Consider the following 56,653-nt stretch of genomic DNA (forward strand, 5'->3'; position numbering starts at 1 on the left):
CATCACCACGATCGTGTCGGAAAGGCCGATGAGCTCCTCGAGGTCGGCCGACACCAACACCGTGGCCAGCCCGGCGTGGCGAGCCCGACGAAGATCGTTCCAGACGTCTGCCTGGGCGCCGACGTCGATTCCCCGGGTGGGGTGGGCGGCGATGAGGATGTCGGGGTTGGAGGCCATCTCCCGGCCGACGATCAGCTTCTGTTGGTTGCCTCCTGACAGCGCGTGGGCCGCCACATAGATGTTCGGAGTCCGCACATCGAACGAATCGACGATCTCACGGGTGCGGATACGCGCACCCGCACGGTCGAACCAGATGCCTTTCACGAATGGTCGCGTCGTCTGATGGCCGAGGGCCGTGTTCTCCCACAACGGTGCCTGCAGCAGCAGCCCCTCACGCTGGCGATCTTGCGGCACATAGGCGAGACCGTTCTCGCGACGCCGCCGTACCGTCCACAGGGTGGCGTCTTCGCCCTTGTACTCGATGGAGCCCCGCGTCGGCACTCTCGTGCCCACCAACGCGTCGATCAACTCGGTCTGACCGTTGCCTTCTATGCCGGCGATCCCCAGGATCTCTCCGCGGTGGACGTTGAACGAGACATCGTCGACCACAACGCGTTCACCGTCGTCGAGCACCGTCAGTCCCTGCACCGAAATCGCCCTCACATCGGTGACGGTCGATTCCTCCGTGTCGGGCTTGGGGAGCTCCGAGCCGACCATCAACTCCGCCAGGTCGGCGGCCGTGACGTCTTCTGGCTTCACGGTCGCCACGGTGCGCCCTTGCCGCAGCACCGTGATCGTGTCGGCAACCGCCAGGATCTCTTCCAGCTTGTGGTTGATGAAGAGGATCGTCGACCCGGCTTCCTTCAACTCCCGAAGGTTGCGGAAGAGCTCTTCGACCTCCTGGGGCACGAGCACCGCGGTCGGCTCGTCGAGGATGAGGACTTTGGCGCCGCGATACAGCACCTTGATGATCTCGACGCGCTGCCGCTCGCCGACCGAGAGGCTCTCGACCAGTTCGTCCGCCTCGACCTCGAGGCCGTATGCCTCGCTCACCCGAGCTAGATCCTGGCGGGCCTTGTCGAAGTCGATTCGCCCCATCGCCTTCATGGGCTCGTCACCGAGAATCACGTTCTCCAGCACCGTGAGCTGGTCGGCGAGCATGAAGTGTTGGTGCAGCATCCCGATGCCGAGGTCGATGGCATCACTCGGGGACTTGAAGTGAACCTCTTTGCCCTCGACGAACATCTGGCCCTCGTCGGCCTGAAGCATGCCGTAGAGGATCTTCATCAGGGTCGACTTTCCGGCCCCGTTCTCGCCACAGATGCCGTGGATCTCCCCCTGTTCCACCACCAGGGAAACGCGGTCGTTGGCGACGACACCGGGGAACCGCTTGGAGATACCCCTCAACTCGATGACGACCGCCACTGACCCTCCCCAAGCCGGTGTCAGACGAACGAAGCGGGACCGAGCCTAGCCCGGTCCCGCTTCGTCACGCGTAGCTACGCGTGAACCGCCTCTCGGCGGCTTACGCGTCTTCCGGCAGCGTCGGAACGACGATCTCGCCGGAGATGATCATGGCCTTGAAGGCCTCGACCTGGTCGACGATGTCGTCGATGAAGCCACCGGTCGTGGAGTACCCCACACCGTCCACCGCGAGGTTGTACTCGGTCGGACCAGCGGTGAAGTTCCCCGTCAGGTGGTCGTAGATGGCGTAGAACACGGCCACATCGACCCGCTTGATCATCGAGGTCAGCACGTAGGGGCGCAGCGTCGCATCGACCGTGTTGTACTGGTCGGAGTCGACCCCGATGCCCCACACCTGCGAACCCGTAGCCTCGCTCTGCTCCTTGGCAGCGGCGAACATACCCGAGCCGGAGAGGCCGGCAGCGGCGTACACGATGTCGGCACCCTCGTCGTACATCGCCAGGGCGATCTCACGACCACGGTCCGGCGACTCGAACCCGGCAAAGTCCGGGAACTCGCTGATGTACTGAGAGAGGACCTGGATGTCGGGGTTCACGGCACGAGCACCGGCAAGGAAGCCAGCCTCGAACTTCTCGATGAGTCCGATACCACTGACGCCACCGATGAAACCGATGATGTCGGTCTCGGTCTTCAGTGCGGCAATGACACCGACGAGGAACGAGCCCTCGTGCTCCGCGAACACCATGCCGCGAGCGTTGTCGCAATATGGCGCCGGCGGATCGAGCGCAAAGTTCAACATGCCGGAGTCGGTGATCGCGAAGTCGACATCGGGGTTGTTCTCGCACACCGCCGGGAAAGCAGCCTCGAACGAGAAGCCGTTACCGATGACGATCGACGAGTTCTCGGCCTGCAGCTGCAGGTCGGTCGCGCGGGCAGCGGCGTCCGTCGGAGTGATCTCCGAGGCCGTCACGCTGAAGTAGAACCGCGCCCAGTCGACACCGCAGCCAGCGGCGTCGTTGAACGACTGGTCGCCTCGGCCGAGCAGGTCGAACGTCAAGCCAACATTCGTGCCTCTGCCCTCCGCCACCGCTTCGGCGGCGCCGAGAATCTCCGGACAGAAGTCGGGAACGATCACCTCCGGCCGAGGGGCCGAGGTGGTCGTGTCTTCACCGCCATCGGTCGTCGTGGTCCCGGCCGCGGTCGTCGTCGTCGCGGCGGCGCCAGTAGAGCTGGTGGTGGTCGCGTCGTCGTCACCGCAGGCGGCGACTACCAGGAGGAATGCCGCGAGGAGCGCGGCGATACCCCAGTGTCTCTTCAACATGAGTGTGATCTCCTATGCATAGTGATGGCCGGGCCTCTGGACAAGGCCGGCGCATGGGTCAGTGTAGGGGAAGGGACCTCGCTGCGCTCGGCCCCAGCCACCGCTACAGCCCCAGCCAGACCTGGCCAGACACGTCCGGGCTAGCCCGGTAACCGCATTCTGGCTGGAGCCGTGGCTCGAGGCCGTGGCTCCTTCTGGAGACTGGAGACTGGGGACTGGAGGCTCTTTACCCCTCGCTGTCGGCCATCTCCACGGGGGGTTGGTCGGGCGCCTCGATGCGGGTGAAGCTGATCTGCTCGGGGTCGTCGGGGTCGACGTCCACCAGAATCGTGGTGTTGGCGGTGAATTCGCCGAACAGCACCTTCTCGGAGAGCTGGTCCTCGAGCATCCGCTGCAGGGCGCGGCGCAACGGCCGGGCACCCAGCTGCGGGTCGTAGCCCTTGCTGCCCAGGAGCGCCTTCGCCTCATCGGTGAGCACGAGATCGAGCGCCTGCGACTTCAACTGCTCGCGAATCCGCACCAGCATCAGGTCGACGATCGACTTGACCTCGTCCATCGTCAGCTCGTGGAAGACGATGACCTCGTCGATCCTGTTGAGGAACTCAGGCCGGAACTGCTTCTTCAGTGCCTCAGTGACCTTCTCCTTGATACGGTCGTAGGACAGTTCCTCGGACTCACTGGCGAACCCGATCGCCTTCCGCTTGAGATCCTGGGTGCCGAGGTTCGAGGTCATGATGATCACGGTGTTCTTGAAGTCGACCGTGCGACCCTGGGCATCGGTGAGCCTGCCGTCCTCGAGGATCTGGAGAAGCGTGTTGAACACGTCCGGATGGGCCTTCTCGATCTCGTCGAACAGCACCACCGAGAACGGCTTGCGGCGAACGGCCTCGGTCAACTGCCCACCCTCGTCGTAGCCGACGTATCCCGGCGGCGATCCGATGAGGCGGCTGACGGTGTGCTTCTCCATGTATTCGGACATGTCGAGCTGGATCAGTGCGTTCTCGTTCCCGAACAGGAACTCGGCGAGGGCCTTGGCGGTCTCGGTCTTTCCGACGCCGGACGGACCGAGGAAGATGAACGAACCGGCAGGGCGCTTCGGGTCCTTGAGCCCGGCGCGGGTCCGGCGAATGGCCCGACTCACGGCCTGGATGGCCTCGTGCTGGCCGACGATGCGCTTATGGAGTTCGTCCTCCATCCGCAACAGCTTGGCGGTCTCGGCCTCGGTGAGGCTCTGCACCGGGATGCCGGTCCACTGGGCCAGCACTTCGGCGATCTGCTCTTCGCCGATGATCGAGCCGACGACATCGTTGGGGTCGGCACCGGCTGCCTCCATCTCGGACCGCTCCGTGACCAGGAGCCGCTCCTCGTCGCGCAGCTGGGCGGCGCGCTCGTACTGCTGGTCCTGTACTGCGGTGTCCTTGCGGGAACGGACATCGGTGAGTCGCTCCTCGAGCGACTCGAGCTCGGGGGTGCCGGGCTTCCGGTTGATCCGCATGCGGCTGCCGGCCTCATCGATGAGGTCGATCGCCTTGTCCGGCAGTTGACGGTCGGCGATGTAACGGTCGGCAAGGTTGGCGGCGGACACCAGCGCCTGGTCGGTGTATGACGCCCGGTGGTGTGCCTCATACTTCTCGCGCAGCCCGGTGAGGATCTGAATGGTCTCGGCAACCGTCGGTTCCTCGACCTGAATCGGCTGGAAGCGACGTTCCAGCGCCGAGTCCTTCTCGAGGTACTTGCGGTACTCCTCGAGGGTGGTCGCCCCGATCGTCTGCAGCTCGCCGCGGGCCAGCATCGGCTTGAGGATGCTGGCGGCGTCGATGGCACCCTCGGCGGCGCCGGCGCCGACCAGGGTGTGGATCTCGTCGATGAAGAGAATGATGTCGCCGCGGGTGCGGATCTCCTTCAGGACCTTCTTCAGCCGTTCCTCGAAGTCGCCGCGGTACCGGGATCCGGCCACCAGCGCCCCGAGGTCGAGGGTATAGAGGTGCTTGCCGGTGAGGGTGCCGGGAACGTCGCCGGCGACGATCCTCTGGGCAAGGCCCTCGACGATGGCCGTCTTCCCGACGCCGGGCTCGCCGATGAGCACCGGGTTGTTCTTGGTACGGCGCGACAGGATCTGCATCACCCGCTCGATCTCTCGCTGGCGGCCGATCACCGGGTCGAGCTTGCGCTCGCGGGCGTACTGGGTGAGATTGCGGCCGAACTGGTCGAGCACCGTCGAACCACCGGCCCCCTCCGAGCCCCCACCGCGGCTGCTGCGGCCGGACGGACCCGAGGATTCGGACGATGACGGCTCGTCGCTCTGCGAACCCGAGAGAAGCTGGATGACGGTTTGGCGCACCTTGTGGAGCTCGGCGCCGAGCTTCTGGAGTACCTGGGCGGCGACGCCCTCACCCTCGCGGATGAGGCCAAGGAGGATGTGCTCGGTACCGATGTAGTTGTGGCCGAGCTGGAGGGCCTCGCGGAGGGAGAGCTCCAAGACCTTCTTGGCGCGTGGCGTGAAAGGTATGTGGCCGGAGGGAGCCTGAGCGCCCTGGCCGATGATCTCGACGACCTGGCTGCGAACCGACTCGAGGGAGATGCCGAGACTCTCGAGCGCGCGGGCGGCTACACCCTCACCCTCGTGGATCAACCCGAGAAGGATGTGCTCGGTGCCGATGTAGTTGTGGTTGAGGAGCCGAGCTTCCTCTTGGGCGAGAACGACCACTCGTCTCGCTCTATCGGTGAACCGTTCGAACAAGGTCCCGTCTCCTTAGACGACGATGGCGCTCCAGGTGCAAACCCAAGGCGCCCCAGTGACTATACCGGCGAGCCTCATCAACAGGGATGAGCCATTGCGGATGCCAGGCATGTAACAAGGGTTTCGGTCATTTCGTTCCCGGGCTGTAGGCCGGCAGCCTTCGGCTGCCTCCGGCAATTCGCAATCCGCAATTCGACCGAACGCGTCGGAAGCCTCGAACGCGTCTCGCCACTCGCTGATCGCCAGTCACAGGAGGCCGACGCCTTGTCGATGGAGTTGATCCGGCGGCAGTCGCGCGATGACACGATCGTCATCGCCGTCCTCCATGACCTGAATCTTGCGGCCAAGTACTCGGACCGCACAGTCGTCCTCTCACAGGGGACGGTGGTGGCTGATGGTCCGCCGTCTGAGGTCCTCACCTCCGACCTGCTCACCGGGGTGTACCGCCATCCGATGACGGTGGTCCCCCACCCCCTCAGGCCGGGACCGCTGGTCCTCGTGGGCTGACCGTTCCAAACCCGAGTCCGCGTACTATGCCGCAATGGAACTCCCCGTCCTCCGGGACCTGGTACCCATCGATCGGGTGTGGGCGCGCCTCGAGGAGGTAGAGCGCCGCCTCTATGAGGTTTCGACCTCCGAGAACACTTTCGTAACCGAGATCGCCCAGCATCTCCTCGGTGGCGGCAAGCGCTATCGGCCGATGCTCGCCCAGGTCGCCGCCGAGATCGGTGGCGCCGACGGGACCGATCCCGTGGAGGCGGGGGTATCGGTCGAATTGATTCACCTCGGCAGCCTCTATCACGACGATGTGATCGACGAGGCCGGCAGCCGACGCGGGCAGACCTCGGTGAACACCAACTGGTCGAACACCATTGCCATCCTCGCCGGCGACTTCCTGCTGGCCCGGGCATCCGAAGTGGCGGCGCCGCTGGGGACCGAAGCGGTGGCTCTGCTCGCTCGCACCTACGCCAACCTCTGCGAGGGGCAGGTGCTGGAGCTACAGCTCGGCAACGACCTCGACCACGGCCCCGAGGACTACTACCGGGTGATCGAGAACAAGACGGCGAGCCTGATCCGCACCTCGGCGCGGTTGGGGGCGATGGCGGGAGGCGCCGATCGGGCGCAGATCGATGCGGCCACCCGGTGGGGCCACGAAGTGGGATTGGTGTTCCAGCTGACCGACGACGTGCTCGACCTGCTCGCCACCGAAGACTTCCTCGGCAAGCCCGCTGGCTCTGACATCCACGAAGGTACCTTCACCCTGCCGGTCATCTACGCGTTGCGGGGTGCGGACGGGGATCGGCTGCGGGGGCTATTGGGTGGAGGCAAGCCCTATGCCGAAGAAGCGGTCGAGGAGGTGATCCACCTCGTTCGCGATGGGGGGCACCTCGATCGAGTGCTCGACGAGACCATGGGCCACATCGCCGCCGCCGAGGAGGCGATCGCGACGCTGCCCGACAGCGATGTCACCAAGGTGTTGCGGACACTGGGCGAATACCTGGTACAGCGGGTGGAGGCGGCGCGGGGGTCCTAGCGACGATCCGCCGGCCGAGGGTCCGTTAGAACCGGACCGGCCAGACCTCGAAGACCACGGTGAACGAGGCGGTTCCGTCCGAGCGGATCTCGGGTACGTCGGTGCAGGTGACATGGCCGGCCCACTCCCAACCTCGTGGGGCATCAGGGTCCGCCTCGAATTGGGCAAGTTCCAAAACACATGCTCCGTCATTACCGAAAAACGTCTTCCCATCGATGGTGAGGGTCGCACTCACCCGCTCCGATGTCGGCACCCCGACGACGGCTCCTACCGCAGACAGTTGAAGGAGACCCTGGTCTCCGCTGAATGTGGCCGAGACATTGATCGAATCGCCATCCTCGGAAGGACTGGCCGAATACCCGCTGACATCGAGGACGAGACGATCCTCGACGACTCCAGATACCTGCGCCACCGCGGCACCCTGGGAGCCAGACGTGGTCGAGTAACCGCCCTCGACCAGGTCGAGGTGCAAGTCGAGCAGCAAACCCCCATCGTCCTGGTCGGCCGCGGCGAGTGCGGACACCAATTCGTCCGAGGGGATGAAGTGTCTGCCGATTGTGTATACGGCCGAGAAGACGACGAGGAACCCGATCACCGCTACCAGGAGGTCTTCCCTTACCTGCTTGGCCAGTCCCATCGCGGGATTGTCCCACCACGCGGGAGTTCTCACCGCGCGAGAAGACTCCCGAAGCCAAATCCGACAGCCGCGGCAAGCAGACCGACCGTGGTCGGGCCAAGTAGGGCGATGACTGCCCGGTGTCGGCCTCCGCGGCCCTCCTCCCACAGGTACACGGCCTCGATCATCCAGGTGCTGAATGTGGTGAACCCGGCGATCAACCCGGTGGTGACGTCGACCGCGGCACCATGGCTGCCGGTTCCGAGGATGACTCCGAGAGCGAGGCTGCCGAGGGTATTCACGATGGCGGTGGGCCACGGGAGCTCCGTTGCGAGACGCCGCTGGATCGTCGCACCCATGATGAAGCGGAGCCCTGCGCCAAGTCCTCCGGCAGCGATCACGGCGAGCACGGTCACGGGCGCCTCCCGAGGAGGTACCCGAGGACGGTTCCCGCGGCGCCTCCCACCACCGAGAGCACGGCGTACCCGGCGGCTGCCGACCAGCGCTCGGCCTCGACCAGGAGGACGGCGTCTCCTACGAATGTGGCGAAGGTGGTGTAAGCGGCGGCGACTCCGATGCCGACGAACGCCACCCGTCGCTGCCCCCGACTCCTGGCCTGCAGACCGGGAAGGGCCCAACCGACGAACAGCGAACCGGTGAGATTGACGGCGAGGGTGGCCCAGGGGAACGCGTTGGCGGGGATCAGTTCCACCACTCCGATCCGCAGCGCCGACCCCACCATGCCGCCGGCGATGACGAGGAGTGCGAGGTGGTGTCGGGGTGCAGTGGCGACGGGCTGCATGGGCTCCTCTCCTGTCAGTAGGAGCCATCAGCCCATTGGGGCGCTCAACGGCGAGCTCCATCGCCGGAGCCGCGATGGTAGGCCTTTGTGTCACACCTAGTTGGCATCATCTATGAATGGAATGGAACCAAGCCGATCGGCTGATAGATCGGGCCATCGAGTGCCTCGAGAAGGTGAACAACGAGCTGACGGCGACTCGTACGCACTTCACGCTGCTCGGTCGCTGCAGGCGAAGTATGCCCGGGTGGTGAAGCTGGGTGCCTTTGGCGAGGTCTCACTGGCCGATCGGGTCGGGGATGCCAACGAGCTGGCACGAGTCAGCGGAACCTCGGTAGGCAGGGCTCGGAAGGCGCTCGACACCTCGCGGCAGCTGGCGAAGACCCCGGTGCTCGATGAGGCGCTGCGCCGCGCCGAAGTGTCGTTCGAGCAGGCTCAGGAAATCGCCAAGACCGAAGCAGTCGCCCCCGGGTCCGCCGGGCTTCTGGTCGACATCGCTCGTCGCTCCAGGTTCCATGTTCTCAAGGAAGAGGCGCGCAAGATCCGACTCGAGGCGCTGAAAGGGCCTGGCCTCGAAGCGCGTCAGCGCGAGGCTCGGTATCTACATCATCGCGTCACCGACCTGGGGATGATCCACATCGAGGGCGAACTCGAACCGCACATCGGGACCCCGATCGTCAACCGACTCGAGGCCGAGGCCCGTCGCCTCGCCCGCGCCGGCAATCGCGGCGAGCCGTTCGACCGGTACCTCGCCGACGCGTTGCCCGAGTTGCTTTCCGACGGTGGCACCTCCTCCGGCCGCACCGAGATGGTGGTGCTCGTCTCCTACCCCGTCGCCGAACGCGGGTGGACCCATGTCGAGGACGACGAGATCTGCAAGATCCCCGGCAACGGGCCGCTCGACCCGGAGGTCGCCAGGCGGATCGGCGCCGACGCCTTCCTATCCGGGGTGTTCTTCGATGGAACCGACCTTCGCCAGATCAAGCGTTGGGGGCGCGCGGTCCCTGCTGCGATCCGCACCGCCCTCAATCTCGGTGACCCGCCCGCCTTCGACGGCGTCAAGTGCGTCGACTGCGGCAATCGATTCTGGATCGAGTTGGACCATCAAGTGCCCCATTCGGCCGGCGGACCGATCTCGATGAGGAACAGCAAGCACAGATGTTGGGGATGCCATCAGAAGAAGTCCCTCGCCGATCGGCGGGCGAGACGACTCCGTCGACCGATGACTCAGGTGGCCGAGATCCCCAGCGCACTCGCCAATGGACCTCCCTAGGACGCCCTATTCGGGGCGCATGTGGGGGAACAACACGACCTCGCGGATCGACGGCTTGTCCGAGAGAAGCATCACCAGTCGGTCGATGCCCATGCCCATGCCACCGGTCGGAGGCATCCCGTACTCGAGTGCGCGCAGGAAGTCCTCGTCCATCGGGTGGGCCTCGTGGTCTCCGGCGGCGCGGGCGGCGGCCTGAGTTTCGAACCGACGCCGTTGCTCCACCGGGTCGTTCAACTCTGAGAAGGCATTTGCCAATTCGTTGCCGGCAACGATGACCTCGAACCGTTCCGTCAGCCCGGGACGGGAACGATGTTTGCGGGCGAGAGGCGAAATCTCCTCCGGGAAGTCGAGCACGAAAGTCGGATCCCACAGCGAATCCTCCACCACCGACTCGAACACCTCGGCGATGATCCGGCCAGTTCCCCATGAGCCCTCGGACTGCACCCCGGCGGCGATCGCCTGCTTCCTGGCATCCGCCACAGGCATCACCGGATCCCAGTCCTTGCCTGTGGCATCGGACACCGACCCCACGTAGTCGATCCGCCTCCACGGGGCGGCAAGGGACATCGACCGACCGTCGAACGTGATCTCGGTGGTCCCCAGCACTTTCTCGGCGGCCTCGACCACGAGAGCCTCGGTAAGGGTCGCCATGTCGTTGTAGTCGGCGAGGGCCTCGTAGAGCTCGAGCATCGTGAACTCGGGGTTGTGGCGGGGGGAAACCCCTTCGTTGCGGAACACGCGACCGATCTCGAACACCCGATCGGCCCCACCGACGATCAATCGCTTGAGGTGTAGCTCGAGAGCGATCCGCAGGAACATGTCCAGCCCCAGGGCGTCGTGATGGGTGACGAACGGCGTGGCCAGCCCGCCCGACGGCACGTGGTGCAGCACGGGCGTCTCCACCTCGAGGTATCCCCGGGCAAGCAGAGACTCTCGAATCGACTGGATGGTTTCGACACGGCGACGCATCACCTCCCGGGCATCTGCGTTGACGATCAAGTCGACGTACCGATACCGGTGGCGCTTCTCGACGTCGGTGAGCCCGTGCCACTTCTCCGGCAGAGGGCGCAATCCCTTGGCGAGGAGAGTGAACGACTCCACCCGGACACTCAGCTCGCCTCTCTTCGTGGTGACCACTTCTCCCTCCGCGCCCACCCAGTCTCCGGAATCGAGATCGCCGAAAGCGACAAACCGGTCGCCGAGCCGATCGGCTTCGACGAACAGCTGGATCTGGCCGGTGTGGTCCTGGAGCACTCCGAACACCAATGCCCCGATATCGCGGGAGTTCATCAATCGGCCTGCGACGGAGACATGAAGCCCCGTATCAGTACCGGCCGGAAGACCGTCGTGGGCGGCATGCAATTCGGCGGCCGTGGCCGTGCGCTCGAACCTGAACGGATATGGCTCATCCCCCGCCGTGCGAATTGCTTCGACTTTGGCAAGCCGCGCCGCGGTCAGAACGTGCTCGTCGAGCCCTTCGTCGGTCAAGAGGGCCCCGATGCGCTCGACCGCATTTGGCCATTGGCTATCGGCAGGGGCAGCGGACATCGCTCCTGCTGGAGGCTGGAGGCTGGAGGCTGGAGGCTCATTCCTGATTCATCTCGTAGACCATGCGTAAACCGTCCAGTGTGAGGTTGGCGTCGACGATCGATACCGAACGGCAATGGGGCACGATGGTAGAGGCCAGGCCCCCGGTGGCAACGATGGCCGGAGAGCCGTCGATCTCGGCTGCAAGCCGGTCGACGATCCCGTCCACCAGGCCAGCATGGCCGTAGAGCAGACCGCTCTGGATGGCTTCCACGGTGTTACGGCCGATCGCCGCCCGCGGAGCGGTCAGATCCACTCGACGCAGCGCCGCAGTCGCGCTGATCAACGCGTCCAACGACACCTCCAGCCCGGGAGCGATCGCCCCGCCCACATATGCCCCCGAACTGTCGACAACGTCCATGTTGGTTGATGTCCCAAAGTCGACGGAGATCACCGGAGTGCCGTACTTGTGCTTGGCGGCGACCGAGTTGACCACCCGGTCGGCGCCGACTTCACGCGGGTTGTCGATGTTGATCGGCATGCCCGTCTTGATTCCCGGACCGATGACGACCAGCGGCCCGTCGATCATCTCAGCGGCTACCTGCATGAGAGCTGCCTTGGCGGTGGGGACCACACTCGATAGGGCGACGCCGTGGACGTCCTCAAGGCGATAACCGTCCTGGCGCAGAAGACCGGCGAAGTACAAGCGGTACTCGTCTGCTGTGCGTTCGCGCACGGTCGACAGCCTCCAGGAATCCACCAGATCCTCACCCTGGAAGAGGCCCATGACGGTCTGGGTGTTGCCGACATCGATGGCTATGAGCATGCGCCGCCTTTCAGGCCTGAGTCTCGTAGAGGATCGATGGCCGGTCCAGGCGGGTGCCGAGGTCGGCGCCGCCGTCTGGATCGAGGAACACGTTGTCGATGAGTCGCACGTCGCCGACGGTGGCGGCTACAGCCAAGAATGCCGGTCGGTCGAGGTGCTCGATCGGCGCGGCCGAGGCGCGGTCGGCGAGCGTGACGTACTGGATACCTGCTCCGGTGTCGGCGGCGACCCCGGCGACGATTCCTTCCAGCGCCGCCGCCGAACGCTCACCGGCCGCCACCGCCTCGGCAGCCGCGAAGAGTCCGATCGAGAGTCCGCGGGCTGCCTCGCGATCGGTGATCAGCACATTGCGGCTGGACAACGCCAAACCGTCGGTTTCGCGGACCGTGGGCACGCCGACTATCTCGACCGGGAACGACAGGTCTCGAGCCATGGTCCTCACCACGGCGAGTTGCTGGGCGTCCTTGTGGCCGAAGCAGGCTGCTCCCGGGGCGATGCCGGCGAACAGCTTTGCGACCACCGTGGCCACGCCCTCAAAATGGCCGGGGCGGTGTAGGCCCTCCATCCCCTCCGACACGCCGGCGACATGAACCCGGGTCACGGGATGGTGCGGGTATATCTCCGTGACGTCCGGTGCGAACAACACATCGACCCCCGCCAACTCGGCAAGAGCGGAATCGCGCTCGAGCGCACGCGGATACCGGTCGAGATCCGAGGCGCTGTTGAATTGCAGCGGGTTCACGAACAGGCTCATCACCACCAGGTCCGAGCTTCGCTGCGCCGCCTCCACACATGCAAAATGCCCCTCGTGGAGGTAGCCCATCGTCGGGACCAGGGCAGCGCCTCCCCCAATCGCCCGCACCTCGGCAAACGAGTCGACGATCCTCATTCCAGAGCCTGTCGGATTTGGGCTTCGGTGCCGGCGACCCGGGCCGTCGCTCTCACCATGGCGGCAAAGTCCTCAGCGAGTTCCGGGAAGAACGCCCGCACCGCGGCCAGCTGGGCGCGAACGGTGCCGACATCGCCGCGGGCAGCCGGTCCGGTGAGGGCCTGCTCGGGACCCATCGCGAGGGCGTTGTCGACGACGCCCCTCACCAGGGGTTCGGCTGCCGCAAAGTCGACTCCCGCCGCCTCGAACAACTGCCGCGACATGGCGAGCGCCGCCAGCGTGAAGTTCGCCGCCGCTGCGGCGGCGGCGTGGTACAGCGGCTTGGCTGCGTCGTCCAATTCGAATGGCTTCGCCCCGAGCGAGGCAGCGAAGGAGAACAGCCGGTCTGAGAGCAGATCGTCATTGCAGGTGACCGCGATCCATGCCCCCGCCAAGCGGGCTGCTCCGGCCTCGGGAGTGGGCAGTGTCTGCAGTGGGTGGAACGATCCGACCGGAGGGCCTGCGATCGCATCGAGGGCGCCCGCCGACTTGAGCCCGGACAAGTGCACCGCGCCTTCGACCGCGGCGGCGCGGTGGGCGAGGCGATCGGCCACCGCCTCGATCGCGTCGTCCCGAACGGCCACCACCAGTAGGTCGGCTCGCACCAGGTTGGCATCCCACGACAATGGCTCGGTGCCGAGCCGGTCGGCGGCGGCCCGAGCCTCGGCCGGCTCGCGAGCGAGAACACCCACGACGCGATGACCTGCCTCTAGTGCCGCCAGCGAAAGCGAGAGGCCGGCCCGGCCGGGGCCGACAAGGATGAGGTCCATGCGTTCCAGTCCTCTCCGGGTACCAGACGACGCGGCTCATTCTACGCGAGCCCGCCGCGCCCGCCCATTCGGTGCTCGCCGGAGTCACTACCGTCGTACGACATGAACCTCCTCGACCACCCGCGAATCGTCATCAATCAGAAGCCGAAGCTCATCGAACTCACCAACGAGTACCTCATCAGGGATCCCGAGGGCACCGAGATCGGGGTGATTCGCCAGGAGGGGCAGACCACCCTGAAGAAGCTGGCGCGCTTCGTGTCCTCTGTGGACCAATTCATGACCCACAAGTTGGCCGCCTATGACAGCGACGGGTCAAAGGTGCTCGAGATCGTGCGCCCCCGCAAGATCGTCAAGTCGACAGTGGAGGTGTACGACGGGGCGGGGCACCTCGCCGGAACGATCCGCCAACAGAACGTATTCGGCAAGATCCGATTCGGGCTCCACGGCAGCACCGATGAGAAACTCGGCGAGATCCGGGCCGAGAACTGGCGGGCGTGGAACTTTGCCATCGTCGACCAGTTCGAGGCAGAGGTGGGCCGCATCACGAAGACGTGGGAAGGCTTCGCGAAGACAATCTTCACCACCGCCGACAACTACTTGCTGGAGGTCTCACCGTCGCTCACCGGGCCGCTGCGCCTGCTCGCTTTTGCAGCGGCGGTCGGTGTCGACACCGCCCTCAAGCAGGACTCCCGAGGACTCAACTGAGGGTCTACTCCGCCGGGCCTTGAGAGGAGGGGAACCGTCCGACGGTCCGAGCCTCCTGACCGTCCACTGCGCCGAGCAGGTCGTCGGCGACACCGTGGCCGGGAACCTCAGCCAGCGGCCAGATCTCGACGAGCGGAGCGAGCACGAACCGCCGCTCGGTCATCCGGGGGTGAGGGATTCGCAACCCGGGCGCGTCGATGACGGCATCCGAATAGAGCAGTAGGTCGAGGTCGAGCAAGCGCGGACCCCACCGCTCGCGACGCTCCCGGCCGACGGCGCGTTCGATTTCCAGACAGGCTTCGAGCAGGGGCCGGGGACCGAGTACGGTGTGAATCACTGCCACCGCGTTCAGGTAGTCGTCCTGAGGCGGACCGCCGACCGGTGCCGTCTCCCAGACCGACGAGACGCCGAGCACTTCGCCGTGTTCACCCAGGGAATCGACGGCCGCAGCCAGATTGCCCGATCGGTCTCCGAGATTCGAGCCAAGCCCGATGGCGACGCGCGTCTCAGGATCCCGTGGAGAGGGGGATGATCGCGCGAGCCTCAGGGCCCAGGGGGCGCTTTAGGATCTCCTGTACCAGCGCCGTCGCCATGATCGGATCCTTCACGCGCCCCGAGTGGATCAGGAAACCTGCGAGCACCCCGGCGACGGTGTCATCGACCAGGTCGCGATGGACCAGTAGCACCGAGTTGCGCTTCGAGGTCAGTTCGGTCATGGCCCGGAACACCCTGCGGACCGCATCCGGTTCCAATTCGACGAGCGGCTCATTGACGCCGTCAATGCCGGCGGCGTGATAGGCGGCGAGGTTCTGATTGCCCTCGAGCAGGGAAAGAACCGCCTTGATGCCCGCGTGCTTGAGCCAGGCGATCTCCTCTTCGCGGCGGACGCGGCGATGCTGGAATCCGTATCCCCCGATACGCTCCGACACGGCCAGGCGCTTTGCGATCACCCACGTGAATCCGCGGGGTTCGAGTCCGGTCATGATCATGGGGTTTCACCCCGCACGATAGCGTCGGCTATTCGCGCTGAGCGCAGTCCCTCGACCACGTTGTGTACACGAATGGCGCTGGCTCCGGCCGCTATCGCCAGCACGTGGGCGGCCCCCGAGGCCCCATCGCGTTCGTCGACCGGGATGGGTCCCAGCACCCGTTCGATGAACGACTTGCGGGAGGCCCCGACCAGCACCGGGAACCCTGAACCGGCCAGGCTCGCTACCCCCGAGGCGATCAGATCGAGGTTGTGGGCGACCGTCTTACCGAACCCGATGCCCGGGTCGAGGCAGATTCGCTCTCGGTCGATCCCCTGCGAGATCGCCCACTGCGCCCGTTCCGCCAGGAAGTTGGACACCTCGGTCACGACATCGCCGAACTGCGGGTCCTGCTGCATCGTTCCGGGGTCCCCGAGCATGTGCATCAGCACGACGCCGGCACCCGACCTGGCGACCACGCCCGCCATTTCGGGATCGGACAGTGAGGTGACGTCGTTGACGACCACCGCCCCCGCCTCGATCGCCTGCGCGGCCACCGCGGCCTTCGAGGTATCCACCGAAACCAAGACTCCAGCCGAAGCCAACGCCCGCACCACCGGTACCACCCGCTCGACCTCTGCTTCGGAATCGACCGGCGTCGCGCCGGGGCGGGTGGACTCGCCCCCTACATCGACCAGGTCGGCTCCCTCCTCCGCCATCTTCAACCCGTGCGCCACGGCGGCGTCGAATGCCAGGAACCGGCCGCCATCTGAGAACGAGTCCGGGGTCACGTTGAGGATCCCCATGACAAGGGTGTGATCGGCATTGGTGAGGACGTTGCCGAGTCCGACCGGCCAAAGGGTGGGCTCGAACTGGCGCCGCAGGATCAGGAGGCTGCGCCTCCATCGGATGTGGTGGCTGCTGCCACGCCACCTCGCGCCAACTCGCCCTTCGGTGCCTGAATCCTCATCGACCCGTTCGCGGCGTGCTCCCACTTCGGAACGTCGCTGAGTATCTCGGCGATGTCGGCGGCGTAGAGAGTCTCTCGCTCGAGCAACGCTTCGGCGATCCTGTCGAGCCCGTCACGGTGGAACAGAAGGATCGCCCGGGCCTCGTCGTGGGCCTGGGTGATCAGCTTGCGGATCTCCGAGTCGATCATCTCCGCCACCTCGTCGGAGTAGTCGACCGACTGGTTGTAATCCCGCCCAAGGAACACTTGCGCCTTCGGAGTGCCGTACCGCATCGGTCCCACCTTGTCGCTCATCCCGTGCTCCATGACCATCGAACGCGCCATCTCCGTCGCCTGCTCGATGTCGTTGTAAGCGCCCGTCGATGGGTCGCCAAACACGATTTCTTCAGCAGTTCGACCCCCCAGCGCCTGGGCAAGCGAGTCGACCAGTTCGCTACGGCGCTGATAACTCTTGTCCTGCAGCGGGAGCGAACGGGTATAGCCCCCCGCTCGACCGCGGGGAATGATCGTCACCTTGTGCACGGGGTCGGCATGAGGCAGGGCGTGGCCCACCAGAGCGTGGCCACCCTCGTGATAGGCGGTGAGCTTCTTCTCGTCATCGGTCATGACCTTGCTCCGTCGCTCCGGACCGGCCATGACGCGATCGATCGCCTCCTCCAGCTCAGCCTGGCCGATGACATCGCGATCGCGGCGGGCGGAGAGGAGCGCCGCCTCGTTGATGGTGTTCGCCAGGTCGGCGCCGGTAAACCCGGGGGTGGAGCGGGCAATCACCTTCAGGTCGACCTCGGGAGCGAGGGGCTTGCCCTTTGCGTGGACCTCGAGAATCTTCTCGCGTCCCTTGATGTCGGGGCGGTCGACGACGATTTGGCGGTCGAAGCGCCCGGGACGCAGCAACGCAGGGTCGAGGATGTCGGGACGGTTGGTGGCCGCGATGAGGATCACTCCCGTCTTCACGTCGAAGCCGTCCATCTCCACCAGCAGCTGGTTGAGCGTCTGCTCCCGCTCGTCATGGCCGCCGCCAAGCCCCGCGCCGCGGTGCCGGCCGACGGCATCGATCTCATCGACAAAGATGATCGCTGGTGCCTGGGCCTTGGCCTGTTCGAAGAGGTCGCGCACCCGGCTGGCACCAACTCCTACGAACATCTCGACAAAATCGGAACCCGAGATCGAGAAGAAGGGAACCCCGGCTTCACCGGCCACAGCCCTGGCGAGCAGGGTCTTGCCGGTGCCCGGAGGGCCGTAAAGCAGGACCCCCTTGGGGATCTTGGCACCCATCGCCCGGAACTTCTGCGGCTTGGCAAGGAACTCCTTGATCTCGTAGAGCTCTTCCACCGCCTCCTCGGCCCCGGCAACGTCCTGGAAAGTGACCTTGGGCATGTCGCGGGTGACCTGCCGTGCCTTGGCCTTGCCGAAAGACATGACCCGATTGCCGCCGCCCTGCATCTGCATCAGGATGAAGATGAACACCCCGAAGATCAGGACATACGGCAGGAAGGCCAGGAACCACTGGAAGATCCCCGGATTCTCGGACTCGATGCTCAGGGTCACGTCGCTCGCCAGCACCAGGGAGGTCAGGTCGCCCTCATAGCCGTCGGGGAAGATCGACTCGAAGCGCCCGCCCCCGGCCTCTTCGGTGAAAGACCCGGTGATCACGTTCGACTTCTGCTTGATCGTCACCGATTCGACCTGACCGGCGGCGAGTTGCGCCTGGAACTGGTCGAGCGTGATCTCCTCGGGCGCAGTCGCCGAGGTCACGAATGTATTGACCAGCATGATCGCCACCGTGGCGACCACCAGGTAAACCAACACGGTGCGGACGGTTTTGCTCACGACCTCAAGTCCAGTCCCGGGACGAAGGAGATAGGGAAGCCATGCTATCGGGACCAGGACCTTAGAAGTTGATGCCCACCTCGAAGCGGCGAGCGTGCTGCACACCGCTCGCTGCTGCCGCCTGCCGCTACTCCTCCTCCATCACCGCCACATACGGAAGGTTCCTCATCTTGCCGACGAGGTCGAGCCCGTAACCGACGACGAAGTCGGGAGGTATCTCGAATCCGATGTACCTGACCTCGATAGGCACGCGCTGGAGTCCGGTCTTCATCAGCAACGCCACGATCTCCAGTGATGCCGGCTGCCGCACCTCGAGGTTGCGGCGGAGATAGTCGAGGGTGAGACCCGAATCGATGATGTCTTCGACGATGAGGACGTGGCGGCCGGCGATCTCCTGCTCCAGATCCTTGAGGATCCGCACGACGCCGGACGTTTCGGTGGCGGCCCCGTACGAGGACACGGCCATGAAGTCGATGTCGACCGGAAGTCGGATGTGGCGGGCGAGATCCGCCATCATCATGAATGCGCCCTTGAGCACTGCCACCAGCAGCAGATCCTTGCCTTCATAATCGACAGTGATCTGGCGGCCCATTTCGGCGAGCCGCAACGCAATCGCTTCCTCGTCGACCAATACGCGGCCGGGCCGCATCATTCCGACAACCTCGTCGCCGCCATGCCAACCTCCCCTTGCCGTTCGTCGGAAGCCCGGATCGACACGAGCCAGGCGATTCTTCCACCCGACTCGACAACCGGCCACCTGGCTCGAAGACGGAGCGGCACGCCGGCCTCCCCGAGGGCGTCGGACACCTTCTTGGTGCCGCCGCGGATGCTGATCCGGTCACCCGGCCGAACGGCGCGGACCACCAACGGACCGTCGGCGGCGATCATGGCTCCATGCCTGCCCAGCCCCACCCTCCCCGACTCGATCCTCCAGCCACCGAACAGCGTCGCGCCCGGAACACCCAGCTCGACTGGCTCGAGTGGCTCATGCTGGTCTCCCCGATGAAGCGCCACATATGCGCCCTCTCGCGTGGCAATGAGTCCGCCGGACACCGAAGCTGCAGGACCCGCCACCGCCCCGAGTACGGCGGCGACATCGGAGGAGGTTCCGGGGTACGGGTCGAGCATCATCCTCAGCGCGTGGCGCACCACCCGGGAAGCAATCGGCTCCGGGAGGGCAGTGAGGGCGGCAACCGGGATCAACACTGCCCCCTCATCCCACCTGAGGGGAACGACTTCGGCGCGTCGATCGAGGAGCGCATCGTCGGCTGCCGCTAGTCGGCCGGTGCGGGCCAACGCTGCAAGGAGCTCCGGGTTGAAGTCCCTGGCGAGGGCGGGGATCGTCTCGGCCCGCAGTCGGTTACGGCGAATCGCGGGGTCGTCGTTCTGCGGATCGTCCGCGAAGGCGAGCCCTGCGAGCGTGGCGACCTCGCGGGCAGCCTCTCGCGGGATGTCGAGCATGGGACGCACCCACGCGCCGCGACGCGACGGGATGCCTGCCAGCCCGGACAGCCCTGTTCCGCGCAGGAGGTTGCCGAGCACCGTCTCCGCCTGGTCGTCACGGGTATGGCCGGTGAGCACGGTCTCTCCGTCGCGCAAGATCGACTCGATCGCTGCCAGTCTGCGTTCGCGCAGCTCGGTCTCCGACTCGCCGCCCGCGACATCGATCACCTGATGAGCCAACCCCAGTCGTTCCGCGATTCGGGTTGCGGCCTGAACCATCGCCCCGGAACCCGGGAGGTGATGGTGGACGGTGACCGCGCGGGCCGGGCCGCCCCGCGACACGACCGCAAAGGCCAACGCGGCCGAGTCTGCCCCCCCACTGAGGGCGACCACCACCGGGGAATCGGGGAGGCGAGGCACCACCGTCGCGACGAACGCGTCGAGTTCAGGTGCGGTCAACTCACCCGTTCGAGCCATCGCCTCGGTGCCCTGATCTCAGCGAGGGTTGGGAGGTGGTCCGGGCTCTCCCACACGGCATCGAGCGCGGAGAAGCCAGCGGTGCGCTCGACATCGAGGATGAACCGCTCCCCCATCTCGTATTGCTTCATCTTCAACTCGAGGCCGGTGAGCCGGAAGAAGGCGGCGGTACGGGGATCCTTACGACGCTGCTTGAGCATTCGCGACATCCGGTCCTGGCTGACAAGCCTCCTGGCGCCGATGCGGTCCATCACCACGTGGCCGTGGCCTTCGAGGAGCGACATGAGGGCCTGGACGCGGTCGATCACTTGCCGTTGCTCCGGGGAAGCGATGATCCCCATGATCCCGGACTCGTCGACGATCGGCCGCCCCTCTCGAGCAGCAGACCTCATCTCGCCGGCGATCCGCTGGATGCGCCCCGGTTCTGGATTCGAAGACTCGACCAGCCCGCTGACCAACTCGAAGAAGTAGCCCTGAAGCCACGGGACGCCGGTGAACTGCAATCGGTGGGTGCATTCGTGCAGGGCCACCCAGAACCGGAACTCGTCGGGACGGAATTCGAACTGGCGCTCCATCCAAAGGACATTCGCCCCGACGAACATTACGGTGTCGCCGGCGTCATCGTCGCCCGAGGGCAGCACCAGCTCGTACTGACCGAGGACGCGGCGAGCGAGCACTCCCACGAGCGCGCCGACCTCGGCCCCGAGCAGACGCGACATCGTCCGGTGGCCGAGGCCTCCGCCGGGCGCCTGTTGGAGCTTCCTTTCGGCATGGGAAAGCAGCCGTCCGAAGGAGGCGATGTTGGCCGTCGCCCACTCGGATCGGGCGAGCACCGCCACGGTGGGGGTGCCCGACCAGACCAGTCCGGTTTCGTCGGCCACCAGCTGCGACGCCTCCTCGACCAGGCGAGGGGCCTGGCGGGCCAGCAGATCGAAGTGGTAGGACTCTTCGAGAGGATGCGATCCCGCCATCCGCCCGGCGACCCGGGCGGCGACGTTCCAGTTGATCACGTTTCCTGCGACACGCGATAGCGGCCCTTGACCCTCACCCCGTACCCCAGAATCACACCGGCGATGGCGACACCCGTAATCACCAGGAGGGTCGGCACGAGGAAGCGGAAGGTCCAGGCATCCTCGGCAGGTGGCGCGGGCTCCTCGCCCACCACGACCGCCGGTTCGTTGCTCGGGGCAGGGTCCTCTTGCGCCGAGGCGGGCAGCACCCCCAACGCGAACGAGAGGAGCAGGAGAAGAATCAGCGTGCGAGCGCGGGTCATGACCGCGAGATTACCCGCACCGGGGCCGCACGAAGCAGCCCGAGCCGAAGCCCTCTCAGCTCTCCGGGACGATCCGGCCGCGGAGGCGAGGGAACCTGGTCGGAGTGTGGGCGTAACAGTGCGCCCGCTTGTTGTACCGGGAGAGGAGGGTCACACAGGTGTCGTCCTCACAGACACGGGTGCCGTCGGTCGTCTTGGGAGCACGGAGCTTCCCTTGGACTCGATTGCCCTTCATGATCTCGGATGACATTTCTTACCTCCAAAGGAGGGGCGGAGCCCTGCAGGCTACCCCACACTCCCGTCGGAATCATGTTCATGGATGAACGTCATGAGCCGCATCGGTAGTTCCGGCGGCATCTCGTCCCTACAGCACTGCCGTATCCGGAGCTTCAGAGCCTCTTCGAACCGGAAGCCTTCACCGCATGGCGGACACCGTCGCAGGTGCAAACGAATGCGGATTCGGCCGACGAGGTGCGTCTCGCCGTCGATGAAAGTGTACAGCTGGCCGTGAGCCTCGTTGCAATTCATGGTTCGGCGATGCCTCGTTCTTCTGCAAAGTCCCACAACGCCTTTTGCAGCGCCTTTCTTCCCCGATGGAGCCGCGACATCACTGTGCCGATCGGCGTATCCATCATTTCGGCGATCTCCTTGTAGGAGAAACCTTCGACGTCGGCGAGGAGCACCGGGATCCTGAAGTTCTCCGGAAGGGACTCGAGGGCCGCCTTGATGTCCTCGTCCACGATCGACTCGAGGGCCTCGTCCTCGGCGCTGCGCTCTGCTCCGCCGGGTCCGGGCTCGCCCATCCGCTGGTACAGGTACAGATCCTCGAGATCGCCGAGTTCCACCTCGGTGGGGCGTCGGGTCGCCTGTCGATACCGGTTGATGAAGGTATTGGTGAGGATCCGATAGAGCCACGCTCGCAGATTCGTGCCGGACTGGAACGTGTGATACCCCCGGTAGGCCTTGAGCAGGGCCTCCTGGAGCACGTCCTCGGCATCGGACGGATTGCGCGTCATTCTCAGCGCAGCGGAATACAACTGCGGAAGGAATTCGGTCACATCGGATTCGAACGTGGCCTGGTCGGCCATAAGCAGGCCCCTTCCGGGCAGGCTCCCATCGGATCGGTGCTCCCCGAATTCGACGGTGGAGCCGGAGCGGGGATTTGAACCCCGGACCTGCTCATTACGAGTGAGCTGCTCTACCCCTGAGCTACTCCGGCGGCGGCGAGGAATGGTAAACGATCGGTCACCTGCTCCAGCCACGGCTCCGGCCAGAGGCTGCGAGGCCCCGACTCGCCTTGGAGACCATCTTGCTGTGGCTGGAGCCGTGGCTGAAGCTGCTTCAGGGATGACTGGGATCTCGCGTGATCCCCGCGGCCTGCTGTTCCGCCCGCACGAAGGCGACGATCTTGGCTACGTCCGCCCGGGTGAGATGCGGCAGCGGAGCCATCGCGCCGAAGGTCCAGTGGTGCGGCACAACACCCGCGGCGACCGCCTGCTGGAACGCCTCATCCGAATGGTGGTTGGGGGCGTAGATGACGTCCAGAAACGGTGGTCCTGTGGTGGTGCCCATCAGGTCGGACCCATGGCAGACCGCACAGTTGTCGAGGTAGAGCTGCTCTCCTGCGGCGACGGTGGCCGGATCGGTCGATGCGGTCGTCCCTGGCGGTGCAGACGTCACCGCGACGAAGACGATGAGGACGGCTCCAAGAATGCCGGCCACCCACCAGACAATCCGATTCGGCTTCGGCGATCCCGGTCGCTTCCTGGCAGGACTCATGATCGCCCTCTCGTCGCTGGAGAAGTCGCCAACCTACCCCACCCCTTGGTGGGTAGGTTCCGCTTCCATGCACGACGATCACGCTGCGACCACCGATGCCGAACGGCCTCCGAACCACGACCGGCATGAAGGTCACTCTCCTGAGATGTTCCGAAATCGCCTCGGAGTATCCGTCGCGCTCACGCTCCCCATCCTTTACCTGAGTGACCCCATCCAGGCATGGCTTGGGTACGAGGCTCTGAGCTTCCCGGGTTCGTCGGTTCTCGAGCCGATACTCGCCTCCATCCTCTTCGCATACGGCGGACTGGTCTTCCTCAAGGGTGCAGTGCGGGAGGTTCGTGTCGGGCGGCCCGCGATGATGACCTTGATCTCCCTGGCGATCAGCGTCGCCTACGGCTACAGCCTCGCGGTCACCTTCGGACTCGACGGCGACTCCTTCTACTGGGAACTCGCCACCCTCATCGTCGTCATGCTCCTCGGACACTGGATCGAGATGCGGTCGGTGGAGAGGGCCGGGAGCGCACTAGAAGATCTTGCTGAGCTGATCCCGGCCGTGGCCCACCGGATATCCGCCGGCGACGTCGTCGACGTCCCGCCGGCCGAACTCGCCACAGGCGACCTGATCCTCGTCCGGCCCGGCGAGCACGTACCCGTTGACGGCATCGTCACGGACGGCCGCTCCAGCGTTGACGAGTCGTTCCTGACAGGAGAGTCCCGACCCGTCCCCAAGAAGGACGGCGACGAGGTCGTCGGCGGGTCAGTCAACGGTGACGGAGCATTGACGATTCGCGTCGAACGGACGGGTGATGCGTCGACGCTCAGCCAGATGATGCGGCTGGTAGACGATGCCCAGGCATCGCGCACCCGATATCAGGGCCTCGCGGACCGCGCCGCATCCTGGCTGGTCGTGGTGGCAATCGCCGTCAGTACCCCCACCTTCGTCGTCTGGTGGCTGTGGGGTGCGGGCGGGCTCGCCACTGCGGTGTCGCGCGCGGTCACAGTGCTGGTCATCGCCTGCCCCCACGCTCTTGGCCTCGCCGTGCCTCTCGTGATGGCGAATGCGACCGCCATGTCTGCGGGACGAGGAATCCTGATCCGCGATCGGGACGCGTTCGAGCGAGCCCACCGGCTCCGGTTCGTGGCGCTCGACAAGACCGGCACCCTCACCGAGGGCCGCTTCGAAGTCGCCGCCGTCGCAGCAGCCGACGGGGTGGAAGTCGACGAGGTCCTGCGGATCGCAGCCAGCCTGGAGCGTGCTTCGGAACACCCCCTCGCCGCCGCAATCGTAGAAGCCGCCTTGGCGCGCGGCCTGACACTCGAACTCCACGGCGAGGTGAACGCGGTAGCCGGAATGGGTGTCGTCGGCCTGGCCGATGGCCGGCGCTGGCGCGTGGGCCGTCCCGAATGGGCAGACGATCTCGGTGTCGCCACGGACCCGGCGATGGTCCAAGCGCTCACCGAGGCGGGCGAGCAAGGACAGGGAGCCGTTGTGTTGATGGACGAGTCATCAGTGAGGGGGGTGGTCAGCCTCCGTGATCGGATCCGGCCGACGGCGCGGGCCGCCGTCGATGAACTACGTCGCCAGGGGATCACGCCCATCATGGTCACCGGCGATGCTGTTGCGGTGGCCGCCACGGTTGCCGCCGAGCTGGGAATCGAGCGCTACCACGCCCGGGTCCTTCCTGGCGCAAAGGCCGAGATTGTTCGCGAGCTGCAGACCGTGGGACGGACCGCATTCGTGGGCGATGGCATCAACGATGCCCCCGCCCTCGTCACGGCGGACCTGGGCATCGCCATCGGGGCAGGAGCAAATGTGGCGATCGAGTCCGCCGACGTGGTCCTGATCGAGAGCGACCCGGCTGCGATTCCTCGTGCGCTCCGGATTTCCGCCGTGACGAGGCGGAAGATGCTGCAGAACCTGTTCTGGGCGACCGGCTACAACGTCGTGGCCCTTCCTCTCGCTGCGGGTGTCGGAGCGCCAGTCGGCGTGGTCCTGGCACCCGCGGTAGGAGCGCTGCTCATGAGCCTCTCGACGGTGATCGTCGCGGTCAATGCGATGATGCTTCGCAGAACCAAGGTCTAGAACCGCCTACCCCGCCCGTTCGCTCCGATCGGGATAGACGATCCGGAGGCCCTGGTCGTAGCGGACAGGGGGCTGCACGAACCTGAGCTCCATGAAGGTCAGGCCCGGGTAGTCGAGGTCCTCGTAGAGCTCCGCGATCACGTCGTCGGGCAGCAACTCGGCGATCCGTAGCATTTCTCGCCGGTCGTCGGGTCGTGCGCCGACGAAACGCAGCTCTCCCTCCTCATCGAGTCGCTCAGCGAGGCGGTCAGCGACCTCTCGCCGCCACGCCCGTCGGGAGCGAACCTCGCGGAACAATGGCATCCGGGTACTCCACCCTGGAAATCACAACAGTGTGATTGTGGTGTCACCCGCGCGCGGAGCGTGGTATTTCCGCCGACCTCTTGCTGGAGACTGGAGACTGGAGACTGGAGACTCTCTACCGGGGTACTTGACTCCAGGGGAGGTCCTTGTCGACCCGGGGCTCCCCGGCGAGACCGAGGACACGCTCGCCGAGGATGTTCTTCATGATCTCGGAGGTGCCGCCTTCGATCGAGTTCGCCCGCGCCCGCAGGAACGCCTTGACCGGCGGGTGGCTGGTGAATTCGTCAGGCCGGGTCATCTGGTACGAGTCGTAGAGCATTCCCTCCGGTCCCATCAACTCGACGACGAATTCATAGATCTTCTTGTTCAGTTCGGCGTAGACCAGCTTGGCGGTGGATCCCTCGGGTCCCGGGGTGCCGATCATCCGCATCTGGCCGGCGCGCAGGTTGGTGAGCCGGGCAGCCTCGGCGCGGACCCAGAGCGTCATGAGCCTGTCACGAGCGGCATTGTCGTCGTGGCCGTACTCCTTCCACACCCGCACCGCCTCACTGATCGGGCCGGCGGCCCGGGGGGCGATCGTGCCACCGATGGCAACCCGCTCGTTCATCAGCGTCGTCAGCGCCACCCTCCACCCGTCGCCGACCTCGCCGATGCGGTTCTCGTCGGGAATTCGCGCGTCGTCGAAATAGACCTCGTTGAACTCGGCCTCGCCGGTGATCTGGCGAAGCGGCCTCACCTCGACTCCCGGAGATTCCATATCGACGATGAAATACGACATGCCCTGATGTTTGGGGACCTCGGGATCGGTCCGGACCACAAGCATCCCCCACTTTGCAACATGGGCGAGGGTGGTCCATACCTTCTGACCGTTCACCACCCACTCGTCGCCATCGCGCAGCGCCTTCATGGCCAGGGCGGCCACATCCGAACCCGCCCCCGGCTCGGAGAACATCTGACACCAGATCTCCTCGCCGGTGAACATCGGGCGTAGCCACTGGCGTTGCTGGGCCTCGGTGCCATGCTCCATCAGCACATGGGCGCCCATGCCCACCCCGAGCGCATTGAACCGGGCGGGATGGGGGGCGCCCGCATCCGCCAGCCGCTGCTCGACGAGGGTCTGCAGACCGCGCGGCGCCTCCACTCCTCCAAGGCCTTCGGGGAACCACACCCACGCGAGGCCCATGTCGTAGCGGGCACCGAGGAATTCGACCGGGTCGCCCTTCGGATCGTGTTCCGCCAGCAGACGGTCGATCGATCCCTCGACGGTCTTCGCAGTGATGGTCATGGCGCCATGTTGGCACACCACCAGCGGTGCCCGGCAAAGAAACCTTTGCTAGGGGGTGAGCGCTTCCCGCATCGCCTGCTCCAAGTCGGTGTCGCTGAATACGAAGCCGTCCGCCTGAAGGCGGGCGGGAACGGCGCGCTGCCCTTCGAGGACCAGAGCATCGGCGAGTTCGCTCCCGAGCACGATCTTCAGCACGAACCCGGGTATCGGCATCACCGTGGGGCGGCGAATGACCCGACCGAGGGTCTTGATGAACTCCCGATTGGTGACCGGGTGGGGAGACACCAGGTTCACCGGGCCGACAAGTTGGGAATCGACGAGCAAGTGGCGTATGCCGGCCACCTCGTCGCGAAGAGAGATCCACGACCAGTACATCTTCCCCCCGCCCACGGGACCCCCCAGGCCCCACCGATACGGACTCAACCACCGGGGCCCAAACGGGGCGAGCAGCCTCCCGAGGGCACCGCCGTCGGGGCTGAGCACGATCCCGGATCGCGGCGTGACCACCCTGATCCCCGCGGCAGACGCCGGTGCGGTGGCCGCCTCCCAGGCCGCGGTGAGGTCGGTGAGGAACCCTTCACCCTTGGGGGCGTCATCGGTGAGGATCCGGTCACCGCCGTCGCCGAAGAAACCAGTGGCCGAGCCGTTCACCAACACCGAGGGCCGTTGCGCGGCAGCCGCAAGTGCCTGTGCGAGCACCCGGGTGGGACCTACCCGGCTTTCCCACAAGAGATGCTTCTCCCGGTCGGACCAACGACGCTCTCCGATCGATCGTCCCCCGAAATTGGCCACGCCGTCGAACCCTTCGACCAGGCGGGGTTCGAGCGGGTGCGGAGGGTCCCAGGCGATTCCCTCGGCCTTCGTCTCGGGGCGGACGAGGCGCACCACTTCGTGGCCTTCGCCGGCGAGGCGATCGGCGAGAGCGGATCCGATCAGGCCCGATGAGCCAGCAATGAGAAATCGCATTGGTCGCGAGGGTAAGCGCCTCGCCGCCCAAGGGGCCGACGGTCAACGGCCTACAGCCAGAATGTGCGGCAAAGCCCCGCGCGTCTCTTGCCGTCGGCAGTGGGCCGTGGGCCTATCCCCCTGAGTTGCGCAGCTCGGCTGCAGACCGGAGGGCCCCGTCGATGCGTTTCTCCCACTCCCTGGTCATCGCTCCCGCCGGGTCACCCCCGGGCGGATAGTCCCCCGGTTGGATCGGCTCGCAAGCCACCACGGTCACCGGGTTGCGCGAGAGCCGCCGGACGCCACGTCCCAGCACCAGGTCGGTGCCGACAATCGCCATGGGGACCAGCGGCACCCCGGCGCGGCGCGCCAGCCAGGCAGCTCCCCGTTTGGGCTCGACCTCACCCCAAGCCCAGACGCGAAGGCCCTCGGGAAACAACCCGACGGTCCCCCCGGCAGCGAGCTCGGCGAGAGCCACTCGCAGGGCTCCAAGCGGCGCCTTCGTTCTCGACATCGGAATGGCCCCGAGCCAGAGTGTCAGTCGGTCGAAGATGGTCGACCTTCCGAACAACTCGTCGACTGCGAGGAATCTGACCGGTCGACCAGCGCCAAAGCTCACCACCACCGGATCCACGTGGGAATAGTGATTGGCCGCGAGCACGAGCGGCCCGGCAGGAAGCTCCGGGCCGATTCGCTCGAAGTCTGCCCACAGCCGCGAAAGGGCGATCCCCACCGGGCGGGCGACCCTCATCGAGGGTCGGGCACCGAACGGGAAGCCGGGCCTAAGTCGCGGTTCCAAGGTCGGCAAACAGCGCCCCGAAGGCGAGCTCGGGTCGTTGGTTGGCGTTCATGGAGTCGACTGCGTCGAGAACGCGATGGGCCTTCGTCACAGCGCCTCGAGCCGATACTTCAGCCAGATCAGCCCCACTGACATCTCGATTCCGTACCGGTCCACCGTACTGGGCGACCGCGGCGTCCCGATACCACGATGCAAGAATCTCGAGGCCGGCGGTGTGCAGGGCGGCACCCGCTCGCCGGCGCTCGCGCTCGTGACGCTCCTTGATCATCCGGAGGTCGTGGCCCTGGTCTTCGCCTTGGGAGAGTTCCAGGGCATGACGATCACCCAGGCCTGCGAGAAGCGGCTCGACGGCACCCACCAACTCCTCGGCCAGCCGGTACGCATCCCCCGGGCTCGGGGTGACCCGCATCGGAACAGAAAGCCAGGCGGTGCGAAACGCCGCGACCTCGGGACGCGTCGCCAGCATCAGAGCGATGCCCGGGCGGCCGCCCGACGATGTAGCAACCCGCTCAGCCTGATCCGCCGAGATCCCTTGCTCCACCAGCGCCCGCGCGATCTCGGCCTCGGGCACCCGACCGAAGAATACGGTCCGAGAGCGACTCGACACCGTCGCGGGGAGGTCGTCGAGCGACTCGACGACGAGCACGAACATCGTGGTGGCCGACGGCTCCTCGAGTGTCTTGAGCAGGGCGTTGGCCGCTTCGTCATTCATCGCGCCGGCCTCCTCGAACACGAACACTTTGCGGGTGGCCTCGACCGGGGTGAGCACCGATCGAGCCACCGTGTCGCGCGCACGATCGACGGTGAGCGCCGAACGTCCGTCGGGTTCGACGAGCACCAGGTCCGGGTGGTGGCCGGCCAACGCCCGACGGACGTCCCGCTCGTCGTCTCCGCAGAGAATGTGGGCGGCGAAGAGCCGGGCCACCGTCGCCTTACCGACGCTGCCCGGGCCAACGAACATATACGCGTGCGAAGGCTGCTTGAGGTCGCCCTCGAGCATCTCGAGGACGGCTCGGTGGCCGATGATCTCGCGGAACATCAATGCCACCGGCCGTCGAGGGCGGCCATCGCCGCGCCAACCACCTCGTCGATCGAGCCCGAGGCATCGATGACGACAAAGCGGTCGGGCTCGGATTCGGCCAGCCGGCCATACGCCTCCGCCACCCGCCGGTGCAGGTCGGCTCCGGCCAGCGAAATGCGGTCGGCTTCATCTTCACGGGCCAGCCCATGGTCCGGGTCGAGGCGCAGCAGCAGGACGGTGTCAGGCCACACGCCCCCGAGGCCGGTTTCGTTCACCCGGCGGACGGCCTCGAGGCTGAGCCCGCGGCCCGCACCCTGGTACGCCAGCGAGGAGTAGACGCTGCGGTCCGAGATCACCGTCTTGCCGGCGGCGAGGGCGGGACCAACGATCGAGGAGGCCAGCTGGGCGCGGGCAGCGGCGAACAGCAGCGCCTCGGTCCAATCGGCGAGGTCGGATGAGCTTTCGAGCAGGATCGACCTGATGGCCTCCCCCGCGGGGGTGCCCCCCGGCTCACGCACCCGTACCACCTCGATGCCCCGCACCTCGAGGGCCGTCGCCACCCCTGATGCGACCGTGGACTTCCCGGCACCGTCGACGCCCTCGATGGCTGCGTAGCGGCTCACTCGCCTCCGCCCTTGGGGTCTACCCGAACGACATCCAACTCGTTGGTCTCCTCGAGTCCCGCAATCCGCTTCCGGTGGTGCCGCATCGCCTCGAGAGCGGTGTCGACCTCAGGGCGCTCACCGATTTGGCCGAGGGCGATCAGGCTCCGACGAACGCTCCACATGGTCACCAGCCCGCTTCCGAGAATGGTGACACCGCCAACCAGCAGGACCATCCGCGATCCACTGGACATCAGTCCGGGCAGAACTCCGTTGAGAAGGTTGGAGAGCGGGATGGCGACCATCATCGCCGTCAGCAGGCCGATTCTCATCAAGGACAGAAGGGCGGCGAAGGTGCGGCCCCGCAAGTCATCCTCGGTCTGTTCGTGGAGGTGAGCGAATCCCAGTACATATGCCGCGCCAGCCCCAAGACCCATCGCCGAGATCCAGCCAACCCCGCCGAAGAGAGTCTTGACGAAGGCGGCAGAGGCGAGCGACACGCCCGTCACGAGAAGGGCGAAGGCGAATACCACGTCCTTGTTCTGGAACCGTGGCCCCCAGATCGTGACTCCCACGATCCCGGCTCCGGCGCCGAGTCCGAAAGCGGTCAGTAGCGCGGGAAAACCAACCGTGCCCGCACCGAGCACCGAGGTGGCGAACGGCTTGCCGAGCACGACAATGATCCCGCCGCCGGCAAGCGCGACTGTCATCGCCAGCACGACCGAGCGAATTCTCCGGTGGCTGGCCACGAACGTGATCCCCTCCCACAGGTCGCGCAGCGGCACCATCAGGCTGAAGCTCCGCTTCTGCCCGGGCCGCCGCTGCCGCCTCGCCTGGGCGGGGAGGGTGGTGAGGATCAGGGCAGACGCGATATAAGTCATCGCGTCCAACAAGAAGGCGAGCCCCACCACTGTCCCCGGTAGAAGACCACCAAGCGTGATGTCGTCGCTGATCGGTGCGATCGCGGTGAAGATCGCCGCGCCGAGCGGAAAGGTTCCGTAGGCCGCGCTCAGCGAGAGGCTGTTCGCCCTGACGATCTCGCTGCGTGCCACGAGTGTCGGCACCGTGGCCTCCTTCGCCGGCTGAAAGATGAGGGTGAGCGCTTCCATCGCCAGGCTTACGTAGATGAGAGCACCGATCGTCTCAACGAACGCCAGACTGAAGACAAGGCAAGCTCGCCCCACCTCGACTGCGATCATCACATACTTACGAGGCAGCCGGTCGGCGATGACGCCGCCGATGGCCGCGAAGAACAGCCCGGGGACGACTCGGGACATGAGGGCGAGCACGATGCCCCCGCCACCGGCGAGCTCATCCGCGAGGGTGAGGGTGGCGAGGATCGCCACCCAATCGCCGGTGCTGCTGATCAACCCTGCGCGCCACAGCCGCGAAAAGGGGCCCGACCGCATCAGCGCCCACGCCGATCGAGGTACGGCCCCGGTTACCTGAGTCACCCGATGAGGCTATCAGAGCCCTCCGTTGGACCCTCCGGACAAACCGAGAGCTACTCAGCGCCCGTCATTGCGTCCGGGGACTCCGGGACTCCCGCAGCCTCGGGGGCCTTCTTGCATGGCTTGATCTTCTTGCCTTCGGCTTCGAGCTTCGCCCGGCGTTCGGCAAGCAGCTCGGAGGCGCGTTCGATCGAGATCGATTCGACCGCGTCCTCGCGGCGCAGCGAAGCGTTGACCGAGCCATCGGTGACATACGGGCCGAACCGACCATCGCGCACCACGACTGCGCACCCGGTTTCCGGGTCGATGCCCACCTCCCTCAAGGGACCGGTGTTCCTGGCACCTCGCCGCTTCGGCTGGGAAAAAAGCTCGAGTGCCCCGGCAAGGTCGATCTCGAAGATCTGCTCCTCCGTCTCGAGGCTGCGGGTGTCGGTCCCCTTTTTGAGGTATGGGCCGAACTTGCCGCCCTGGGCCGTGATTTGCTCCCCGCTGTCCGGATCGTTGCCGACAGTTCGAGGAAGCGCCAGAAGCCGGAGGGCGTCATCCATGGTGACCGTGTCCAGGCTCATCGACTTGAACAGCGAAGCCGTCTTCGGCTTCTTCTTCGAGTCCTCGGGCTCCACCAGAAGGACGTAAGGCCCGAACCTACCCGTCGTGGCAACCACCTCGAGTCCGCTTTCTGGGTCGGTGCCGAGTTCGCGCTCACCTGATGGGGCGTCGAACAATTCCTCCACCTTCTCGGCGGTCAACTCGTCCGGTGCCAGGTCGTCCGGAACGCTCACACGACTCTCCCCGCGCTCGAGATAGGGCCCGTACCGGCCGCTCCGGAGCACTACATCGCCGCTTCCGCCCCCGAAGGGAATCGTGTTGATCTCCTTGGCATCGGCGTCATCGAACGTCTTGGCCACCAGATCGAGCAACCCGGGATGCCCATTCCCGAAGTAGAAAGTCGAGAGGTAGGGGATGTGCTCGCGGTCGCCACCTGCGATCTCATCGAGGTCCTCCTCCATGCGCGCGGTGAATCCGTAGTCGACCAGCGTCGCGAAGTGCCTCTCCAGCAGGCGGACGGTGGCAAAGGCGAGGAAGGTCGGTACGAGTGCGGAGCCCTTCTTCCACACATACCCGCGATCCTGGATGGTCGAGATGATCGAGGCGTAGGTCGATGGCCGACCGATCCCCAACTCCTCCAGCTTCTTCACGAGCGATGCCTCGGTGTACCGAGCGGGAGGTTTGGTCTCGTGCCCGACCGCCTCCAGGCTCTCGGCATCGACCGCTTGGCCCTCGGACAGGGGCGGCAACCGGACCTCCTGATCCTCGAGCTCGGCCTCCGGGTCGTCGGAGCCCTCGACATACGCCCGGAGGAACCCGGGGAACGAGATCACCTTGCCTGATGCGGCGAACTCGGCGTCGCGTCCGGACGCCCCCGCGGCGCCAAGCCGCACCTGGACGCTCTCGCCGATCGCATCGGCCATCTGGGAGGCCACGGTCCGTTTCCAGATGAGGTCGTAGAGCCGAGCCTCGTCCTTGTTCAGTTCCGCGGCGACCGCGTCCGGCGTGCGAAAGCGATCACCAGCCGGACGGATCGCCTCGTGGGCCTCCTGGGCGTTCTTGACCTTGCTGGCGTAGACCCGCGGCGAGTCGGGCAGATACTCGGCGCCGTACAACTCGGCGACCTGCGACCGGGCGGCGGCAATCGCCGTCTCTGACAGCGACGTGCTGTCGGTGCGCATGTAGGTGATGTACCCGTTCTCGTAGAGCTTCTGGGCAACCTGCATCGTGCGCTGTGATCCGAAACGGAGCTTGCGTCCGGCCTCCTGCTGCAATGTGGAGGTTCGAAATGGCGGATACGGGGACCGCTTGTAGGGCTTGCTCTCGACCCGACGGATGGCGAAATCGGCGGTCTCGAGATCGGCCACGACGTTCTCGGCGCGCTCCTGGTCGAGCACAGCCACATCGCTCTTGGAGACGGCACCCACGCTGTCGAAGTCCTTCCCGGTGGCGACCCTCACCCCGTCGAGCGCGGCGAGCACGGCGGAGAAGGACCCTTCGTCGGTCGCAAAGACCCCCGCCACATCCCAGTAGCCGGCAGCCCGGAATGCCATCCGCTCGCGCTCCCGCTCGACGATTATCCGAATCGCCGGGCTCTGCACCCGGCCGGCGGACAGCTTGGGGCGAATCAACTTCCATAGGACCGGCGAAACCTCATACCCGACGAGGCGATCAAGGATGCGACGTGTCTCCTGAGCGTCGACCAGACGCCGATCCAGGTCGCGCGGAGAGTCGATGGCGCGTCGGATCGCCTCCGGGGTGATCTCGTGGAACACCATTCGCTTGACCGGCACTCTCGGACTGAGAACCTCGATGAGGTGCCATGCGATCGACTCGCCTTCTCGGTCCTCGTCGGTGGCGAGATAGACCTCGTCTGCCGCCTTCACCAACTTCTTCAGCTTCGTGATCTGGGCGCTCTTCTCATTGGGCACGATGTACAGCGGCTTGAAGTCGTTGGCCGTGTCGACCCCGAGGCGCGCCCACGACTCGTCCTTGTGAGACTTGGGAATGTCGGCGGCGCTGCGCGGCAGGTCCCGCACATGCCCGATCGAGGACTCCACGACGAAGTCGCCGCCGAGGAATCCGGCGATGGTGCGCGCCTTTGCAGGCGACTCGACGATGACGAGTTTGGAGGGCATGGTCTCCGCAGGGGACGGGTAGGGGGTGTGCGGATCGGTCGCTGGCTGATCTCCGGGGCGAGCCTATCCGGTAAAGGGTTTACGACGACACGGGTGCCATGTCAAGGACAGTGCTCCCAATGGCACGCAGACCTATCCAGGGACGGCCTCTCGCAATCCGGCTTCGAAGCGGGCCGCGGCGGTGTCCCAGGTGAACCGTTCGGCGATCCATTTGCCGCCGGACTGCCCCATCGAAGTAGCCAAGTTCGGATCGTCGACAAGCCGGCGGAGCGCGTCGAAAAGGGCGTCGTCGCTATCGACCACGAATCCCGTGACTCCTGGATCGATCGTCTCAGGAGCACCGCCTGAACCGCCGGTTATGACGGGCAATCCGGTGGCAGCGGCCTCCAGGTAGACAACGCCGAGCCCTTCGACCTCGAGACCGAGCCAGCGTGATCGGCATGGCATGGCGAAAACCGACATCTCCCGATACAGAGAAGGGAGGCGCGAGTACGGGACGCCCACCTCGAACCGGGTCGGCACTCCGAGGCGGTCGGCGAGCCGGCGCAACCGGGCCTCGTCCCTCCCCGCCCCCACGAGTAGCGCCGAGACATCGCGACCCTCTCTTCTCAGGCGGGCAACTGCGGTGAGCACCCGCCCCTGGCCCTTCCGCGGGACGAACCTGCTCACGCAGCCCACCACCGCGGATGCAGGAACGGCTCCGGGGCCAAACGCCGGATCGACCCCGACCCCCACCACCCGGACGGGCCGCCCCGCGAGCCGTTCTACGCGACCCGCCGTGTAGGTGGAGACTGCGAGCACCGCGTCGGCGCGCCGCAACGGGTACTTCACCAACTGCCGCGTCACCGGGAAGGCCGCCGGCATCGTGACCTCGGCGCCGTGACAGAGCACCGCATACGGAACCCCTGTCTCCTCTCGAAGGCGGGGCCCCAAGTGGGCCAACGGGTGAGGTGCCCCGAACAGCACGACATCGGGTTGGAAGTCGGCCACCTGGCTCGCCACCCAACGCCGGGTTCGCCGACTCGGCCACATGAATCGACGGTGGCCGCGGACCACTCCATCGCGCGGCCCGGCGGAGTCATCCCTCGGGGCGAGCACCCGAATCTCTCCGGGGAACGCCGCCACCAAGCCATTGAGGTACTGCTGAATCCCCCCCGGCTTAGGGGGGAAGTCGTTCGTGACCAGAAGAACACGCATCTGCGGAGTCTCGCGGGCCGAGGGGCGAAGGGCGAAAGGCGAAAGGCGAAACCCCGCCGCTGGCAATCGCGACAGATCGGGTCGTCCGCGGTTTCGCGTCTGCCTCAGGGCGAGGCCCCGAAGTCAGACGTTGTAATCCACCAACACCTGTCTGCCGGAGTCGATGCGGACGTGACTGACGCTGGTGTTGGACGGCATCGCCAGGCTGCGCCAATTCGACCACGACAGGCCGAGCACCCGGGCGGTCAACGACCAGATGGCGCCGCCGTGGCTGAAGAGGGCAACCCGTTCCCTCGGATGGAGCTGCTCCATTCGGTCGATGACGCCGGCCAGACGCTCCCCCACCGCGGCGAAAGTGTCGCCGGTGCCCCCACGAGGGCGGTCCTCACCACCTTCGAAGACGGCGGCCCAGTCCTCGGGATGTCGCTCGGCGATCTCGTGGGGGGTGAGGTTCTCCCAGGAGCCGAAGTCGACTTCGATCAACTCGACGAGGGTTTCGACGGGCAAGCCGCGGATCGCGGCGAACGCCTCGGCAGTTGCACGAGCCCGCTCCAAAGGCGAGGCGTAGATACGGGTGACGCCGCGATGATGTTGGCCCAGATCGGCCGCCTGCCGGCGGCCGCGCTCGGTGAGTGGGCCATCGGTGATGCCGTGCCACCTCCCCGAGGCATTCGCCTCCGACTCCGCATGTCGGAACAACGCGATCCCGAGATCGAGGTCGTCGTCGAGGTGGCGGCCATCGTTGAACGACACCAGCCTGAAGCTGCCCTGGTCGACTGCCATCTCGGTGATGCCGGTGTTGCGAACCCGATCGATCGGCCACGGCGCGGAGCGATCTGCAAAGCGCAGTTGGCTCGCCAGGACCGCGTGGACCACCCCCCCGTGGGTGACAACGAGAATTCGCGACCCATCGGCCGCGTCACCAACCATCTCGGCGAATGCCACTTTGATTCTCCGCCCCAGGTCGGCCCAGGACTCGGCGCCCCCCATCTTCACGGGTTGACCGGCCCGGACTCCTGCGATCTCCTCGGGGAAGCGCTCATGAACCTCGCCCCGGGTCAAGCCCTGCCACACCCCGATATCGATCTCCCGCCACGACAGGTCGGGTTTGGCATCGAAGCCGGCGAGGGCAGCGGTCTCGACCGCGCGCGGCAAGTCGGACGCGATGACCAGATCGAAGGTTCGATCCTGCAGGCGACGGCCCACTGCTGCGGCTTGCGAACGCCCCAGGGCGCTCAGGGGATGATCGCCGTGACCCTGCCAGATACCGGCGGCGTTGGCCTCGGTCTCGGCGTGGCGAACCAATGTGATCTCGACGGGCATCGTGACAAGCCTGCGACGGGGCGCCAAAGGCTAGATCGAACGAATCGCCTGCCAAATCGAGGTGCATCCCGTACAATCCACGGCATGGGATTCGTCTGGGGACTCCTCGGCGCCGTCTTCATCGGCATCTACGTGCTGGTGCATCGGGCGCGGGTCAAGACCATGCGGGATTACATAGAACGCGGTCCCTGGGGCGACAACCCGCCAGGCATGGGCGACGACCGCCGCTGACGAAGCGAGAAGCCGCTCTCTCGCGCCCACCCGGCCCCACAGACGACTTTGTCGATTTGCGAGGTCGCCGGGCGGCCTTCGGCCGGCCAATTACGCCCTAGATGAACGCCTCAGCGAAGATGAGCGACACGATCGTCATCACCTTGATCACGATGTTCATCGCCGGACCTGCAGTGTCCTTGAATGGGTCCCCGATGGTGTCGCCCACAACGGCCGCCTTGTGAGCGTCTGAGCCCTTGCCCCCATAGGCACCTGCTTCGATGAACTTCTTGGCGTTGTCCCAGGCCCCTCCCGCGTTGGCCATGAAGATCGCCAATAGAAAGCCGGTGATCAGCGCGCCAGCCAGGAATCCCCCGAGCGCCTGAACGTCGACGAACCCGATCGCCAGTGGTAGGGCCACCGCCAGCGCCCCGGGAACGATCATCTCGCGCAGCGCCGATGCCGTTGAGATGTCGACGCAGCGGGCATAGTCCGCCCGGGCATCCTCCCGTCCTTCCCGAAGTCCGGGGATCTCGCGGAATTGGCGCCGCACTTCTTCGATCATCTGGTGGGCAGCGCGCCCCACCGCCTTGATGGCGAGCGATGCGAACAGGAACGGGAACATCGCCCCAAGGAAGAGACCCACGGTGGTCTCGACCTGGAGGATGTCGATGACCTCGAGCCCGACAGCCTCCTTGAATGCAAAGAACAGCGCCAAGGCAGTCACCCCCGCGGAGGCGATGGCGAATCCCTTGGCGACGGCGGCGGTGGTATTTCCGAGCGAGTCGAGCGCGTCGGTCGCCTGCCGGACCTCGGCTGGAAGGTGAGCCATCTCAGCGATGCCACCCGCGTTGTCGGCGATGGGCCCGTAGGCGTCGACCGACACCGTTATCCCGAGCGTGGCCAACACCCCGATGGCCGCGATGGCGATTCCATAGATGCCGCCGTCCGTGAATGCCATCTCTCCGGCCCAGTAGGCGCCCGCAATGCCCGCGGCAACGACGATCACCGAATATGCCGCCGACCGCATCCCGTCGGCGATACCCGCGAGGACAACCGTGGCAGGACCGGTCTCTGACTGGCGGGCGATCTCCTTGACCGGCCGCCAATGATCGGACGTGAACAGCTCGGACAGTTGGCCGACGGCCAGCCCGACTGCGAGCCCGATGACGACCGAGAGGAACAACCCCAGCGGATTGTCGACGCCGTCGATGTCGCCGAACATTCCGTAGACGAGGGCAAGTGTTCCCAGCACCGTGAGGATGGCAGCGGCATAGGTGCCGCGGTGAAGAGCCGCCGCGAGGTTGGTGCCCCGAGGCCGGACCAGGAACGAGCCGATGATGGAGGCGCCCATACCGATCGCCGCCACCGCCAACGGGAACACCAGGGCCTGCGCCAGAAAGTCGCGGCCGGCGAAGACGAACGCCGCGAAGGCGATCGGCGCCACCATCGACCCGACATAGGACTCGAACAGGTCGGCACCCATGCCGGCCACGTCACCGACGTTGTCGCCCACGTTGTCGGCGATCACCGCCGGGTTGCGAGGATCGTCCTCGGGGATTCCGGCTTCGACCTTGCCGACGAGGTCGGCACCGACATCGGCAGCCTTGGTGTAGATACCTCCGCCGACGCGGGCGAACAGCGCAATGGTCGATCCGCCGAGTCCGACCGCGGTCAGCACCTGAAAAGGTTGATCCACCTCGAGCCATTGGACGAAGACGAGGAAGGCGAACGCGAGACCCGCAAGTCCCAACCCGGCAACCGTGAACCCCATCACAGCCCCACCTCGGAACGCCAGAGGAAGCGCCTGCTTCACGCCGCCGACCCGCGCTGCCTCGGTGGTGCGGGAGTTGGCGGCGGTAGCGATGCGCATGCCGATGAAGCCGGCGAGACCCGAGAGCACGGCGCCGAACACATAGGCAATCGCGCCCCATGGCCGCCCGTAGTCGAGCAGGCCGAAGATCAACCCGGCCATCGCCACCACGAACACCGCCACCCAGGTGTACTCGCGGCGCATGAAGGCCCCAGACCCCTCGCGGATCGCGGCCGAAATCTCACGCATGCGCTCGTTGCCTTGGGGCGCGGCGAGCACTTGGCGGGCGAAGAAAATGGCAAGAACGAGCCCGAGCAGGCCCGCGCCGACACCGATGTACAACCAAACTTCCGGATCCACGAGCGCTCCTCAGGTGACTACGGACAGGGAGATTAGGCGTGCCCGATCAGCCGCCCGCCACCAACAGACGGGCAACGGGCATCGGATTGCTGCCTACCGCCTCCACAGCTCCCGGGTGAAGAGCAGGACCAGGGGGAAAACCTCGAGACGGCCGACGATCATCAAAAAGGAAAGCAACCACTTTCCCGCGGCTGGCACTGCGAGGTAGCTGGAGGTCGGGCCGACCGCCGAGAGACCGGGGCCGACGTTCCCGAGCGCCGAGGCGACGGCGGACACCGAGGTCGTGAGATCGAAATTCGTCCCCGAGATCGAGTCGAGTGTGGCAAAGGCGAGTGTTCCCGTCATGAAGAAGAACATGTAAAGCAAGAAGAACGACTGGACGCTCTCCGCCACGCGGTCGGGCACCGGCTGGTTACCCAATTTGGTGACGAATACTCCTCGCGGGTGGATGAGACGCCGCAGATCGGCCTTGGAGCCTTCGTAGAGCACTCCGAGCCGATAGACCTTGACCGAACCCGCGGTGGAACCAGCCATTCCTCCCACAAACATCAGCCCAACCGCCATCACCTGCAACCCGGCCGCCCATTGCCCGAAGTCGGCGGTGGCGAACCCTGTGGTGGTCACCAGAGACACCGCAGTAAAGACTCCGTCGCGGATCACGTCGGCGGCGTCGGTGCCCCAGGTACCGATCACGATGAACGCCGCCGCGCCAGTGAGGATCATCACGTAGAGCCTGAACTCCGGGTGACGCACGTGGACGAGCACGTCCCGGTTTCTGATGGCCCGGTAGTGCAGTGCAAAGGACGCCCCCGCAATGATCATGAAGACGATCACGATCCACTGCGAATAGGCGTTGAACGCTTCGAGCGAAGCCGCCTTCGTGCCGAACCCACCGGTAGACATCGTCGCGAACGAATGAGTGATCGCATCGAACAACGACATGTCACCGATCACCAAAAGTGCAGTCTCGAGCGCAGTGAACGCCACGTACACGAACCAGAGCCGCTTGGCCGTCTCCCGAAAGCGAGGGGTCAGCCGGTCAGGCGTGGGTCCGGGTGACTCGGCACGGGCCAATTGCACCCCTCCCGTTCCGAGGAGCGGGAGGATCGCGATCGACAACACGATGATTCCCATCCCGCCTATCCACTGGGTGAGAGCGCGCCACCACAAGACCGAGAAGGGCAGAGTGGCGGGGTCAGGAACAACCGACGCCCCGGTTGTGGTGAGCCCGGAGGCGGTCTCGAAGAAGGCGTTGGTAAGGCCGTCCAACGATCCGGTGATCAGGAATGGCAGAGTCCCAGCGAACGACATCGCGATCCACGAAAGACCGACCGCGGCGAACCCCTCGCGGGTGGTGAGGACTCCCTTGGTCCCGGCGACCCTGCGGCCGAACTCCCCAACTGCCATCACCACGACCGCCACAGCCGCGATCTGCCCGGCCTCGGTCCATTCCCGGTACAGCAGCCCGACCACGGATGCCGAGAGCATGGCCGCGCCGATCGCCTCCACCACGGCGAAGACGATGTGGACGAGTCTTCGATACGACATCGGTCAGCCGAAGAGTCGTTCGATCGCGTGGATCGCCTCGGGAAGTGCAATGGCGATCAGCCGGTCCTCGGCCTCGATCACAGTGTCGCCATGAGGAATGAACGCCTTCTTGCCGCGAACGATGCCGCCCACGATGCCCGATCGGGGCAAACCGATCTGGGTCAGGGTCTTCCCGATCGACTTGCTGTCCGATGACACCTGCAACTCGATCGCCTCGGCGTCGGTGTCCTCGAACGTCGCCACGGAATGGATCGTGCCCCTGCGCACCAACCGCAGGATCTCATTGGCGGCGGCGAGGCGGGTCGACACGCCGGCATCGATGCCGTGCCCCGCGAGCAGTGGGACGTATTCGAGGCGGGAGAAGCGGGCCACCGCGGTCGGCACCCCCAGGGCCTTGCCAACGAGGCACCCCAGGATGTTGACCTCATCCCACCCCGACAAGCCGAGCACCACGTCGGCGTTCCCCACGCCCTCGGCTTCCAGGACCTTCGGATCGGTCGGATCGCCCTTGATGACGACGAGTCGGTCGTACTTTGCAGCAAGGTCCGCGGCCCGGTCGGCCTCGACGTCGACGAGAACGGTGCTGATGCCGCTCCGCACGAAAAGTTCGGCGGTGAGGAGCGCCAAGCGGGTTGCCCCCAGCACGAACACCTTCTTGGCCCGATGCTCGGCGACCCCCATCAGCTTGAGCGCCTCATCCGCCGATGATCCGCTCGACACCACCAGTACATGATCACCCGCGTGCACCATCGAGTCGCCGCGGGCGATGATCGTCTCCTCGTCGCGGACGAGCGCCGCCACTATCCAATCCCACCCGCGGACTTGCTGGCGCAGCACCCTCAGGGTGATCCCGTCGAGCGGGGCCCCCGGCTGAACTCGCCCCCCAAAGAGACTGATGCGCCCGTCCGCGAACTCCACTACCTCCGATACACCTCCCCGGCGAATCAGCAGCAGCAATTCGCGGGTGAGCGCTTCGATCGGGTCGATCACCACGTCGACACCGTGCATATCGAGATCTTCCCGAAGCGTCGGATCCTGCACTCGGGCGACCCGGCGCGGCACCCCGAGACGGGCGGCAGCCTGACAGGCGAGGATGTTGACCGCATCGGACGAAGTCACAGCAATCAGCAGCGAAGCTTCTCCGACATTGGCGGCTTCGAGCGCGTGGATGCTCGCCCCGTTCTCGTTGATGACGAGGCAATCGACCGAGTTCTGCAGTTCGTCTGCCCGAACCGGATCGGATTCGATGACGACTACATCCTGACCCTCGAATGCGAGGCGTTCGGCGAGATGAGAGCCGACCGCCCCCGCTCCGATTATGACGATCCGCATGCGCCCCTCGGGAGATGGATGGTGCCGCGGGAAGACTAGGAGCCTCGGCTCGCGACGCACGAGTCTCTCGGAGGGGCCCTTGACGCACTGCGGCGCCTGCCGAGACGATCCCCGGACCTCACTACTCTCCCTCTCTCGTGGCCAGAACTCCGCCGCCAGCCGAGCACATCACGTGGCTCGAATCCGAACGGGTCGTCCCCAAGCGATTCGTGCGGCCCCTGCTTGCCTTCACCCACATCGAGTCGGCCGGTGGCGCCGTGCTGCTGCTCTCCGCCGTGGTTGCCCTTGTCTGGGCCAACTCCCCCTTCGGTGGCTCGTACCAAACCTTCTGGACCACCGAATTCGACCTCACGATTGGTCCACTCCACCTGACCGAAACCCTGAGGCATGTCGTCAACGACGGGTTGATGACCATCTTCTTCTTCGTGGTGGGCCTTGAGATCAAGCGCGAGTTGGTCAGTGGCGACCTGCGAAGCCCCAAGGCGGCCGCGCTGCCGGTCGTGGCGGCTCTCGGCGGGATGATCGTGCCGGCAACGCTCTATGTCCTCATCGCCGGAGGTACGCCGGGTGCCTATCACGGATGGGGCATCCCGATGGCTACCGACATCGCGTTCTCGGTGGGTGTCGTCGCCCTTCTTGGAAGCCGGGTGCCCCTGGGCGGCAAGCTCTTCCTTCTGGCTTTGGCGATCGTCGACGACATCGGGGCGATCACCGTGATCGCCGTCTTCTACACCGAGCAAGTGGCACTCGGGTTCCTCGGAGGGACGCTTCTGCTGCTGGCGGCGATCTGGGGAGCGCAACGGGTGGGGATCCGGTCCCTGGCCTTCTACCTGCCGATGGGATTCCTCGCCTGGTTCTTTCTCTTCGAGAGCGGGGTCCATGCCACCCTGGCCGGGGTGGCGCTGGGCCTGCTGACACCGGCACGGTCGATGTACACCGACGATGAGTATCTCGGTCGGGCACGTCGCATAATCAGCCGGCACGAAGTCGAGACAGCGGACCCGCGAGGTGTCGAACGGATCGACTTCAGCGCACTCGAGTTGTCCGACGTTGCACGAGAATCGGTCGCCCCGCTGAGCCGAATCGAGAACAAACTCCATCCCTGGTCTTCGTTCGTCGTGGTGCCGCTCTTCGCGCTGGCCAATGCCGGGGTCCGCTTCGCCGGAGTAGACCTCGTCGACGCCGCCACCCACCCCGTCGCCCTCGGCGTGGCTACCGGGCTGGTGGTGGGCAAGATGGTCGGCATCAGCGTCTTCGCCTGGGCGGCGGTGCGCCTCGGCCTCGGCGAACTGCCGAAGTTCACCAGCTGGGCCCACATCGTTGGCCTCGCCGCCATCGCCGGAATCGGGTTCACCGTGTCGCTCTTCGTCTCCGACCTCGCCTTCCGGGCGCACGAGCTAGAGGACTTCGCCAAGACGGGAATCTTCACTGGATCTGCGATCGCCGGGATCATTGGATACCTGATTCTGCGGGCGCGACCGAGACGGCGCGGCTCTGAGTCGAATGATTCGGACCCGGGTATCGTCGCGATCTAATGAGAGCAACTCGTCCGATCGGCGTGCTTCTCGTCCTCAGCCTGATCGGGTCCGCCTGCGGAGACGACGGCGGCGCGACGACCACGACGACCAGTCCACCCACCACCACCTCGGCACCGACGACGACGCTGCCTCCGACCACGACCACCGAGGCCGCCCCCATTTCGGCCGTCATCGACGTGGTGATGGAGGGAGACGACGAGGCTGCGGCGGCGCTCGAGGCCTTTTACTCCTGGGTAGGTGACCGGACACTTCCGCTTCCGGCCGTTCCCGCCGGGCTGCTCGATCTTCTCGCCGAAGTGCACCCCACCGCAGATATGACCGTGGAGGCCGTCTTCTACTCCGCCGAGGTCGACGAGGGACGAGTGGCGGTGGTGACCGCCGACGACGACATGGTGCTGTTGGCGGACGAAGGGTCTGGCTGGGAAATCGTCGGAGGTCATCTCGCCCGGTTCGGAGTCGGCCCCTGGTACGGCGGCAACGTGCGCCACGTGCTGATCCTTGGCACCGATAAGAACATCGGCAGCTTCCAGCCGGTGTACCGCGCCGACAGCATCCACATCCTCTCGGCCAACGTCGAGCGCGGGGCGGGCAGCGTCGTCGGGTTTCCCCGCGACACCTATGTCCAGGCTTCCTACGGCAAGGACAAGTTCTCCAGCGTGAACGCCCGCTCGGACCGCAACTCCGAGGAGATGGTCGACATCGCCGAGGAACTCTCCGGGTTGGAGATCGACGGGTACATCGTCACCGGCTTCGGGGGATTCATGAGCCTGATGAACGCCTTCGGCGGGGTGGTGGTGGACGTTCCGTTCGGGATGGCCGAACCAAAATCCAACGCGTTCCTCTCACGCGGGGTGCAACGCCTGTTTGGTGAGGACGCTCTCGGGTTCAGCCGCAACCGGCGCATCTCCGGTGGAGACTTCACTCGATCGCTCCATCAGGGAATGGTCATCCTCGGGGCCCTCGACGGAGTGCTCGAACAAGACGTCACCCAGATTCCCACCCTCCTAGCCATCCTCCAGGACTTCACCTGGACCAACCTCTCGCTCGGCGACCTGCTCAACCTCGCCACCATCGCCTTCACCATGAGCCCCACCGAGGTCAGCAATCAAGTGTTGCCAGGCACGGTCGGGACCGCGGCGGGCGGCGCTTCGGTCGTGTTCCTCGACGAAGAAACCGCGGCAGAGGTGTTCGAGGACCTACAAGACGGCGTGATTGACGAGTAGGAGCCTCGCTTCGCTCGGCTTCGCAATTCGCAATTCGCAATTCGCAATGGCGATGTTCCACTTGACGCACCAAGACCCGGTTTTTGGTGTGGGTAACTACCGCGAGTTGTCAACCCGCGACTCTCCGCACTAGTCACCGTCCACCTTGCCTGTTACGATTCGGACTTGACATACCGACACGCGTGAAATTCCATCACATGTGATTTCGGGAAGAGAGGACTGGGAACCCCGGTGGCCGTATCGGACTGGTACTCCGATACGGCCCTTCGGCACCTGGTTCGGCAGGGCATGCCTTGGGAGGTGCTGACGCGCACATGGTAACAACCGTGTGATTCGCGGTCAAGGCACCTCCTAGGGTCGGAATTTGACACACCCAGGAAGTACTTTGACGGTATGGACAACAGCACACTCAACCTCGCAGAACTTGCCAAGCACCTCACCGACGAACACGCCGCCTGGGAACTCATCGAGAGCATCCGCTGGCCCGAAGGACCGACCTGCCCCCACTGCGGATGGGAGGACGGGGCCTACTACCTCGGGAACCGCAAGACCCGCAAGGGCGAGGTCTCCCCTCGTCGGCTCTGGAAGTGCTCGCACTGCCGGAAGCAGTACTCCGCCCTCATCGGCACGATCTTCGAGCGCAGCCACATCCCCCTGTCGAAGTGGTTGTTGGGTATCCACCTTATGTCCGCTGGCAAGAACGGCGTCTCAGCCCACGAGTTGTCCCGGCAGTTGGGCATCACCGTCAAGTCGGCCTGGTTCATGTCGCACCGCATCCGCGAGGCGATGAAGCTCGACCCGCTCGCAGGGATGCTCTCAGGCACCATCGAAGCCGACGAGACCTACATCGGAGGCAAACGCCGCGGAAGCGGCCGCGGACGACCCGGTACAGCGTCCCACAAGACCGCCGTGTCAACGCTCGTCAGCCGAGACGGAGAAGCCCGCAGTCAGGTTATGGAGCGAGTCACCGGCGACGACCTCGGCAAAGTGCTGTCGTCCAACGTCACGCCCGACTCCACGCTCATGACCGACGAGTTCTCGGCCTACCGCAAGCCAGGGCAGATGTTCGCCGGACACGAGACCGTCAACCACGCCCACGGCGAATACGCCCGCGGACGGGTCACCACAAACACGGTCGAGGGGTACTTCTCACAGTTGAAGCGGTCGATCGACGGGACACACCACCATGTCACCCGCCACCACCTCCCGCGGTACCTGGCGAACTTCGACTACCTCTACTCGACCCGCAAGCTCACCGACGGTGAGCGCACCTGGCGCACCATCCGCCAGGCCGGAGGGAGGCGACTCAAGTACGACACCCTTTAGATCATGGAGGGCTGGCAGAGTGGTCTATCGCGCTCGTCTCCAAAACGAGTAGGGGCTCCCAAGCCCCACGGGAGTTCAAATCTCCCGCCCTCCACTGAAAGTGCGGGGGCCCCTCACGGGGCCCCCGACACCCTCAAGACCGGCAGACGGCGTCCAAGGCCCGGCGTCACCGACGGGCACGGTGGAGACTTTCATCCCCGAAGGGATGCCCATCGTCTACCACCTGCGTCTGCCTCACCCGCCCCCTTGCTGGACAGTGCCTGTACAGAGGGGGTGACCTTGAAACCTACTTATCGTCCGACTCTGATGTATCGGTGTCGTCGGACGGAACCTTGACGGACAGAAGGCCACGGAGGGCCTGGTCGAAGGTCATGGGATGGAGACTGGTGCGCTCGTCGTAGTCGCGCTTCGCCGACTCATCCTTGCTGGAGACACGCTGAACAGGCCCACGTCGCTCAGCCGCCATCTACCGCTCCCTTGGCTGGTCCGCTCACCACACCCGTAACCACACGCGTGTGACCAGTTGTCCACATTGTCTACCCATTACCGCTACTTGTCAATCACACAAAACACAAGCGCACAAACCCCTATTCCTCCACCCGTGTTACCCAATCCTCCCAATTCTGTCGACATCCGCGACAAGTAGATAGATAGGAGGGTTGATGAAAAGAAGACGAATAGGCCGCCGGTCCATGAGTGGCCCTTAAGGGCTGGCCAGGCGGCACCCGCAATTGCGGGTCGGTGGTGCGTCAAGTAGAACATCACCTTCGCAATTCGACCGAGCATGTCCAGCGGGCAGCCGGAAGCGGGCAGCCGGAAGCGGGCAGCGGGCAGCGGCGATCGGGGCGTGGACGTCCGACTCTCCCTCTACCGTCGCGAACATGCACCCCGTCGTTGCCGATTGGCTTGCCGATCCTGAGCGGGCCGGGCGCATCGTCCACGTCGAGACGGTGCCCGAGCGGCGGGCCATCTTCGAAGCACTCGATCCGCCGTTGCCCGACCGGCTTGCCGAGGCGCTGGGGGCGCGAGGCATCGACCGGCTGTACCGCCATCAGGCCCAGGCGATCAGCCGGGCCCGTTCGGGGATCCACACCGTGGTGGTCGCCGGCACCGCCTCGGGGAAGTCGCTGGGGTACCAGGCGCCGATCCTCGAAGCGGCGTTGGGCGAGGGGCACGCCACCGCGCTCATGCTCTTCCCCACGAAGGCGCTGGCCCGCGACCAGTTGCGAGCCCTCGACGCCTTCGGGATCGCCGAGGCGACACCGGTGGTGTACGACGGTGACACCGACGCCGACGCCCGCGTCTGGGCCCGGCGCCACGCCAATGTGGTGATGACGAACCCCGACATGCTTCACATCGGGATCCTGCCGTCCCACAGCAAATGGGCCACCTTCTTCCGTCACCTGCAATTTGTCGTCGTCGACGAGGTCCACGTCCTGCGGGGGATCTTCGGCAGCCATGTCGGGAATGTCCTGCGCCGTCTACGTCGCGTTGCCCGTCACTACGGCGCCGACCCCACGTTCCTCGGGTCGTCGGCGACGATTGGCAACCCCGGCGAATTGATGTCGGGGCTGACCGGCCTGCCGGTGGAGGTGGTGGAACAGGACACCTCCCCCGCCGGCGTGCGCCACTACGTGCTGTGGAACCCCGAGATGGAGGCGGACGATCTCCGCCGGAGCGCTCTCGCCGAGACCACCGACTTGTTCGTCGACCTGGTACGGCGCGGGGAGCACACGATCGCATTCACCCGGAGCCGCAAGGGTGTCGAGCTGGTGTATCGGTGGGCGCGGGAACGGCTCGATGCCGACCTGGCGGACCGCATTGCCCCTTACCGCGCCGGGTACCTGCCTGAGCAGCGGCGTGAGGTCGAACGCCGTCTGTTCTCAGGAGAGTTGCTCGGGGTCACCGCTACCAACGCCCTCGAACTGGGGATCGACGTCGGTGGTCTCGACGCCGCCATCGTCGCCACCTTCCCCGGCACGGTTGCCTCCTTCCGGCAACAGACGGGGCGGGCGGGACGATCCACCGACGAGTCGCTTTCGGTGTTGGTGGCGGGGCAGGATGCCCTCGACCAGTGGTACATGAACCACCCTCGGGACCTGTTCGGACGGGCTTCCGAGGCGGCGGTGATCAACCCGTCGAACCCGCATGTGCTCGCCGGCCACATGGGATGCGCCGCCTACGAGATCCCGATGCTGTCCAACGACGCGATCGCCACGTTCGGACCGGAAGTGGAGCCGTTGGCCGCCGACCTGGTGAACGACGGAGTGTTACGGGTCCGCAACGGTCGGCTGCTCTGGGCCGGCCGCGGTGCTCCGGCTCCCGCCATCGACATCCGCACTGCCGGTGGACCGCCCTTCACGATCGTCGACGACACCGGCGAGGTGATCGGAACGATGGACGAGAACCGGGTGTTCTCCCAGGCCCATCCCGGGGCGGTGTACCTGCACCAGGGCGACTCGTATGTGATCGAGTATCTCGACATCGCCGACCGCCTGGTCCGCGCCCGAGCCGACGAGGTGGGCTACTACACCCAGCCCGAGGAAGACACCAACATCGACGTGCTCGAGGTGCTGCGAACTGACACCGTCGGGCGATTCGGGCATCGGCTGGGCGAGGTAGAGGTCGAGTCGCATGTCACCGGGTTCAAACGCAAGAAGATCGGCGACCGCAGCGTCGTTTCCTATGAACCGCTCGATCTGCCACCCCGTCGATACGCCACCCAGGCGATCTGGTTCACCGTCGACGAGGGCCTATTGCGTGACTCCGGCGTCATGGAGGCCGACCTCCCCGGGACACTCCACGCCGCCGAGCACACCGGAATCGCCATGCTGCCCCTCTTCGCCATCTGCGACCGCTGGGACATCGGGGGGTTGTCGACCCCGTTCCACCCGGCGGCGGGTATGCCGGTCTGGTTCATCTACGACGGCTACCCCGGCGGAGCGGGGATCGCCCCCATCGCCTACGACGCCGGTGCCCGCCACCTGCGCGCCACCCTGGAGGCGCTGCGCACCTGCCCCTGCGACACCGGCTGCCCCTCATGCGTCCAGTCGCCGAAGTGCGGCAACTTCAATGAGCCGCTCGACAAGGCGGGGGCGGTGCGTCTGCTAGAGGTGGGGCTGGGTCGATAGGCTCGTCACATGGGCTACTTTGCCTTCATCCACCGTCCCGGGCCGGCATGGCGCCCTGGCGCCCCGGTTCTCGAACAGCGGTTGGAGGGCCACTTCGCCTACATGGCCGAACTCGAGACCTCCGGAGTGCTTGTGGTGGGTGGGGGTTTCGGCGACGACACCGGTGCCCTCGGGATCATCCAGGCCGCATCTATCGACGAGGCTATCGCCGTGGTCTTGAGGGATCCGGCGGTCGAGGACGGAGTAGTCGTAACCGAGGTGCATCCCCTGCTGATCACCGTCGGCGGAAGGGTGAAGCGGTCGGTCGACTGATGTCGAGTGATGTGCAAGCGAGCCGATTCCGGGGCTCGAGGACCGCAGTGCCGTTGAAATCCACCCTCGGATCAGGGGATCTGATGGCGAATGACGATTGGCGATTAGCCGGAGGCTGGGTTCCATTCGAACCTGCCGGACCATATGCTTTAGCATATGGTGATGGCTCGACGAGAAGTGTTGGTACAACTGGAAGACGATCTGGTCGAAGCGCTCGACCAGATCGCAAAGGAGCGCGACACGAACCGGTCTGAGCTCCTCAGGCGCGCGGCACGGCTGCTCGTCGATGCAGTCGATGAACAGAAGGCCGACGCCGAACTGATCGAGGCCTACCGCAAGCAACCCCAGGATCCAGCGTGGATCGACACTCTCATGCGGACGAGCCTCGAGAACTGGCCAGCGTGGTGAGAAGCCGAGAGTTGAGGTGGGCCGACCTTCCGGCCCCCTATGGCCGTAGACCCGTGTGCATCCTCACCCGCGATGCCGCCCTCACGGTGGTCATAGGCGTGACCGTCGCCCCGGTGACCACAACCGTCCGCCGGATCAGATCAGAGGTGGAAGTGGGCCGCGGCGAGGGCTTGCCGGAGGCATCGGTGATCACGTGCGACAACCTCTTGACCGTCCACCGCTCTCAGATCGACCAGATACCGATCGGCGTACTCGGGCCCGAGAAGAGGATCGAACTCGACCGCGCGTTGACCTATGCCCTAGGGATCACCAACTGAGCAAGAGGGGCGGACCCGCAGGCCCGCCCCTCTTGAGTCTTGTCTTGACTCTTGACTCTCTCGTCAATCGCCGGCGATGAAGTAGACCCAGTCGCCGTTCGCCAGGATCCCGATCCGATAGTGGTAGTAGGCACCGAAGGCTTCGAAGTCGGCAAAGTCCGCCTCGTCGAAGAGGGGTCGCAGCGACTCCCGCTCGGCGTCGGTCACGTCCTCCCACGGCTTCGTGTGCACCGACGGCCACACGTAGTAGGTGATGTCCTGGTTCTCGAGAATGCCGAACGGCTGGCTGAGCAACTCCGCCAGGAAGCGGATCGGGTCCTCCCCATCCTCCTCGAGGCCCTGCCAGAAGTTGATCGGGGCGTCGACCGAGTCGTCCTGCCCGCCGTAGGAGTAGGCGAAGGACGGGCCGAGCAGGCTCTGGAGTTGGTCCCAGTCGCACTCGACCGCGGCGTTCCAGATCGCAGCCCGCTTCGCGGCGACCGCATCCGGCAGCCCATCCTGTTGGGCCAACACGGCGCCGGCGAGCGATCCCGAGCACTCGGCCTCGTCGGTCGGAATTGTCGTCGAGCCGGGCGCTTCGGCGTCGCCGTGCAGCCATAGCGGATGCTCCCGGACGTTGGTCGGCCGGCCGTCCTCGGCGGACGACTCGAATGCCCGCAACGTGCCCCACTCACCGGCCTGCGAGATGCCGCTGGTGTCGTAGGCAACGGCGGCCTCCCACTCACCGCGACAGCCGGTGCCACAAGTGGCGGTGGCGAAGCCTTCGAACAGGACTGCACCCGAGCCATCGAGCAACTCGATGGTCACCGTCGCCTCGAACACGTTGGCGGTTCCCGAGACCACCAGCGGACCGCGACTCGTTGGCTCGCCGCCATACGCCGGCGACTCGATCATCACTGCGGGGAGCAGGCCGTCGAAACCTGCCCGTGTCGCAGGATCATCGATGATCAAACCCTCGCCGCCGAACACCGTCGTCGACACACCATCGATCTGGAACCGGACGCCGAAGACGTCATCGATCCGGGTCAATGTGTACACCACCTGCCCCACCCGGCCGATCATCGACGCCGATCCGCCGCCCGAGACGAACTCCGACGAGAGGTCGACGATAACGATGCCGGTCGCCTCCTCGATGGCGACTCCCAGCAGCCGGGTGCCCGCCGGAATCGCCGACGAGAGTGCCGACGCTGAGATCGCCTCGTCGCCGACTCCTTCGAGGAGTCGAGTCATCGCCGCGGCGGCGTGGTCGAGGGTGGTCTCACTCGAGGTGGCGAACTCCCCCACAGCCAGCGTCGCTTGCACGGGAACGAGGAACGGACCACCCTCCCAACCGTCGCCAACCTGGTCGACAAAGAAGTAAACGGCTCCGTCGACCGCCACGGGTGTGACCACCGTGGTCGACGCCAATTCCTCGGTCGTCGTCGTCGTCCCCCCGCTGCCCACCGGGAGGTTGGCCTCACCGCCAGTCAGGAACAGCAGCAGCCCGCCCCCGACCGCGGCGACCACGAATGCGGCGGCGGCCGCCATCGCCCAACCCGGCATCGCTCCCTGGGACCGGTGCCCGAGAATGCGCTCGGCGACCGACATCGGCGCCATCGGCATCTCGTCCCGGCTCACCGGATTTCTCTTCTGCATCTCATCGAACGGATCGCGGCTCATCGGCCACCTCCACTTTCATGACCCCATGCCTCTGCGAGGCGGCCCCGGGCGCGATGGAGGCGCACAGAGGCGGCGTTGGCGGAACATCCGAACACCCTTCCCATCTCCTCCGGATTCAGGCCCTCCCAGGCGGCGAGCATCAGCACTTCTCGGTCGTCGTCATCGAGCGACGCCAAAGCGGAGTCGAAGTCGACCGGGTCGTGCTCGACCCGACGCTCCGGCAATCTCGCCACCTTGGCGTCGAGCCGCTCGCGGCGTTGCAGCGAGCGGCGTTGGTTGGAGACGACCCGCCGCGCCACCCCGTAGAGCCAGGGCAACGCTTCGGACCCATCGGGTACCGATCGAATCTTCTTCCAGGCAATCGTGAACACCTCCGCGGCGGCGTCACCGGCCTCGTCCCACCCGACCCGACGGGCGGCGTATGCGAACACCGCTCCGTAATGCCGGGAGAACAGATTCCGGAACTCCTCCTCGGAAGGCAGCCCGCGCGTGCCGATGCGTGAGGCGGTCATTGCTGTCTCCATATTCGTGTATGTCCGGCAGTGGGTGGCGATTACCTGCTTCGTGGCGGACGCGATGCGCAATGCGCGACGCGCAAAACGAGACCAAGAGTCAATCCCCTGGTCGCTCATTGCGCATTGCGCATTGCTCATCTGTTCACTCACCCAACAACAGCAAAGACGGCACAAACTCCGCTCGCCCTACCGCCTCGACGGCGAACTCCCCGAGGGGCCAGATCTCGAGCGACCGTTCGGTGCGGACCTCGACGGTGCGCGGCTCCCACGACGGGTCGAGCGGGCACACGCAGGAGAGCAGGCGGGATCCGTTGAGGGCGGCGAACCGCGCTGCCTCCTCGGTGGGGGTTCCTTGCGCGCCGAATGGCAGGAAAGTGACCGGGGCGGCGGCCAACGCGGCAGCGTCGGCGGCGGTACTCACCTCCACCCGGGCTCGCATCACCGACCCGACGGCCCCCAGGCCGACCGCCAGCACCATCACCACCCCGGTGACCCCGAGAAGCGCCAGCGAAGCGCTGCCCTTCTCGCTCAACGTTCCACCCGCATCACCGCCCGTCCGACGAGGGTGACATCGAAGCCCCCGAACAATGGCCCGGCGACGCGGTGGCGCAGTCGCACCACCACCTCGGCGGTTCCTCCGACTACGTGCTCCCGCACGACCGACACCCTCGCCCTGCCCCCGGCGTCCCCGCCGAGCGCTCGCCGAACGGCAGCCACTGCCCTCCCGGGCTCGGGGGTGGTGGCCGCCTCGCGAGCACCCTCACGCGCCGCCCCGGAAACCTCGAGCTGCACCCTTGCCGCCACCGCCACTTCGACCGCAGCAAGGAGCACCAGAAGTACGAGGGGCAGGACGAGGGCGAACTCCACGGCGGCACTGCCGCGCTCGGTCGTCATCCGCCGGCACCGGCGAAGCCGCGCACCCGATCGATCACGGCATCGAAGAAGGAGGGCAACGCGTTGGATCCCGCCGCCCACGAGATCAACGCGACGGCGACGATCGCGGCGGCAACGATGACCAGGGCGTACTCCGCAGTGGCCTGGCCAGACTCATCTCTCATTCGATTGACCTTTCTCTCAAGGGGTTGAACCGAGACGCGCCAGACCCTGAAGAACCGCCGGCCCCACCGCGAGGAGGACGAAACCCGGCAGGATCAGCAGTGCGAGCGGAAGCAGCAGCCGAACCGGCAGCCTCCGGGCGCGCTCCATCCGGGTCGCATGATCGGCGTGGCGGCGTACCTTGGAAAACGCGGCGACGGCGGGGGCGAGCGGCGCCCCGCTGACGGCGGCACCGGCCGCGACCCGGGCAAGGCCCTCGAGGCGACCGCTGGTACCGGCCAGGCCCGCCGCCAATCCCGCCCGATCGATCCGACGGCACATCGCGGTGAGGTCGGCCTGAACGGGGGCAGCGACCTGGGGAGTCGCGATGTCGATCGCGGCCCGCAGGCTCAGCCCGGCGGTCAGCCCCAGGCCGAGGAGATCGGCGAGGAGCGCCACATCGCCTTCGGCCTCTCTCTCGATCTCGGCATCCCGCCGCGCCCGCAGCCAGCGGTAGCGGGCCACGGCGACCGCCATGACCGCGATCCCCACCATCGGCGAAAGCACGAGGAGTCCGCTGGCAGCAGCCACAAGCCAGGGGCGGCGCCAACCCACCCGGGTTGCCACCCACCAGGCGGCACCGATCACCGGCACCGCGATCACGTCGCCCTCCGCAACATCGTCCAGACCACCGCCACCCCCGCCGCCTGAAGGGCGATGCCCACCGCGACGACCAGCCCCAGCGCCGGATCGGAAGCGATGCTCAACCGACCCGTACCGAACAGTCCGGCCAACAGGGCGATCGGAAGGCCAGCCACCACCCAGGCAGAAGCGCGGGCCTGTGCGGTGAGCGCTCGCCGTTCCCTGATCAGCGCTCCATCGTCGGCGGCCCGTACCGCGAGCACTTCGAAGAGAGCGGCGGCCGGACCGCCCGCGGTCGCATTGAGTGTCCAGGCAGCCGCCGCCAGCCGACCATGGGTCGGAAGCGCCTCCCTTAAGGCCCCGGCCACGCGCACGGAATCGAGACCGGCCGCTGCGAAGCGCACCGCATGCCGAAGATTGAGCATCGGAGCCCGCGAGGCTGCCGACACCAGCGCGGCCCGCGGCGGCGACCCCGCCGCCAACTCGGCGGCGAGACCCTGAAAGAATGCAGCCTCGTCGTCAGGGCCTGGCAACTGCCCCGCCTGGCGGTTTCGGGCCGCCCACACCCCCAGGCCGACGATCCCCAGCACCGGCTGCCAGGCCATCACCATTCCCGCGCCGACGGCGGCGAGTGGCACCCCGCCCGCCAGGCCAAGCGCTCCCAGCACCGCCAGCGTCACGGCCATTGCGTCTCCAGACCCGACTTCGAGACACTCGCGATCTCGACGACCCGCCTCGTTCCATCACGACGCTCGAGGTGGATGACCAGATCGATGGCCGATCGCAGCATTTGCCGCACGGCGTCTGCCGGCAGGTTCCGATCCGCAGTGAGGGCCAGAGTCTCCACCCGCCACAGAGCCTCCTCCGGGCCGTTGGCGTGCACGGTGCCCATCGACCCGTCGTGCCCGGTGCTCATCGCCTGCACCAGGTCGAAGGCTTCGGGACCCCGGACCTCGCCCACCACGATCCGATCGGGACGCATCCGCAGTGCCTGCCGCACCAGGGAGCGCAAGGTGATCTCGCCCGCCCCCTCCGCGTTGGGCGGTCGCGCCTCGAGCCGGACCACGTGACCCGATAGGCGCAGCTCGGCGGCGTCCTCGATTGTCACCACTCGTTCGTTCGCGGGGATCACCGCGGACAGCACGTTCAAGAGGGTGGTCTTGCCGGAGCCGGTACCACCTGAGACCAGGAGGTTCCTCCGGCCGGTAACCGCGTCCCGAAGAACCTGAGCCCCTGCCTCGTCGATGGCACCGACCCGAACGGCGTCGTCCAGCGTGGCCACCACCGAGACGAACCGACGGATCGCCACCACCGGCCCATCGACCGCCGCCGGCGGAATCACCGCATGGAGCCTCGATCCGTCCGGGAGCCGGGCGTCGACTGCGGGCGAAGCCCGGTCGAGGCGGAGTCCCAGCGGAGCGATCACCCGCTCGACTGCGGCGACGATTGCTTCAGGGCCGGAGAACGAGACTCCGGCACGCTCCAACGCCCCGTGGCGCTCCAGCCAGACCTCGTCGGGACCGTTGACAAGGATGTCGCTCACCGATCCGTCGGCCAGAAGCGGTTCGAGCACACCCAGTCCGACCAGCTCGGCGGCAGCTGCCGCGGCGGCTCCCGGATCGAGAGGCGCTTCGTCGGCGGCGATACGCCGCGCCGCGCGCCCTACATCGATCCGACGCAATGGCACCTCCGATCGCAGCAATCGATCGACGATCCGGCTCACTGCTGCCACGGAAGACTCCAGGCGCTGCGCCACGCGCGGACCCAGCGATCCTTCGCGGGAGGACGTCGGCCCTCGAGGAGAAGCCTCACCGTCGCCGGCTGGGGAACCGGAAGGCGCACCCCGACTCCGGGCAATCTGGCGAACGACGGGGTCGCCTGGAACACGGCTGGCCCCTCCTGTGGAGCGAACAGCGACCCGGGTAGAAGCAGCCTCACAGGAACCACCGGCATGGGGAGCCCAGCGGGGACGGGCCGGGGCGGCAGGCGAAGCACCAGTCGCGGAAGATGGGCGAGCAGGGCTTCGACGACGGGCCTCGCCTGGAGTGGCGCCACCCCGCCGTTGCGCAGCACTCCGATCCCCCGGCGTGGCGTCAGGTCATCCTTACGCACCCCGTCTCGCACCAGGTCGGCCAAAGATCGGTCGCCCGGATACTGCGGCCCGAGAGGATCGAGATCGACCACCACCGCGTCGTCGGCGGCGAGCGCCAAACCGAGCGGAGCGAGCGCGCCGAGGAGACCGTCCTCCGGCGTCCAGACAGCCAGCGCCGAAAACAAAGGATTGGCTCCTTGGTGGGGCCGGCAACGTACGCGCCCAGCGTCTCGGACTCAAGGGGGTCGGTCGGCGCAATGCGCGATGCGCTCCGCGGCAGACCGGGCCAGTT

Annotated in this window: 57 protein-coding genes, 2 tRNA genes and 1 riboswitch (1 of these 60 running past the window's edge); of the genes, 14 read left to right on the plus strand and 45 right to left on the minus strand. The window is 66.1% G+C overall.

Translation table 11 applies throughout. From position 1 onward, the window contains the following. The 3 genes from WD184_01335 to WD184_01345 all read right to left on the minus strand — a co-directional run. A protein-coding gene (locus WD184_01335) for an ABC transporter ATP-binding protein (GenBank protein MEX0825391.1) crosses the window boundary here: on the minus strand, nt 1-1,425 show its 5' portion. It extends 102 nt beyond the left edge of the window; 1,425 of the gene's 1,527 nt are visible here — the first part of the coding sequence; the start codon lies at nt 1,423-1,425; its stop codon lies off the left edge, out of view. 100 nt (nt 1,426-1,525) lie between these two features. Beyond that, nucleotides 1,526-2,746: a BMP family ABC transporter substrate-binding protein gene (locus WD184_01340; GenBank protein ID MEX0825392.1), complete on the minus strand. Its 1,221-nt coding sequence runs from the start codon at nt 2,744-2,746 to the stop codon at nt 1,526-1,528. A 226-nt stretch (nt 2,747-2,972) separates the two neighbouring features. Further along, entirely contained in the window at nt 2,973-5,486 is a 2,514-nt protein-coding gene (locus WD184_01345; GenBank protein ID MEX0825393.1) for an ATP-dependent Clp protease ATP-binding subunit, read from the minus strand. A gap of 270 nt (nt 5,487-5,756) precedes the next feature. On the opposite strand from WD184_01345, the gene WD184_01350 reads away from it, so the two are divergent. Both WD184_01350 and WD184_01355 read left to right on the plus strand, forming a co-directional pair. Then, nucleotides 5,757-5,993 carry a hypothetical protein gene (locus tag WD184_01350; protein MEX0825394.1) on the plus strand — a complete coding sequence of 79 codons (237 nt, stop codon included), beginning with the start codon at nt 5,757-5,759 and terminating at the stop codon, nt 5,991-5,993. 34 nt (nt 5,994-6,027) lie between these two features. Beyond that, nucleotides 6,028-7,020 carry a polyprenyl synthetase family protein gene (locus WD184_01355; GenBank protein MEX0825395.1) on the plus strand — a complete coding sequence of 331 codons (993 nt, stop codon included), beginning with the start codon at nt 6,028-6,030 and terminating at the stop codon, nt 7,018-7,020. 25 nt (nt 7,021-7,045) lie between these two features. Here WD184_01355 and WD184_01360 read toward each other — a convergent pair whose 3' ends face one another. The 3 genes from WD184_01360 to WD184_01370 are packed head-to-tail and all read right to left on the minus strand — an operon-like array spanning nt 7,046 to nt 8,438. Then, nucleotides 7,046-7,657, minus strand: coding sequence for a hypothetical protein (locus tag WD184_01360; protein MEX0825396.1), 612 nt, complete (start codon nt 7,655-7,657; stop codon nt 7,046-7,048). 29 nt (nt 7,658-7,686) lie between these two features. Beyond that, complete coding sequence (locus WD184_01365) at nt 7,687-8,052, minus strand: CrcB family protein (GenBank protein ID MEX0825397.1); 366 nt, start codon at nt 8,050-8,052, stop codon at nt 7,687-7,689. After that, nucleotides 8,049-8,438 (minus strand): CrcB family protein, encoded by a 390-nt coding sequence (locus WD184_01370; GenBank protein MEX0825398.1) that lies wholly within the window; start codon nt 8,436-8,438, stop codon nt 8,049-8,051. Before WD184_01370 ends, WD184_01365 begins: the two co-directional genes overlap by 4 nt. A gap of 11 nt (nt 8,439-8,449) precedes the next feature. Then, nucleotides 8,450-8,512, minus strand: a riboswitch (Fluoride riboswitch). Nucleotides 8,513-8,598: 86 nt separating this feature from the next. On the opposite strand from WD184_01370, the gene WD184_01375 reads away from it, so the two are divergent. Further along, nucleotides 8,599-9,708, plus strand: a complete 1,110-nt coding sequence (locus tag WD184_01375; GenBank protein ID MEX0825399.1) for a hypothetical protein — start codon at nt 8,599-8,601, stop codon at nt 9,706-9,708. A 6-nt stretch (nt 9,709-9,714) separates the two neighbouring features. On the opposite strand, the gene lysS is transcribed toward WD184_01375, so the two are convergent. From lysS to WD184_01395, 4 genes are read right to left on the minus strand one after another with little or no spacing between them, the layout of a single operon-like run. Beyond that, the gene (lysS, locus tag WD184_01380; protein MEX0825400.1) at nt 9,715-11,256 is read right to left on the minus strand and encodes a lysine--tRNA ligase; all 1,542 of its coding nucleotides are present in this window, start codon (nt 11,254-11,256) and stop codon (nt 9,715-9,717) included. 37 nt (nt 11,257-11,293) lie between these two features. Then, nucleotides 11,294-12,061 carry a type III pantothenate kinase gene (locus WD184_01385; protein MEX0825401.1) on the minus strand — a complete coding sequence of 256 codons (768 nt, stop codon included), beginning with the start codon at nt 12,059-12,061 and terminating at the stop codon, nt 11,294-11,296. Between the two features lie 10 nt (nt 12,062-12,071). After that, on the minus strand, nt 12,072-12,950 hold the full coding sequence (gene panC, locus WD184_01390; protein ID MEX0825402.1) for a pantoate--beta-alanine ligase: 879 nt from the start codon (nt 12,948-12,950) through the stop codon (nt 12,072-12,074). After that, nucleotides 12,947-13,759, minus strand: coding sequence for a DUF2520 domain-containing protein (locus tag WD184_01395; GenBank protein ID MEX0825403.1), 813 nt, complete (start codon nt 13,757-13,759; stop codon nt 12,947-12,949). Before WD184_01395 ends, panC begins: the two co-directional genes overlap by 4 nt. 102 nt (nt 13,760-13,861) lie before the next feature. On the opposite strand from WD184_01395, the gene WD184_01400 reads away from it, so the two are divergent. After that, nucleotides 13,862-14,464, plus strand: coding sequence for a phospholipid scramblase-related protein (locus WD184_01400; protein ID MEX0825404.1), 603 nt, complete (start codon nt 13,862-13,864; stop codon nt 14,462-14,464). Between the two features lie 4 nt (nt 14,465-14,468). Here the strand turns inward: WD184_01400 and folK are convergent, their stop codons facing one another. The 12 genes from folK to WD184_01460 form a co-directional block, all read right to left on the minus strand. Beyond that, nucleotides 14,469-15,011: a 2-amino-4-hydroxy-6-hydroxymethyldihydropteridine diphosphokinase gene (gene folK / locus WD184_01405; protein ID MEX0825405.1), complete on the minus strand. Its 543-nt coding sequence runs from the start codon at nt 15,009-15,011 to the stop codon at nt 14,469-14,471. Then, nucleotides 14,971-15,447: a hypothetical protein gene (locus tag WD184_01410; GenBank protein MEX0825406.1), complete on the minus strand. Its 477-nt coding sequence runs from the start codon at nt 15,445-15,447 to the stop codon at nt 14,971-14,973. The genes folK and WD184_01410 overlap by 41 nt, the downstream gene beginning before the upstream one ends. Nucleotides 15,448-15,449: 2 nt before the next feature. Next, nucleotides 15,450-16,427 carry a dihydropteroate synthase gene (gene folP, locus WD184_01415; protein MEX0825407.1) on the minus strand — a complete coding sequence of 326 codons (978 nt, stop codon included), beginning with the start codon at nt 16,425-16,427 and terminating at the stop codon, nt 15,450-15,452. Further along, nucleotides 16,319-18,232: an ATP-dependent zinc metalloprotease FtsH gene (gene ftsH, locus WD184_01420; GenBank protein ID MEX0825408.1), complete on the minus strand. Its 1,914-nt coding sequence runs from the start codon at nt 18,230-18,232 to the stop codon at nt 16,319-16,321. Before ftsH ends, folP begins: the two co-directional genes overlap by 109 nt. Nucleotides 18,233-18,359: 127 nt before the next feature. Then, nucleotides 18,360-18,884, minus strand: coding sequence for a hypoxanthine phosphoribosyltransferase (gene hpt / locus WD184_01425; protein MEX0825409.1), 525 nt, complete (start codon nt 18,882-18,884; stop codon nt 18,360-18,362). Further along, a complete protein-coding gene (gene tilS, locus WD184_01430) occupies nt 18,881-20,152 on the minus strand; it encodes a tRNA lysidine(34) synthetase TilS (protein MEX0825410.1) in 1,272 nt (423 codons plus the stop codon). The genes hpt and tilS overlap by 4 nt, the downstream gene beginning before the upstream one ends. After that, the gene (locus WD184_01435; GenBank protein ID MEX0825411.1) at nt 20,131-21,162 is read right to left on the minus strand and encodes a zinc-dependent metalloprotease; all 1,032 of its coding nucleotides are present in this window, start codon (nt 21,160-21,162) and stop codon (nt 20,131-20,133) included. The genes tilS and WD184_01435 overlap by 22 nt, the downstream gene beginning before the upstream one ends. Beyond that, nucleotides 21,159-21,425, minus strand: a complete 267-nt coding sequence (locus WD184_01440) for a hypothetical protein (protein MEX0825412.1) — start codon at nt 21,423-21,425, stop codon at nt 21,159-21,161. The genes WD184_01435 and WD184_01440 overlap by 4 nt, the downstream gene beginning before the upstream one ends. Before the next feature lie 55 nt (nt 21,426-21,480). Continuing rightward, a complete protein-coding gene (locus tag WD184_01445) occupies nt 21,481-21,675 on the minus strand; it encodes a hypothetical protein (protein MEX0825413.1) in 195 nt (64 codons plus the stop codon). 274 nt (nt 21,676-21,949) lie between these two features. Continuing rightward, nucleotides 21,950-22,513, minus strand: a complete 564-nt coding sequence (locus WD184_01450) for a sigma-70 family RNA polymerase sigma factor (GenBank protein ID MEX0825414.1) — start codon at nt 22,511-22,513, stop codon at nt 21,950-21,952. Between the two features lie 56 nt (nt 22,514-22,569). Beyond that, nucleotides 22,570-22,644, minus strand: a tRNA-Thr gene (locus tag WD184_01455). A gap of 122 nt (nt 22,645-22,766) precedes the next feature. Continuing rightward, nucleotides 22,767-23,147, minus strand: coding sequence for a cytochrome c (locus WD184_01460; GenBank protein ID MEX0825415.1), 381 nt, complete (start codon nt 23,145-23,147; stop codon nt 22,767-22,769). 202 nt (nt 23,148-23,349) lie between these two features. Here WD184_01460 and WD184_01465 point away from each other — a divergent pair, with 202 nt between their 5' ends. Further along, nucleotides 23,350-25,287 carry a heavy metal translocating P-type ATPase gene (locus tag WD184_01465; protein ID MEX0825416.1) on the plus strand — a complete coding sequence of 646 codons (1,938 nt, stop codon included), beginning with the start codon at nt 23,350-23,352 and terminating at the stop codon, nt 25,285-25,287. Nucleotides 25,288-25,293: 6 nt separating this feature from the next. Here WD184_01465 and WD184_01470 read toward each other — a convergent pair whose 3' ends face one another. The 10 genes from WD184_01470 to WD184_01515 form a co-directional block, all read right to left on the minus strand. Beyond that, nucleotides 25,294-25,590, minus strand: a complete 297-nt coding sequence (locus tag WD184_01470; protein MEX0825417.1) for a hypothetical protein — start codon at nt 25,588-25,590, stop codon at nt 25,294-25,296. Between the two features lie 115 nt (nt 25,591-25,705). Beyond that, on the minus strand, nt 25,706-26,875 hold the full coding sequence (locus WD184_01475) for an acyl-CoA dehydrogenase family protein (GenBank protein ID MEX0825418.1): 1,170 nt from the start codon (nt 26,873-26,875) through the stop codon (nt 25,706-25,708). A 48-nt stretch (nt 26,876-26,923) separates the two neighbouring features. Then, nucleotides 26,924-27,841, minus strand: a complete 918-nt coding sequence (locus tag WD184_01480; GenBank protein ID MEX0825419.1) for a TIGR01777 family oxidoreductase — start codon at nt 27,839-27,841, stop codon at nt 26,924-26,926. 112 nt (nt 27,842-27,953) lie between these two features. Beyond that, on the minus strand, nt 27,954-28,571 hold the full coding sequence (locus tag WD184_01485; GenBank protein ID MEX0825420.1) for a lysophospholipid acyltransferase family protein: 618 nt from the start codon (nt 28,569-28,571) through the stop codon (nt 27,954-27,956). Between the two features lie 31 nt (nt 28,572-28,602). Beyond that, nucleotides 28,603-29,658 carry a hypothetical protein gene (locus WD184_01490; GenBank protein MEX0825421.1) on the minus strand — a complete coding sequence of 352 codons (1,056 nt, stop codon included), beginning with the start codon at nt 29,656-29,658 and terminating at the stop codon, nt 28,603-28,605. After that, nucleotides 29,658-30,263 carry a dTMP kinase gene (gene tmk, locus WD184_01495; GenBank protein ID MEX0825422.1) on the minus strand — a complete coding sequence of 202 codons (606 nt, stop codon included), beginning with the start codon at nt 30,261-30,263 and terminating at the stop codon, nt 29,658-29,660. Before tmk ends, WD184_01490 begins: the two co-directional genes overlap by 1 nt. Further along, nucleotides 30,260-31,696: an MFS transporter gene (locus WD184_01500; GenBank protein MEX0825423.1), complete on the minus strand. Its 1,437-nt coding sequence runs from the start codon at nt 31,694-31,696 to the stop codon at nt 30,260-30,262. Before WD184_01500 ends, tmk begins: the two co-directional genes overlap by 4 nt. Nucleotides 31,697-31,746: 50 nt before the next feature. After that, nucleotides 31,747-34,380 (minus strand): type I DNA topoisomerase, encoded by a 2,634-nt coding sequence (topA, locus tag WD184_01505; GenBank protein MEX0825424.1) that lies wholly within the window; start codon nt 34,378-34,380, stop codon nt 31,747-31,749. A gap of 132 nt (nt 34,381-34,512) precedes the next feature. Beyond that, the gene (locus WD184_01510) at nt 34,513-35,577 is read right to left on the minus strand and encodes a glycosyltransferase family 4 protein (GenBank protein MEX0825425.1); all 1,065 of its coding nucleotides are present in this window, start codon (nt 35,575-35,577) and stop codon (nt 34,513-34,515) included. Nucleotides 35,578-35,700: 123 nt separating this feature from the next. Further along, complete coding sequence (locus tag WD184_01515) at nt 35,701-36,900, minus strand: histidine phosphatase family protein (GenBank protein ID MEX0825426.1); 1,200 nt, start codon at nt 36,898-36,900, stop codon at nt 35,701-35,703. Between the two features lie 84 nt (nt 36,901-36,984). Here WD184_01515 and WD184_01520 point away from each other — a divergent pair, with 84 nt between their 5' ends. After that, nucleotides 36,985-37,131 (plus strand): hypothetical protein, encoded by a 147-nt coding sequence (locus WD184_01520; GenBank protein MEX0825427.1) that lies wholly within the window; start codon nt 36,985-36,987, stop codon nt 37,129-37,131. A 97-nt stretch (nt 37,132-37,228) separates the two neighbouring features. On the opposite strand, the gene WD184_01525 is transcribed toward WD184_01520, so the two are convergent. The 3 genes from WD184_01525 to trkA all read right to left on the minus strand — a co-directional run bounded on the left by WD184_01525 (nt 37,229) and on the right by trkA (nt 42,163). Continuing rightward, complete coding sequence (locus tag WD184_01525) at nt 37,229-39,283, minus strand: sodium-translocating pyrophosphatase (protein MEX0825428.1); 2,055 nt, start codon at nt 39,281-39,283, stop codon at nt 37,229-37,231. Nucleotides 39,284-39,376: 93 nt separating this feature from the next. Continuing rightward, nucleotides 39,377-40,831 carry a TrkH family potassium uptake protein gene (locus WD184_01530; GenBank protein ID MEX0825429.1) on the minus strand — a complete coding sequence of 485 codons (1,455 nt, stop codon included), beginning with the start codon at nt 40,829-40,831 and terminating at the stop codon, nt 39,377-39,379. Nucleotides 40,832-40,834: 3 nt separating this feature from the next. Beyond that, complete coding sequence (trkA, locus tag WD184_01535) at nt 40,835-42,163, minus strand: Trk system potassium transporter TrkA (protein ID MEX0825430.1); 1,329 nt, start codon at nt 42,161-42,163, stop codon at nt 40,835-40,837. A gap of 137 nt (nt 42,164-42,300) precedes the next feature. Here trkA and nhaA point away from each other — a divergent pair, with 137 nt between their 5' ends. The 4 genes from nhaA (at nt 42,301) to WD184_01555 (ending at nt 46,344) form a co-directional block, all read left to right on the plus strand. Next, nucleotides 42,301-43,698: a Na+/H+ antiporter NhaA gene (gene nhaA, locus WD184_01540; GenBank protein MEX0825431.1), complete on the plus strand. Its 1,398-nt coding sequence runs from the start codon at nt 42,301-42,303 to the stop codon at nt 43,696-43,698. Further along, nucleotides 43,698-44,924 (plus strand): LCP family protein, encoded by a 1,227-nt coding sequence (locus tag WD184_01545; GenBank protein ID MEX0825432.1) that lies wholly within the window; start codon nt 43,698-43,700, stop codon nt 44,922-44,924. The genes nhaA and WD184_01545 overlap by 1 nt, the downstream gene beginning before the upstream one ends. Nucleotides 44,925-45,317: 393 nt before the next feature. Beyond that, nucleotides 45,318-46,250 carry an IS1595 family transposase gene (locus WD184_01550; protein ID MEX0825433.1) on the plus strand — a complete coding sequence of 311 codons (933 nt, stop codon included), beginning with the start codon at nt 45,318-45,320 and terminating at the stop codon, nt 46,248-46,250. Nucleotides 46,251-46,255: 5 nt separating this feature from the next. Continuing rightward, nucleotides 46,256-46,344 (plus strand) — tRNA-Trp (locus WD184_01555). A gap of 192 nt (nt 46,345-46,536) precedes the next feature. Here the strand turns inward: WD184_01555 and WD184_01560 are convergent. Continuing rightward, nucleotides 46,537-46,716, minus strand: a complete 180-nt coding sequence (locus WD184_01560; GenBank protein MEX0825434.1) for a hypothetical protein — start codon at nt 46,714-46,716, stop codon at nt 46,537-46,539. A gap of 415 nt (nt 46,717-47,131) precedes the next feature. Here WD184_01560 and WD184_01565 point away from each other — a divergent pair, with 415 nt between their 5' ends. The 4 genes from WD184_01565 (at nt 47,132) to WD184_01580 (ending at nt 50,418) form a co-directional block, all read left to right on the plus strand. After that, the gene (locus WD184_01565; protein ID MEX0825435.1) at nt 47,132-49,381 is read left to right on the plus strand and encodes a DEAD/DEAH box helicase; all 2,250 of its coding nucleotides are present in this window, start codon (nt 47,132-47,134) and stop codon (nt 49,379-49,381) included. A 9-nt stretch (nt 49,382-49,390) separates the two neighbouring features. Next, nucleotides 49,391-49,693, plus strand: a complete 303-nt coding sequence (locus tag WD184_01570; GenBank protein ID MEX0825436.1) for a YciI family protein — start codon at nt 49,391-49,393, stop codon at nt 49,691-49,693. Nucleotides 49,694-49,855: 162 nt separating this feature from the next. Next, the gene (locus WD184_01575; GenBank protein MEX0825437.1) at nt 49,856-50,101 is read left to right on the plus strand and encodes a ribbon-helix-helix protein, CopG family; all 246 of its coding nucleotides are present in this window, start codon (nt 49,856-49,858) and stop codon (nt 50,099-50,101) included. Next, on the plus strand, nt 50,098-50,418 hold the full coding sequence (locus WD184_01580) for a type II toxin-antitoxin system PemK/MazF family toxin (GenBank protein MEX0825438.1): 321 nt from the start codon (nt 50,098-50,100) through the stop codon (nt 50,416-50,418). Before WD184_01575 ends, WD184_01580 begins: the two co-directional genes overlap by 4 nt. A gap of 63 nt (nt 50,419-50,481) precedes the next feature. On the opposite strand, the gene WD184_01585 is transcribed toward WD184_01580, so the two are convergent. From WD184_01585 to WD184_01625, 9 genes are all read right to left on the minus strand, one after another. Continuing rightward, nucleotides 50,482-52,077 (minus strand): Gmad2 immunoglobulin-like domain-containing protein, encoded by a 1,596-nt coding sequence (locus WD184_01585; GenBank protein ID MEX0825439.1) that lies wholly within the window; start codon nt 52,075-52,077, stop codon nt 50,482-50,484. After that, a complete protein-coding gene (locus WD184_01590; protein ID MEX0825440.1) occupies nt 52,074-52,589 on the minus strand; it encodes a sigma-70 family RNA polymerase sigma factor in 516 nt (171 codons plus the stop codon). Before WD184_01590 ends, WD184_01585 begins: the two co-directional genes overlap by 4 nt. 145 nt (nt 52,590-52,734) lie before the next feature. Next, the gene (locus tag WD184_01595) at nt 52,735-53,124 is read right to left on the minus strand and encodes an Rv3654c family TadE-like protein (GenBank protein MEX0825441.1); all 390 of its coding nucleotides are present in this window, start codon (nt 53,122-53,124) and stop codon (nt 52,735-52,737) included. Then, nucleotides 53,121-53,486, minus strand: coding sequence for a TadE/TadG family type IV pilus assembly protein (locus tag WD184_01600; protein ID MEX0825442.1), 366 nt, complete (start codon nt 53,484-53,486; stop codon nt 53,121-53,123). Before WD184_01600 ends, WD184_01595 begins: the two co-directional genes overlap by 4 nt. After that, on the minus strand, nt 53,483-53,650 hold the full coding sequence (locus WD184_01605) for a DUF4244 domain-containing protein (protein MEX0825443.1): 168 nt from the start codon (nt 53,648-53,650) through the stop codon (nt 53,483-53,485). The genes WD184_01600 and WD184_01605 overlap by 4 nt, the downstream gene beginning before the upstream one ends. A gap of 16 nt (nt 53,651-53,666) precedes the next feature. Further along, nucleotides 53,667-54,290, minus strand: coding sequence for a type II secretion system F family protein (locus tag WD184_01610; GenBank protein ID MEX0825444.1), 624 nt, complete (start codon nt 54,288-54,290; stop codon nt 53,667-53,669). After that, on the minus strand, nt 54,287-54,955 hold the full coding sequence (locus tag WD184_01615) for a hypothetical protein (GenBank protein MEX0825445.1): 669 nt from the start codon (nt 54,953-54,955) through the stop codon (nt 54,287-54,289). The genes WD184_01610 and WD184_01615 overlap by 4 nt, the downstream gene beginning before the upstream one ends. Next, nucleotides 54,946-56,001: a CpaF family protein gene (locus WD184_01620; protein MEX0825446.1), complete on the minus strand. Its 1,056-nt coding sequence runs from the start codon at nt 55,999-56,001 to the stop codon at nt 54,946-54,948. Before WD184_01620 ends, WD184_01615 begins: the two co-directional genes overlap by 10 nt. After that, on the minus strand, nt 55,989-56,546 hold the full coding sequence (locus WD184_01625; GenBank protein ID MEX0825447.1) for a hypothetical protein: 558 nt from the start codon (nt 56,544-56,546) through the stop codon (nt 55,989-55,991). Before WD184_01625 ends, WD184_01620 begins: the two co-directional genes overlap by 13 nt. Between the last annotated feature and the right edge of the window lie 107 nt (nt 56,547-56,653).

The sequence above is a fragment of the Acidimicrobiia bacterium genome (assembly GCA_040878325.1).
Classification (GTDB): Bacteria; Actinomycetota; Acidimicrobiia; order Spongiisociales; family UBA11373; genus JAUYIV01.

What these genes read in the sequence shown, in the direction of transcription:
- WD184_01340 (MEX0825392.1), bottom strand. Translation starts at nt 2,746, where the DNA reads ATGTTGAAGAGACACTGGGGTATCGCCGCGCTCCTCGCGGCATTCCTC.
- WD184_01350 (MEX0825394.1), top strand. Translation starts at nt 5,757, where the DNA reads ATGGAGTTGATCCGGCGGCAGTCGCGCGATGACACGATCGTCATCGCC.
- WD184_01355 (MEX0825395.1), top strand. Translation starts at nt 6,028, where the DNA reads ATGGAACTCCCCGTCCTCCGGGACCTGGTACCCATCGATCGGGTGTGG.
- WD184_01360 (MEX0825396.1), bottom strand. Translation starts at nt 7,657, where the DNA reads ATGGGACTGGCCAAGCAGGTAAGGGAAGACCTCCTGGTAGCGGTGATC.
- WD184_01370 (MEX0825398.1), bottom strand. Translation starts at nt 8,438, where the DNA reads ATGCAGCCCGTCGCCACTGCACCCCGACACCACCTCGCACTCCTCGTC.
- lysS (MEX0825400.1), bottom strand. Translation starts at nt 11,256, where the DNA reads ATGTCCGCTGCCCCTGCCGATAGCCAATGGCCAAATGCGGTCGAGCGC.
- WD184_01385 (MEX0825401.1), bottom strand. Translation starts at nt 12,061, where the DNA reads ATGCTCATAGCCATCGATGTCGGCAACACCCAGACCGTCATGGGCCTC.
- panC (MEX0825402.1), bottom strand. Translation starts at nt 12,950, where the DNA reads ATGAGGATCGTCGACTCGTTTGCCGAGGTGCGGGCGATTGGGGGAGGC.
- WD184_01395 (MEX0825403.1), bottom strand. Translation starts at nt 13,759, where the DNA reads ATGGACCTCATCCTTGTCGGCCCCGGCCGGGCCGGCCTCTCGCTTTCG.
- WD184_01400 (MEX0825404.1), top strand. Translation starts at nt 13,862, where the DNA reads ATGAACCTCCTCGACCACCCGCGAATCGTCATCAATCAGAAGCCGAAG.
- WD184_01410 (MEX0825406.1), bottom strand. Translation starts at nt 15,447, where the DNA reads ATGACCGGACTCGAACCCCGCGGATTCACGTGGGTGATCGCAAAGCGC.
- hpt (MEX0825409.1), bottom strand. Translation starts at nt 18,884, where the DNA reads ATGATGCGGCCCGGCCGCGTATTGGTCGACGAGGAAGCGATTGCGTTG.
- tilS (MEX0825410.1), bottom strand. Translation starts at nt 20,152, where the DNA reads ATGGCTCGAACGGGTGAGTTGACCGCACCTGAACTCGACGCGTTCGTC.
- WD184_01440 (MEX0825412.1), bottom strand. Translation starts at nt 21,425, where the DNA reads ATGACCCGCGCTCGCACGCTGATTCTTCTCCTGCTCCTCTCGTTCGCG.
- WD184_01445 (MEX0825413.1), bottom strand. Translation starts at nt 21,675, where the DNA reads ATGTCATCCGAGATCATGAAGGGCAATCGAGTCCAAGGGAAGCTCCGT.
- WD184_01450 (MEX0825414.1), bottom strand. Translation starts at nt 22,513, where the DNA reads ATGGCCGACCAGGCCACGTTCGAATCCGATGTGACCGAATTCCTTCCG.
- WD184_01465 (MEX0825416.1), top strand. Translation starts at nt 23,350, where the DNA reads ATGTTCCGAAATCGCCTCGGAGTATCCGTCGCGCTCACGCTCCCCATC.
- WD184_01470 (MEX0825417.1), bottom strand. Translation starts at nt 25,590, where the DNA reads ATGCCATTGTTCCGCGAGGTTCGCTCCCGACGGGCGTGGCGGCGAGAG.
- WD184_01475 (MEX0825418.1), bottom strand. Translation starts at nt 26,875, where the DNA reads ATGACCATCACTGCGAAGACCGTCGAGGGATCGATCGACCGTCTGCTG.
- WD184_01480 (MEX0825419.1), bottom strand. Translation starts at nt 27,841, where the DNA reads ATGCGATTTCTCATTGCTGGCTCATCGGGCCTGATCGGATCCGCTCTC.
- WD184_01485 (MEX0825420.1), bottom strand. Translation starts at nt 28,571, where the DNA reads ATGAGGGTCGCCCGCCCGGTGGGGATCGCCCTTTCGCGGCTGTGGGCA.
- WD184_01490 (MEX0825421.1), bottom strand. Translation starts at nt 29,658, where the DNA reads ATGTTCCGCGAGATCATCGGCCACCGAGCCGTCCTCGAGATGCTCGAG.
- topA (MEX0825424.1), bottom strand. Translation starts at nt 34,380, where the DNA reads ATGCCCTCCAAACTCGTCATCGTCGAGTCGCCTGCAAAGGCGCGCACC.
- WD184_01510 (MEX0825425.1), bottom strand. Translation starts at nt 35,577, where the DNA reads ATGCGTGTTCTTCTGGTCACGAACGACTTCCCCCCTAAGCCGGGGGGG.
- WD184_01515 (MEX0825426.1), bottom strand. Translation starts at nt 36,900, where the DNA reads ATGCCCGTCGAGATCACATTGGTTCGCCACGCCGAGACCGAGGCCAAC.
- WD184_01520 (MEX0825427.1), top strand. Translation starts at nt 36,985, where the DNA reads ATGGGATTCGTCTGGGGACTCCTCGGCGCCGTCTTCATCGGCATCTAC.
- WD184_01530 (MEX0825429.1), bottom strand. Translation starts at nt 40,831, where the DNA reads ATGTCGTATCGAAGACTCGTCCACATCGTCTTCGCCGTGGTGGAGGCG.
- trkA (MEX0825430.1), bottom strand. Translation starts at nt 42,163, where the DNA reads ATGCGGATCGTCATAATCGGAGCGGGGGCGGTCGGCTCTCATCTCGCC.
- WD184_01545 (MEX0825432.1), top strand. Translation starts at nt 43,698, where the DNA reads ATGAGAGCAACTCGTCCGATCGGCGTGCTTCTCGTCCTCAGCCTGATC.
- WD184_01550 (MEX0825433.1), top strand. Translation starts at nt 45,318, where the DNA reads ATGGACAACAGCACACTCAACCTCGCAGAACTTGCCAAGCACCTCACC.
- WD184_01560 (MEX0825434.1), bottom strand. Translation starts at nt 46,716, where the DNA reads ATGGCGGCTGAGCGACGTGGGCCTGTTCAGCGTGTCTCCAGCAAGGAT.
- WD184_01565 (MEX0825435.1), top strand. Translation starts at nt 47,132, where the DNA reads ATGCACCCCGTCGTTGCCGATTGGCTTGCCGATCCTGAGCGGGCCGGG.
- WD184_01570 (MEX0825436.1), top strand. Translation starts at nt 49,391, where the DNA reads ATGGGCTACTTTGCCTTCATCCACCGTCCCGGGCCGGCATGGCGCCCT.
- WD184_01575 (MEX0825437.1), top strand. Translation starts at nt 49,856, where the DNA reads ATGGCTCGACGAGAAGTGTTGGTACAACTGGAAGACGATCTGGTCGAA.
- WD184_01585 (MEX0825439.1), bottom strand. Translation starts at nt 52,077, where the DNA reads ATGAGCCGCGATCCGTTCGATGAGATGCAGAAGAGAAATCCGGTGAGC.
- WD184_01590 (MEX0825440.1), bottom strand. Translation starts at nt 52,589, where the DNA reads ATGACCGCCTCACGCATCGGCACGCGCGGGCTGCCTTCCGAGGAGGAG.
- WD184_01600 (MEX0825442.1), bottom strand. Translation starts at nt 53,486, where the DNA reads ATGACGACCGAGCGCGGCAGTGCCGCCGTGGAGTTCGCCCTCGTCCTG.
- WD184_01605 (MEX0825443.1), bottom strand. Translation starts at nt 53,650, where the DNA reads ATGAGAGATGAGTCTGGCCAGGCCACTGCGGAGTACGCCCTGGTCATC.
- WD184_01615 (MEX0825445.1), bottom strand. Translation starts at nt 54,955, where the DNA reads ATGGCCGTGACGCTGGCGGTGCTGGGAGCGCTTGGCCTGGCGGGCGGG.